Here is a 57,187-nt window from a genome sequence, read left to right as displayed (position 1 = left end):
GATTTGCGCCGGTGGCAGGTCGGACATCAGGATGCTCAAGGTCGGCATGAAGAACAGCGCCACGCCGATACCCATGAACAGCTGCACCAGGGCGATGTGCGTGAAGTCGACTTCATTGGTGAAGCCTGCCCGCATGAAGCAACTCAGGCCAATCGCCAGGAACGCCAGCCCGGCCAGCAAACGCAGGTCGAACTTGTGCGCGTACTTGCCCACAAACGGCGACATCAACACCGGCAGAATCCCGATGGGCGCCACCGCCAGGCCCGCCCAGGTGGCGGTATAGCCCATCTGGGTTTGCAGCCATTGAGGCAGGATCAGGTTGATCCCGAAGAACCCGGCATACCCCAACACCAACACAATCGTGCCGATGCGGAAGTTGCGGTAGGCGAACAGCCGCAGGTTGACCACCGGGTGCTCGTCGGTCATTTCCCAGATCACGAACACCGCCAGGGCGATGGCCGAAATCACCGCGCCGATGATGATGAAGTTCGACTCGAACCAGTCCAGGTCGTTGCCCTTGTCGAGGATGATCTGCAAGGCGCCGACGCCGACGATCAGGCTGAGCAAACCGACGTAGTCCATCGGCTGGTAGCTGGTGACCACCGGGCGTTTCTTCAGTTGCGAGCGCACCACCATCACCGCAAAGATGCCGATGGGTACGTTGATAAAGAAGATCCACGGCCAGCTGTAGCTGTCGGTAATCCAGCCGCCGAGGATCGGCCCGGCAATCGGCGCCACCACCGTGACCATCGCCAGCAACGCCAGGGCCATGCCGCGCCTGGCGGGGGGATAGACCGCGATCAGCAGCGTCTGGGTCATCGGGTACAGCGGGCCAGCAACCAGGCCTTGCAGCACCCGAAAGCCGATCAGCTCAGGCATCGAGGTGGAAATACCGCACAGAAACGAGGCCAGCACAAACAGGATGGTGGCCCACAGAAACAGCTTCACCTCGCCGAAGCGACGGCTCAGCCAGCCGGTCAGCGGCAGCGCAATGGCGTTGCTCACCGCAAACGAGGTGATGACCCAGGTGCCCTGCTCCGAACTCACGCCGAGGTTGCCGGAAATCGTCGGCAACGCCACGTTGGCGATGGTGGTGTCGAGCACCTGCATGAAGGTCGCCAGGGACAAGCCGATGGTGGCCATCAGCAAGCTGGGCGGCGTGAACGAGGCGTTATTGCTCATTAGCGTTGCGCAGCCTTTGGAGCGGCGACGCTGTTGTCATGAATCAACTGGGTGATCATGGCGTCAGCTTCAGCCAGTTGGCGATCGTAGACGTTGGTGCTGAACGAAGCCTTTTGCGGCGCCTGCTGGGCCAGTACCGGGCCGCTCTGGTCGTGCAGGTCGACATTGACCACGGTGGACAAGCCCACCCGCAGTGGGTGCTTGGCCAGCTCATCGGCGTTCACATGGATACGCACCGGCACCCGTTGCACGATCTTGATCCAGTTACCGGTGGCGTTCTGCGCCGGCAGCAAGGCAAACGCACTGCCGGTGCCTGCGCCGAGGCTGTCCACGGTGCCGCTGAACTTCACGTCGCTGCCGTAGATGTCGGATTCGATATCCACCGGCTGGCCGATACGCATATTGCGCAGCTGGGTTTCCTTGAAGTTGGCATCGATCCACAGCTGATCCAGCGGAATCACGGCCATCAACGCAGTGCCCGGCTGGACCCGCTGGCCCAGTTGCACGGTACGCTTGGCCACATAACCGGTCACTGGTGCAATCAGGGTGCTGCGGGCGTTGGTCAGGTAAGCCTGGCGCAACTGCGCGGCGGCAGCCTGCACGTCCGGGTGGGACGAAATCACGGTGTCATCCACCAGGGCGCTGCTGGTCTTGAACTGTTGCTGCACGTTGGCCAAGGCGTTTTGCGCCGAGGTCAGGTCGTCACGGGCGTGGGACAGTTCTTCCTGGGAAATCGCCCCGCCAGCGGCGAGGTTCTTGCGTCGGTTGTAGTTGTCCTGGGCCTTTTGCACGTTGGCTTGTTGCGCCAGCACCTGGGCCTTCATGCCATCGACGTTGCTGTACAAGCCACGCACTTGGCGCACGGTGCGGGCCAGGTTGGCCTGGGCACTTTGCAGGCCGACGGCCGCGTCGTTGGGGTCGAAGTTGATCAGCACCTGGCCTTCATGCACCAGGTCGCCGTCGTCGGCACCGATGCTCACCACGGTACCGGTGACCAGTGGGGTAATTTCCACCACGTTGCCGTTGACGTAGGCGTCGTCGGTGCTTTCGCTGAAGCGGCCATACAGTTCGTACCAACCCCATACGCCCAGGACGCCGAGGATAACGATCAGTGCCAACACAAACAGCATGACTTTGCGTTTGCGCGGGTTGCTGGTGGACGGTTGTTCAGGCTTTTTTGTTTCAGGAGCGTTGTTGCTGGTTTCGGCAGTGGCCATGACAAGTACCTTGAATTATTCAGTGCGCGTGACTGGGGTGGTCGAGGCCACGTTATCGGCGTGGAAACCGCCGCCCAGGGCCTGCATCAGTTGAATCGAAAGATCGATCTGCTCGGCATTCAGGGTGGCCAACTGACGTTGGGCCTGGAGTAATTGCTGTTCGATGCTGAGCACGTCCAGGTAATTACCGATACCCGAGCTGTAACGCTGGACGCCGGTGTCGTAGGACTGCTGGGCAATGTCAGCGGCGTGTTGCTGGGCCTGGATCTGCCGGCCGGTCTCGCGCAATTGCGAGAGGGAGTTGCCGATATCGCCCAAGGCTTGCACCAGGGTTTTGTTGTACTGGGCCACGGCCAGGTCGTAGTCGGCGTCGCGAGCGTCGAGGTCGGCGCGCAGGCGGCCGCCGTCGAAGATCGGCAGCGAGATGGTCGGCGCTATGCTGAAGAAGCGGCTGGCCGAACCAAACATCGCATCCCCCAGCAACGACTCGGCCCCGGCGCTCGCGCTCAGGTTGAGGTTGGGGTAGAAACGGGTCTTGCTGGCATCGATGTTCTTGCTTGCAGCCTCGACACGCCAGCGTGCGGCGATCAGGTCCGGACGACGGCCCACCAGCTCGGCAGGCAATACGGAAGGCACGGCAACCGCGCTGGGCTTGAGCACGTTGGGGCGTACCAGTTCGCTGCCGCGGTCCGGACCTTTGCCGAGCAACACGGCGAGGGCGATCTTGGCGCTCTGCAGTTGTTTTTCCGCATCGATCAGTTGCGACTGGGAGCTGGCTTCCAGGCTCTCGGTTTGCTGGTACTGGTACTGGCTGTCGATCCCGGAGTTCAGGCGACGCTTGCCCAGATCGAGCATTTGCCGGGTGCGCTTGAGGTCATCATTGGCCAGGTCGCGCACGATATGGGCCTGGCCCAGGTCGCTGTAGGCCTTGGCGACGTTGGCTGCGAGGGTCAGGCGCGCGGCCTGTTGGTCGACTTCGGCGGCGCGGGCCTGGCCCAGCGCGGCTTCCCACGCGGCACGCTGGCCACCCCAAAGGTCAAAGTTGTAATTGAAGCTGGCGCCGATGTTGCGCACGGTGGCGTAAGTGCCGCCGACCCCTTGTGGGTCCTGGTCCTTGGCCAAGCGTGAACGGCTGACCCCGGCGCTGGCATCCAGGGTTGGCATGCGGTCGGCGTCGGCAGCATAGGCAGCGGCTTCGGCCTGGTGGGCGCGGGCGCTGGCCACTTGCATGTCGGGGCTGTTCTGCAGGGCTTCCTGGATCAGGCCGTCGAGTTGTGGGTCGCCAAGGCCTTTCCACCAGTCGGCGGTGGGCCAGGCGGCGGTGGACAGGGTCACGCCGCTGAGGGATTTGCCGGTTTGCAGGTTATTGGCTTCGAGGCGTTTGCCTTCTGTGTTCAAGCCGCTGAAATTGGCACAACCGGCCATAGTCATGGCCACCAGCACGAGGCTGAGGCCGGCACGCAAGGAGCGATTGTTCATGCACCACCTACCCGCTGAATGGTGATGGGGTCACCCGCAGCTATCAGAATTTTCTTCAAGATTTTTTCCAGGGTTTGCAATTCACCCGGCTCCAGCGCGCCTGCCAACTGGTTCAAGGCCTGGGCACCAATGTGCGGCAGCATGTCGGCCACGCGCTGGCCTTCCGCGGTCAGCACCAACTGCACCTGGCGCCGGTCCTGCTCGGAGCGCTTGCGCGCCAGCAGGTCCTTCTGTTCCAGGCGGTCGAGCATGCGGGTCATGGAGCCGCTGTCCAGGGACAGGTTGCGGCACAGTTCGGCCGGGGTGTCGACGCCGTACTGGGCCATGATGATCAACACCTTGAACTGCGCGGCCGTGATGCCGTGGGGTTCCATGTGGGTGTCGATGATCTTGTCTTTAAGCAGCGCAGCCCGGCCCAGCAGCAAGCCGAGGTGGCAGTTGTGAAAGTTTTCGGGGGTGAAGTGCTTCATCGTGACCAGCCTATTAACTGCCTAAGCAGTGAATGTGTGACACGATGTTACTGCCTAGGCAGCGAATGTCAAACGAATAGTTAGGTTGCTTGCTAATTAGCCGATAAAGGGTGGGAGCCGGGCTCCCACCCTGAACGTGTACCGATCAGAAATCGCGCTTGTAGAAAATATCCAGGGAGCTGGCCACACCGCTGGCCACTTCCAGGTACACCTTCTTGCTCAGCAGGTAGCGCAAGGCAATGGTGTTGGCCGGTTCAAAAACCCCGACGCCATAACGCAGGCTGAGCTTCTCCGAAATCTTGCCGCTGGCCACCACGGCGGTATTGGTGCCGCTGCCCTGGGTGTCCAGTTCAAAGTCCTGGATGCCCAGGTTCTTGGCGATGTCCGAAGTGACCCCGGCACTGCCCATCAACCCAAGACCCAGCGCCGCTTCTGCCAGCATGTTGTTGTCCTCACCGTTGGTGGTGCGTGATCGCCCCAACACCAGGTAAGACAAGGCATCCTCCTGGGCCATCGCCGGCTCCGAGAAGATTTGCGTCGTCGGCTGCTCGGCACTGCCGCTCAGACGAATACCGGCGGTGACGGTCCGGGACGGCTCGGTAGTTATCCGCACCGCTTCGATATCCAGGAACGGCTGGTCAAGCGGCCCGGCGAACAGTAGCCGCGCACGACGCACCGTGAGGCGCTGGCCGTAGGCGCGGTAGCGGCCGTCGTTGAGCCACAGTTCGCCACGGGTGTCCATGTTGTCGCCGATGTGCACGTGGCCTTGCAGGTTGGCGGTGAGGCCAAACCCGGCGAAGCTCAGCTTGTCCTTGCCGACCTCCACGTCGATGTCCATCGCCATGGCCATGGGCGGCTTGCCCTCTTCGGTCTGGCTGCCGACGATCACGGTGTCATCCGAGACCTTGACCGTCGACGGCGGCAGTTCGCGCACAGTGATCTCGCCCCTGGGAATCTGCACCTTGCCGGAGATCGCCAGCTTGTCGTTCTTCATGCTGATTTTCAGGTCGGGTTCCACTTCCAGGGCCGCGTACGGCTCCACGGTAACCGGCAGTTGCGTGCCTTGCAGGGCGATGTCCACCGCCAGGGCCTGACCCCAATCGATCTGGCCCTTGATAGTGCCCTGCCCGGCCTTGCCGCTGCGCCATCCGCCGCTGAGTTGCACGCTTTCGCCGGCAATCACCGCCTGGATATTCAGGCCTTCGAAACTGGTGGGCAGTTCCGGGCCGGAGATTTCGCCGCCGACCAGGTTGACGCTGCCGTTGACCTGAGGCGCCAGCAGGCTGCCGGCGATTCGCCCGTTACCGTTAAGCTTGCCGTTGAGTTTCTCGACCATGGGTACAAAGGGTCGGGCGACGGCGAGATCAAGGCCGGTCAGGGTGAAGTTACCGGTGATCGGCTTGTTCTTCGCCAGCGGATTGAGCTGCGCCTGCAACAGCAATTCGCCGAGCTTGCCGCCACGGAAATTGAGCTGGGTGTCGATGCGCGTGGGGTTGAGGGTGGTTTCCAGCTTCAGCGTGTCGTAGGGGAAATCCAGCCACTGATCCTTGTCCTTGACCCGCAGGGTGCCGCCACTGGCGTCCACCGAGACCACGCCTTTGGGGCCGCTGGCTGGCAAGTCGAGTTGCACGTCGGCATTGAGCTTGCCCTGCCAGGCGAAATCCTTGGGCAACCACTGGGCCAGGCTGTCGATGGGGAACTGCTTGAGGTGGTAACGCAGCTTCGGCTCTGGCATCAGGCGCTGGTCTTCACCGCACAGGCTCGCCGGGCCGGAGACCCAGCAATGGGCAGCAAAGGTCAGCTTGCCGTCGGCCAGGCGCTCGATTTTCGCCGGGGCTTGCAGCTTCCAGTCCTGGCCACCGGCTTGCACATCGCCGCTGGCCAGGCGCCCGCGCCAGTTGCCTTTGTCGAGGTTGCCGTCCAGGGCCAGGGCCAGCTTGAGCAACGGGCCGGCCAGGTCGAGCTGGACTTTCTGGCTCTTGATATCGCCCTGGGCGCTGGCAGTGAGGGTGCCGAGCTGGGTTTCACCGGCCTGGATGCCACTGCCCTTCAAGTCGATTTTGGCGCGCTGGGCGGTATCGAGGTTTGCGTCCAGGGTCAGGTTTTGCAGACGGTTGTCTTCGAACGCCAGTTGTTGGCCCACCAGGTTGAGCTTGCCTTGGGGTGCGTGCAGAGTGCCGGCGACGTCGAGGCGGCCGTTCATCTGACCGCGCAGTTGCGGCCAGAGTTGGGCGAGGCGCGTCAGTTTGATGTCGATCTGCCCGGCCAGCCGTTGTTGCAGGCTACCGCTGCCGTAGATGCGGTTGTCGCCGAGGCGGATGTCGAGGGCGCCGAGGGTCCACTGCTCGCCTGCGCCTTCGGCTTTGGCCTGAAGCACGGCGGGTTGGCCGCGCAAACGGCCCTTGAGGTCGAGGTCGGCATTGAGCTTGAGTTGCTCGTTCTTCATTTCACCCTTGCTGCGCAGCGGGCCGGCCAGAGTACCCGGCAGTTCCGCGACCCAGTACGCCGGGTTGATGGCCGACAGGTCCAGCGCAGTATCCCAGGCGATGCCATCGGCAAATTGCAGGTTCAGGTGGCCTTCGGCCTTGCCCTGACCGGCGGCGAGTTTCAACTCGGGGAGGAACACTTGCTTGAGGTCGCCGCTGAACGGGCTGGCCAGGCTGAACTTGCCCGCCGGGCCGTCGAGGTCGGCCTTGAAGTTGCCCAGGTAGTTGCCGTCCTTGTAGGAGACTTCGCCATTGAAGGTACGCAAGGCGACTTGGGGTTCGTCGATCACCGGGTACAGGCGATGCCAGGGGAAATCCAGCCAGTCGATTTTCGCGTCGGCGCTGAAGCCTTGCTGCCAGTCCAGATTGGCACTGACCTTGAGGCTTTGCTTGTCGCCGGCATTCAGGTCCAGCCCGGCGATCTGCGCGCCCTTGGCGTCGACCTTGCCTTGCAGCAGCAGGTCCACCGGGCCTTTTTCCGCCGGCAGAACGGCTTTGCCGAGCAGTTGGTAACCGTTGCTCAGGTCGCCCTTGGCGGTCAGGTCCAGCTGATTGAGTTGCAGGGTATCGGGCAAATCGGCGCTGGGTTTAAAGCCGTCGGCGGTGATGTGCAGTTGCGCCGGCAGGTTTTCCACCAGGGGCTGCAACTCGCCGCTGAGCTTGGCCGGCAGGTAGCCGCTGCTGTCAGCGTCGAGCTTGAGGGTCTTGAGCAAATCGCCATCGACCTTGAGCGCCAGCGTCCAGAGCGCACCGCCCGGCGCGTAAGGCAGGCTCAGGTTACCGCTGGCGGTCAGCGGCCAATTGCCGGTGGGTTGCAGCAGGCCGGACAGGTCGAGGACCAAACCGTCCCGTTGCAGGTGCACCGAGTCGATCTGCATTCCGGCGGTGGTCCAGTGCGCCGCCAGTTGCAGGCCCTGAAGCTCTTCGCTGCCATTGAACAGCAGGCTGCCGATGCGGATGTCGCCCAACTGAATGGCGACTGGCAGTTTCAAGTCCGGCAGGGTAATCGGACCGCTGCTTTCTTCGGTGCTGGGCGGAAATTGCAGGTTCACCTGCTCCACATCCAGCTGGTTGATGCACAAGGTCATGCGCATTAAACAGGCCGGCGACCAGTCGAACTTCGGTGCCTGCAGCTCCACGCGGCTGCTGTCTTGCTGCCACAACAGGTGGTCGACACTCCACTGCCCGCCAAGGCGACCCTGGAAATTCTCCACGGTCAAACCCGGCACCTGGCCCAGCACCCAACGGCTGCCGGCTTGGGTGCCCAGCACCGTCCACAGTGCCAGCACTATCACCGCGAGGGCCGCCAGAACGGCCAGCCCCGCTATTTTCAAACCACGCATCACAGCTCAGGCCCCATGGAAAAGTGCAAACGAATGCCGCCCGGATCTTCGAGGGCATGGGCCAGGTCGAGGCGGATCGGGCCGACCGGCGACACCCAGCGCACGCCCACACCCACGCCGGTTTTCAGGCTCGGCATTTCCAGGGTGTTGAACGAGTTGCCTTGGTCGATAAAGGTCGCGATCCGCCATTTTTCGGCGATGGAATATTGATACTCGGCGCTCAGGGCCACCATGTAGCGGCCACCGATGCGGTCGCCACGATCGTTTTCCGGGGACAGGGTCTGGTACTCGTAACCCCGTACGCTCTGGTCGCCACCGGCAAAAAAGCGCAACGACGGCGGCACGGATTTGTAGCCGTTGGTGGCACTGCCACCAAACTGCGCCCTCGCCAGGAAGCGGTGGTTGTCCCACAGGGTGGTCAAGCCCTTGATCGTCGCCGTGCCGTAAAGCAGGTTGGTGTCGGAACCCAGGCCTTCCTTGGCGACCTTCGCGTCGAACAGCAGGCGATAGCCATTGTGCGGGTCGATGCGGTTGTCGCTGCGCAGGTAGGAATAACTGATGCCCGGCATCAGCAACGTACTCAGGCCCGAGTCGTTGCCCAGGCGATATTCTTCGCGCTGCCACTTGAGCGAAATCACCCGCGTCCAACCGCTGGGCAACTTGCTGTGCCACTCGGGGCCGAGGGTGAGCAGTTTACTCAGGGTGTCGGTGTTGGCGATTTCCTCATTCTGGTAACCGCCGGCGAAACGCAGTTTGTCGGTGAGCGGCGGGTCCATGGGAATGTCGTACCACAGACCGACGTTCTGCCGGGGCGCCGACAGCTCGGCTTCCCAGCCATAACTGTGGCCCTGGGGGTTGACCCAGTGGCGCGTCCAGTTGGCCTTGCCCCGTGGACCGACGTCGGTCGAGTAGCCAAGGCCCAGGCCCATGGTGCGCGGCTTGCGGGTTTCGAGTTGCACGGCCACCGGGATCACGTCATTGGTCGAGGCCGCCGGGGCGGCGTCCACGCGCACGCCTTCGAAAAAGCCGCTGGATTGCAGGTTCTGGTTGAGTTCGGCGATCAGTTCGGAGTCGTAAGGCGCGCCGCTCTTGAACGGCACCATGCGTTGCAGCAGGTCTTCATCAAACGGCGTATCGCCGGCAAAGCTGACCTTGCCCAAGGTGTAGCGTGGGCCGCTGTCATAAATGAGTTCGATATCGGCCACGCCCGCCTTGGGGTCGACCGAGAGTTTCTGGCTGGTAAAGCGCCCGCTGAAAAAGCCGTAGCGTGACGCCTGGTTCTGGATGACGCGCTTGGCGTCTTCGTAGTTGCCGTGGTTGAGCACGGCGCCGGATTTGAGTTGGTCGCTGGCGGGCACGCGAAAGGCCTTGAGGTCGGCGGCCTGGCCGTCGACCCGAATGGTCACATTGCGCAAATGCACCGGTTCGCCGGGGTCGATGGTGAGGATCAGGCGCGGGTTCTTGCCGCCCTTCACATCGCTGGCAATCTGCGGTTGATAGTAGCCCAACGCCTGGGCGGCCTTGCGGGCCTGCTCCTCGGCGCCACGGCTGAACCGCAGCAGGGCTTCTTCGTCACGATCGCCGACCCCGCCGATATAGCCTTCGATGTTGGCTTTCAACGCGTCGTTTGAAGGCTTGATGCGCACATCCAATTCGCTTTGCGCCAAGGCGCCGCAGCTCGTGAACAGCAGAATCAAGCCGCTGGTAAATCTTCCTGGAAACTTCATAGGCCGGGATGCTACACGAGCTTGGGAGCGGGTTAGAACCCGGATTTGTCTGAATAATTCTGTCTCAAACCGTTGCAGCCTGTAACACCTGCGGATTTGCGTGAAAGAACACGTGTTCCAGAACAGGTCCTACAGCCACCTCGCCAATCTCTTCATACCCCTGGCGCTTATAGAACTCCAGATAGCGAGAATTCCCCGTATCCAGCACCACGCCGGATGAATGCGGGTCTTCGGCGCACCAGTTGTGCACCGCTTCCAGCAGTTGCTCACCATAGTGTTTGCCCTGGAATTGCGGGTGAATCCCCAGCAGCGGCAGCACGTGCACCGAATCCGAGGGCAGGCATGCCAGCACCGCCTGATGGTATTCCAGGTAGCGCCGGGTGCCGCGCACACCGGTGCTCAGCCACATGCGCAATTGCCAGGCCCAGCTTTCGGTGATGCCCAGGCGGCGGGTCGGTGGCGCGATCAGGGCGATGCCGATCAGTCGGTCGTTGACCAACAGGCCAATGGCCGGGAGTTTCTGGAAGAAGTGCTGCTTGACCAGCTCACGCACCGTGGCGCGCACCCGCTGTTCGTAGCCGGGACGTTCGGCTTCGAAGATGTAGGCGAACGTCGGCTCATGGCGATAGGCCTGGTACAACAAGGAACGGGCTTCGCGGGAATAGCCGCTGTCGAGCATGTGGATCTGGGTGATGGCAGTCGAGGTGTCAGGCATAACAGTGAATCTCCCCTGGGCGCGGCTCAAAAGGTTGCGCTCTTGTTATTACGAACGTCTGCGGCACTGGTTCGTTCAGTGTAGCCACCGGGGGCCGCTTCGCAGCCCTACGCAGCCTCGTGCCTCGGCAGCTGCTACAAGGCTGGCCCCCGTCCGACTTGTCGGCTAGCATCGCCCTTTTGCCAGACTGGACTGCCGACCATGAAAATCGTGTCTTTCAATATCAACGGGCTGCGCGCCCGCCCTCATCAGCTGGCGGCACTGATCGAGAAACACCAGCCGGACGTGATCGGCCTGCAGGAAACCAAGGTCCACGACGACCAGTTCCCGCTGGATGAGATCAAGGCCCTGGGGTATCACGTGTATTACCACGGGCAGAAAGGCCACTACGGTGTCGCCCTGCTCTCGCGCCAGGAACCGCTGGCGCTGCATAAAGGTTTTGCCAGTGACGAAGAAGACGCCCAGCGCCGCTTCATCTGGGGCACCTTCGCCGACGCCAACGGCAACCCGATTACCATCATGAACGGCTATTTCCCACAGGGCGAAAGCCGCGACCACCCCACCAAATTCCCGGCCAAGCAGCGCTTCTACGAGGACCTGCAAACCTTGCTGGAGTCGCAGTTCAGCAATGACCAGGCCGTGGTCGTGATGGGCGATGTGAATATCTCCCCGGAAGATTGCGACATCGGTATCGGCGCCGACAACGCCAAGCGCTGGCTGAAGACCGGCAAATGCAGCTTCCTGCCGGAAGAACGCGAGTGGATGGCGCGCCTGAAAAACTGGGGCCTGGTGGACAGCTTCCGCCACCTCAACCCGGACGTGGCGGACCGCTTCAGCTGGTTCGATTACCGCAGCCGTGGTTTTGAAGACGAGCCAAAGCGCGGGCTGCGGATCGACGTGATCCTGGCCTCCCAAGGGCTGCTGCCCCGGGTGAAGGATGCCGGTGTGGATTACGACCTGCGCGGCATGGAAAAACCCTCCGATCATGCGCCGATCTGGCTGGAATTGAGCTGATTCAGCACTGAGGGTCGGGAAGCCGGCCCTCGTCACATTTATGCAACCTGCCTGACTTAATCTCGCGGCACTCCCTTTGGCTTGAGAAGGTGCCGGCATGATGCTGCGCGTTCTATCCCTGCTGGCCCTGCTCAGCGCATTTCCCCTCGCCGCTTTTTCCACCCCACTGCCCTTCCCCGAATATGGCCCGGCCTTGCGCATCCAGGGTTCCAACACCATCGGCGCGGCGCTTGGCCCGGCGCTGGTCAAGGGGCTGATGGAGCAACAGGGGCTGCAAGCGGTGCACAGTGAGCCATCTGACCAGGCCAACGAACAGCACATCGTCGGCAAGACTCGCCAGGGCCAGAAGGTGACAGTGGAAGTGGCCGCCCATGGTTCCAGCACCGGGTTCGCGGCCCTGAAAAAAGCCAGCGCCGATCTTGCGGCGTCTTCCCGGCCGATCAAGGACAGTGAACTGGTGGATCTGGAATCCCTCGGCGACCTGAAGAGTCCGGATGCCGAACAAGTCATCGCCATTGACGGGGTGGCAATCATCCTCAACCCGCGCAACCCGTTGGGTACGTTGAACACCGAGCAACTGGCGCAGATTTTCAGCGGCGAAGTCTCGAGCTGGGAGCAACTGGGCGGCATCGGCGGCAAGATTCACTTATACGCGCGGGACGATCAGTCCGGCACCTACGATACTTTCAAGGAACTGGTGCTCAGCCGTCGCGGCAAGGCACTGGATGGCAGCGCCAACCGGTTCGAGTCCAGCGAGGAATTGTCGGATGCCGTCAGCCGTGACCCGCAGGGTATTGGTTTTATCGGGTTGCCTTATGTGCGCCAGGCCAAGGCAGTTGCCATTGTCGATGGCGACTCGCAACCCATGCTGCCATTGAGCAGCCTGATTGCCACCGAGGATTACCCGCTGTCACGCCGGCTGTTCTTCTATTTGCCGCCGGTTGAGCACAATCCCTGGGCCAAGGCCTTGGTGGACTTTGCGCAAAGCAGCACGGGCCAGGCGATCGTGGCCGCCAACGGCTTTATCGCGCAGCAGGTGCAAGCCATGGCGGTGGAGCCGCGGGCGCCAATGCCAGAGGATTACCAGGCGATCGCCCGGCAGGCGCAGCGGCTGACCGTGAATTTCCGGTTTGAGGAAGGCAGCGCCAGCCTCGACAACAAGGCGCGCCAGGACTTGATGCGGGTGGTGGCTTATATAAAGAGCCACGGCAAGCTGGACAAGCAGGTGACGCTGGTGGGGTTTGGGGATGCCAAGAGTGATGCTCAGCGGGCGGCGCTGTTGTCGAAGTTGCGGGCGATGGCGGTGCGACGGGAACTGGTTAAAAGCGGCGTGGTGCTGAGGGACATTCAGGGGTTCGGTGCCGAGATGCCCGTGGCGGCAAATACGGCGGATGAGGGACGGATCAAGAACCGGCGGGTGGAGGTTTGGGTGTATTGAGGACTTAAAGATCTTTATTGCCCCGACTGGCCTCATCGCGGGCAAGCCCGGCTCCCACAGTTGACTGCATTCCCCTGTGGGAGCTGGCTTGCCTGCGATGAAGACACCTCGGTGTTACTGGCCGCTGCGCATCATCTCCCGCGGCACGTACTTGCCGATCTCGAACTTGCCGATCGCCGCGCGGTGCACTTCGTCCGGGCCGTCAGCCAGGCGCAGGGTGCGCTGCATGGCGTACATGTAGGCCAGCGGGAAGTCATTGGAGACACCGGCGCCACCGTGGATCTGGATCGCACGGTCGATCACCTTCAACGCCACGTTCGGCGCTACCACTTTGATCTGGGCGATTTCGCTTTTCGCGACCTTGTTGCCCACAGTGTCCATCATGTAGGCGGCTTTTAAGGTCAGCAGGCGCGCCATGTCGATTTCCATCCGCGAGTCAGCGATCTTGTCGATGTTGCCACCCAGGCGGGCCAGCGGTTTGCCGAATGCAGTCCGGCTGACGGAACGCTTGCACATCAATTCCAGCGCACGCTCGGCCATGCCGATGGAGCGCATGCAGTGGTGGATACGGCCCGGGCCAAGGCGACCTTGAGCAATTTCAAAACCCCGGCCTTCGCCCAGCAGGACGTTTTCGTAAGGCACCCGGACGTTTTCAAACAGCACTTCGGCGTGACCATGGGGCGCATCGTCGTAGCCGAACACCGGCAGCGGACGTACGATTTTCACACCCGGCGCATCCACCGGCACCAGGATCATCGAGTGCTGCTGATGACGCGGCGCATCCGGGTTGCTCAGGCCCATGAAGATCAGGATTTTGCAGCGCGGGTCACAGGCGCCGGAGGTCCACCATTTTTTACCGTTGATCACCCACTCGTCGCCGTCACGTACCGCACGGGCCGCCATGTTGGTGGCATCGGAGGACGCCACGTCCGGCTCAGTCATGGCGAATGCCGAGCGGATCTCGCCGCGCAGCAACGGCTCCAGCCAGCGCTGCTTTTGCTCTTCGTTGGCGTAGCGCACCAGCACTTCCATGTTGCCGGTATCCGGTGCCGAGCAGTTGAACGGCTCCGGCCCCAACAAGGAGCGGCCCATGATTTCTGCCAGGGGAGCGTATTCCAGGTTGGTCAGCCCGGCGCCCAGTTCGGATTCCGGCAGGAACAGGTTCCACAGGCCTTCGGCTTTAGCCTTGGCTTTCAACTCCTCCATGATCGCAGTGGGCTGCCAGCGGTCACCTTCGGCAACCTGGCGTTCAAACACAGGCTCGGCCGGGTAGACGTAAGCGTCCATGAACGCGGTAACGCGTTCACGCAGTTCCTGAACCTTGGGCGAATAGGCGAAATCCATGGGCAGCACCTTCTCAATGGAGGTTGTTGAGGTCATGAATCGATGCTAGAACAGCGTTGATAATTTACCTAGCCTATTCTCGGCGTGTATTAACATTCATCACCGATATATGATCGGCGTATGGACACCTAACAATAAGAGCGCAGCGAAATGAATCTGAGCAAGGTCGACCTCAACCTCTTCATCGTCTTTGACGCGATCTACACCGAAGCCAACCTGACCCGCGCCGGGCAGATTGTCGGGATTACCCAGCCGGCGGTGTCGAACGCTCTGGCCCGCCTGCGGGAGACGTTCAACGACCCGTTGTTCGTGCGCACCGCCCAAGGCATGGTGCCCACGCCCATGGCCCAAAACATCATCGGCCCGGTGCGTAATGCGCTGTCGTTGCTGCGGGTATCGGTGCAGGAAAGCCGGATTTTCAATCCGCAACAGGCCGCCAAGACCTACCGCATCAGCATGACCGACCTCACCGAAGCGGTGATCTTGCCCGCACTGTTCCAGCGCCTGCGCCGCCTGGCGCCGACGGTGGTGATCGAGAGTTTCCTGTCCAAACGCCGGGAAACCACCAAGGAACTGGCGGCCGGTCGCCTGGACTTTGCGGTGGATGCGCCGCTCAACACCGACCCGCAAGTGCGCCACGTCAAGCTGATGGAAGACCGCTATGTATGCGCCATGCGCAAGGGCCATCCGATGGCAGGCAAGGACAAGCTCACTCTGGATGACTACCTGTCGCTGACCCACATTCATATCTCCAGCCGGCGCAACGGCCTGGGCCACGTCGACCTGGCGCTGGGCAAGATGGGCCTGCAGCGCAAGATTGCCCTGCGCTCCCAGCACTACCTGATGGCCTCGCAAGTGTTGCAGCAGACCGACATGGTGATGACGGTGCCTGAGCGCTTTGCCCGGCGCCATGAACTGCACTGGTTCAACCTGCCGGTAAATGATGTGCCCATGGTGGAAACCCATCTGTACTGGCATGAAAGCACCGACCAGGACCCGGCCAACCGCTGGATGCGCGAGCAAATGATCGAGTTGTGCCAGCAGGTGACCGCCCATGAGAAGAAGCTGGATAAGCAGCAGGCTTGAGCTGCTGCTTGACGTTAACGTCAAGCACCCATTAGCTTAACGCTCAAGACACTCCTTGAGCGCTACCATGAGCACGACCTACAGCATCTCCGACCTCGCCCGCGAGCTCGACATCACCACCCGCGCCATTCGCTTCTATGAAGAACAAGGCCTGCTGACCCCGGAACGCCGGGGCCAGGAGCGCATTTACTCGCCCCGGGACAAGGTCAGCCTGAAGTTGATCCTGCGGGGCAAGCGCATCGGTTTTTCCCTGGCCGAGTGCCGGGAGCTGATCGAACTCTACGACCCCACCAGCGGCAACCAGAAACAGCTGCACAGCATGCTGGCGAAAATCGCCGAGCGTCGCGAGCAACTGGAGCAACAGTTACTGGACATCGAACAGATGAAGCTGGAGCTGGACACCGCCGAAGAGCGGTGCACCCAGGCGCTGGAACAGACCATTCAGGGCCAGGTTGGCCATTCATAAAAGGTAGCTGCCATGTCCCTTCCCTCTCATGTGCGCCTGGTGGAAGTCGGTCCGCGCGATGGCTTGCAGAATGAAGCGCAACCCATCAGCGTCGCCGACAAGGTGCAATTGGTGGACGCCCTGAGCGCCGCCGGCCTGGGTTACATCGAAGTCGGCAGCTTTGTGTCGCCCAAGTGGGTGCCGCAGATGGCCGGGTCGGCCGAAGTGTTTGCGCAGATCCAGCGCAAACCTGGCGTGACCTATGGCGCGTTGGCGCCAAACCTGCGGGGTTTTGAAGATGCGCTGGCGGCGGGCGTGAAGGAAGTCGCGGTGTTTGCGGCGGCATCCGAGGCGTTTTCCCGGCGCAATATCAACTGCTCCATCAGCGAAAGCCTGGAGCGCTTCGTGCCGATCATGGACGCGGCCAGGCAGCATGGCGTGAGCGTACGGGGTTATGTGTCGTGTGTGTTGGGTTGCCCCTATGAAGGTCAGGTCGCCCCGGAACACGTCGCGGTAGTCGCTCGCGAGCTGTTTGCCATGGGCTGCTATGAGGTGTCCCTGGGCGACACCATTGGCACCGGCACCGCAGGCGCCACGCGGCGGATGTTCGAGGTGGTCGGCGCGCAGGTGCCACGGGACAAGCTGGCCGGGCACTTCCATGACACCTATGGCCAGGCCATCGCCAATATCTACGCCAGCCTGGAGGAAGGTATCCAGGTGTTTGACAGCTCTATTGCAGGCCTCGGCGGCTGCCCCTATGCCAAGGGTGCCAGCGGTAACGTCGCGACCGAAGATGTGCTGTACCTGCTCAATGGCCTGGGCATCGAGACGGGTATCGACATGGACAAGCTGATTCTGGCGGGTCAGCAGATTTGTACGGTCCTCGGGCGCCCCACGGGTTCGCGTGTGGCGAAGGCTCGCAGCGCGGGTTGAGTAGCGCGCCTGTGACGATGTGTTACCTCGCGGCTACACATCGGGTAACACGGGAACATATCTTGTCGCATTTCCTGAAAGAAATTTCCCGCTAAAAAACCAAGCTATTGATTTTAAAGGGATTTAAAAAGTTGGCACGGCTTCTGCTATCTCTATTGCATAACAAGAATAAAAAGCACCAAACCTAATAAAAATAAGACGTAACGACTCTGACATAACAAAAACAACACGGCAGAGACGCAGCTAACAGATTTTTTTGGAGAAGATGTGCTTCGCAGGGTACGGCTAGCCGAAACCCGCAACCGGATAGAGAAGAACAAAAAACTACCTTCAGGTAGCTACCCTCTGGTTGGATCGCGTGCGAAGAAGCAGATCAGCGCTCAAAAAAATACGTTTGCTCTTGACCCCGGATGGGGGTCGCCAAAAACAGCGGTAAAGGGCCACGGTTGCCAAAAACAACAACAGACCGCCCCTCAATAATAAAAAAGAGCACGCAACGACAAATTAAAGGGGACCTTCGGGTCCCCTTTGTGCTTTCTCGTGAAGCTGATTTGGGTGTATATCCGTTTTTTGGGTGATGGCCGCTTATGGTTCCGCTCTTACAGCGGCTCACTTTTGAAAAGCGCAAAAGTAAGCAAAACGCTCTTGCCCCACCACTCGGCACCTCGCTTAGGCTCGGTGTGCCCTCACTCCGGCTTTGGACCGTGGGCCGCCGTCATGGGCCATCCTTGGCCCAGGACGGCTAACCCGGCGTCCTGCCGGGTTACCCACGCTCCAAAGCCTGCGTTCGGCCAGCGTGGTTTAACGGGCCGCCTAAGATCAAAATCAAGATCAAAAGCAAAAGCACAGCGGCCTCCCGGCCGGCTTGAGTGTTGAAGAGCAAAAGCAAAAGCCAAATCAAAAGCCGGCACGGTCAAATGTGGGAGCTGGCTTGCCTGCGATGGCATCACCTCGGTGTACCTGATGCACCGAGGTGCCTGGATCGCAGGCAAGCCAGCTCCCACAGAAAAGCAGAGCTGCATCAGCTTCAGATTTGGCTTTCGCTCTGGATTTTGTCTTTGCTTTTAACACTCAAGCCGGCCGGGAGGCCGCTGTGCTCTTGATCTGCTTTTGATTTTGATCTGACTGCCCCAATAAGCCCGAGGCCGAACGCAGGTATTGCGGAGCGGGTAAACCGGCAGGACGCCGGTTTAGCCGCGCTGGGCCAAGGATGGCCCGTCGCGGCGGCCCGCGGAGTAATGCCGGAGTGAGGGAACACCGAGCCCTAGCGAGGTGCCGACAGGCGGGGCAGAGCCCTTTGCTTACTTTGGGGCTTTTCCAAAGTGAGTCGCTGTAAGAGCGAAACCATAGGTAGCCGTTACCTAAATAACGGATATACACCCAGAGCCCCCCTCACCCCTCCTTCAACTCTTCAATCATAATTTCCCGCATCCGAAACTTCTGAATCTTCCCCGTCACCGTCATCGGAAACTCATCTACAAACTTAAAATGCTTGGGCATCTTGAAGTGCGCAATCCGCCCCTTGCACCACGTCTGCAGCTCAAGCTCATTAGCCACATGCCCCGGATGAAACTTGATCCACGCCACAATCGCCTCACCATAGCGCTCATCCGGAATCCCGATCACCTGCACATCCGCCACCGCCGGATGAGTAAAGAAAAACTCCTCCAACTCCCGCGGGTAAACGTTCTCGCCACCACGAATGATCATGTCCTTGTTACGCCCGGCGATGCACACATACCCATGTTCATCCATGGTCGCCAGGTCGCCGGTGTGCATCCAGCCCGCCTCGTCGATAGCCTCACGAGTGCTGTCAGGATTGTTCCAGTAACCCAGCATCACACTGTAGCCACGGGTACACAGCTCACCTATCTGGCCCCGAGCAACCGTGTTACCCGCCTCATCAATGATCTTGCTTTCCAGCTGTGGCTGGGTACGGCCGACGGTGGTCACCCGCCGCTCAAGGTCGTCATCCGGCCCGGTCTGCAACGACACCGGGCTGGTTTCAGTCATGCCATAGGCAATCTGCACCTCACTCATGTGCATCTCGCTGATGACCCGGCGCATCACTTCGATCGGGCAGGTGGCGCCGGCCATGATCCCGGTGCGCAGGTGCGACAGGTCGAATTCAGCGCGGCGCGGGTGATCAAGCATGGCGATAAACATGGTGGGCACGCCGTAAAGCCCGGTGGCCTGTTCTTCGGCGACAGCGCTCAGGGTCAGCAGGGGGTCGAAACCGTCATTCGGGTAAATCATTGTGGTGCCATGGGTGATACAGCCCAGGTTGCCCATCACCATGCCAAAGCAGTGGTACAGCGGCACCGGGATCACCAGGCGGTCTTGCGCGGTCAGTCCCAAGCTTTCGCCGACCATGTAGCCGTTATTGAGGATGTTGTGGTGACTGAGGGTGGCGCCCTTGGGGAAGCCGGTGGTGCCGGAGGTGTACTGGATGTTGACGGGTTGATCGAAGTGCAGGCTGGCTTGGCGAGTGTGCAGTTGCTCGGGCGGAGTGCCAGCGCCGAGCGCCGCCAATTGCGACCAGGGCGTAAACCCCGAAGGAGGACTGGGATCCAGGCTGATGATGCCGCGCAGGTCGGGCTTCAATTCCTGCAGCATGCCGTGGTAATCGGAGGCCTTGAACGACCCGGCGCACACCAGCCACTGGCAACCGGACTGCTTGAGTACGTACTCCAGTTCACTGCTGCGATACGCCGGGTTGATGTTGACCAGAATCACGCCGAGCTTGGCGCTGGCGATCTGGCTGATGCACCACTCGGCGCAATTCGGGGCCCAGATGCCCAGGCGGTCGCCGGCTTGCATCCCCATGGCCAGGAACGCACGTGCATGCAAATCAACCGTCTCTGCCAGTTGCCGCCAAGTATAGCGACGCTGTTGATGGCGCACGACCAACGCTTCGCCGTCGGGGTAGCGCGAAACCGTTTGATCAAAGGCTTGGCCGATAGTCATGGCCAGCAAGGCCTTGTCCTGAGAGCCACGGCTGTAGCTCTGATTCGATTGATCCATAACGACCCCTGTTGTCTTTTTTGTAGGTTGACGTAAACGTAAACTACGATTGACAGGTCTGCAACGCAAGCTTACGTTAACGTAAAGGTGATCGCCCTCCCCGGGCGCATTGGCCACACAAAAACAACGTTAGAAGGTGCCCGTCCATGAGTTACCCCTCCCTGAACTTCGCCCTCGGTGAAACCATCGACATGCTGCGCGACCAGGTGCAGTCCTTCGTGGCCAAGGAGCTGGCGCCACGGGCTGCGCAGATCGATATCGACAACCTGTTCCCCGCCGACATGTGGCGCAAATTCGGCGACATGGGCCTGCTGGGCATCACCGTGCCGGAAGAATACGGCGGCGCCGGCCTGGGCTACCTGGCCCACGTGGTGGCCATGGAAGAGATCAGCCGGGGTTCGGCTTCGGTGGCGTTGTCCTACGGCGCCCACTCCAACCTCTGCGTCAACCAGATCAACCGCAACGGCACCCACGAACAAAAACTCAAGTACCTGCCCAAGCTGATCAGCGGTGAACACATCGGCGCCCTGGCCATGAGCGAACCGAACGCCGGTTCCGACGTGGTCTCCATGAAGCTGCGCGCCGACAAACGCGGCAGTGTGTATGTGCTCAACGGCAGCAAGACCTGGATCACCAACGGCCCCGACGCCAACACCTACGTGATCTACGCCAAGACGGACCTCGAAAAAGGTGCCCACGGCATCACCGCGTTTATCGTCGAGCGCGACTCGAAAGGCTTCAGCCGCAGCAACAAGTTCGACAAGCTCGGCATGCGCGGCTCCAACACCTGTGAGCTGTTTTTCGATGACGTCGAAGTGCCGGAAGAAAACATCCTCGGCGCGCTGAATGGCGGCGTGAAAGTGCTGATGAGCGGCCTTGATTACGAACGCGTGGTGCTCTCCGGGGGCCCGACCGGGATCATGCAGGCGTGCATGGATTTGATCGTGCCCTACATCCACGACCGCAAGCAGTTCGGCCAGAGCATCGGCGAGTTCCAGCTGATCCAGGGCAAGGTCGCCGACATGTACACCCAACTCAACGCCAGCCGCGCCTACCTGTACGCGGTGGCCCAGGCCTGCGAACGCGGCGAAACCACGCGCAAGGACGCCGCCGGGGTGATCCTGTACAGCGCCGAACGTGCTACCCAGATGGCCCTCGACGCGATCCAGATTCTCGGCGGCAATGGCTATATCAATGAATTCCCGGCGGGCCGCCTGCTGCGTGACGCCAAGCTGTATGAAATCGGCGCCGGCACCAGTGAGATCCGGCGCATGTTGATCGGTCGCGAACTGTTTAACGAAACCCGCTGAACGGAGCGCGCACCATGGCTACCCTGCACACCCAGCTCAACCCGCGCTCGGCGGAATTCGCCGCCAACAGCGCGGCGATGCTCCAACAGGTCGACGCCCTGCACAGCCTGCTCGCCCAAGTGCAGCAAGGCGGCGGCGCCAAGGCTCAGGAGCGGCATACATCCCGAGGCAAACTGTTGCCCCGCGAGCGGATCAATCGCTTGCTCGATCCTGGCTCGCCGTTCCTTGAACTCAGCCAACTGGCCGCTTACCAGGTGTATGGCGAAGACGTGCCGGCGGCCGGGGTGATTGCCGGGATTGGTCGGGTGGAAGGCGTCGAGTGCATGATCGTCGCCAACGACGCCACGGTGAAAGGCGGTTCGTACTACCCGCTGACAGTCAAAAAACACCTGCGCGCCCAGACCATCGCCGAGCAGAACCGTTTGCCGTGCATCTACCTGGTGGACTCCGGCGGCGCCAACCTGCCGCGCCAGGATGAAGTGTTCCCGGACCGCGAGCACTTCGGGCGGATCTTCTTCAACCAGGCCAACATGAGCGCCCAGGGCATCCCGCAGATCGCGGTGGTGATGGGTTCCTGCACCGCCGGTGGCGCCTATGTGCCGGCGATGGCGGACGAAGCAATCATGGTTCGCCAGCAAGCCACCATCTTCCTCGCCGGCCCGCCGCTGGTGAAGGCGGCGACCGGTGAAGTGGTCAGCGCCGAAGACCTGGGCGGTGCCGATGTGCACTGCAAGATTTCCGGGGTGGCCGACCACTATGCCGACAGCGACGAACATGCGCTGGCCCTGGCCCGGCGCAGTGTGGCCAACCTCAACTGGCGCAAGCTGGGGCACTTGCAACAACGCACGCCGCTGGCGCCGCTTTATAGCAGCGAAGAGCTGTACGGCGTGATCCCGGCCGACGCCAAGCAACCGTTCGACGTGCGCGAAGTGATCGCGCGGCTGGTGGACGGCTCGGTGTTCGATGAATTCAAGGCACTGTTCGGCACCACCCTGGTGTGCGGCTTTGCGCACCTGCACGGCTACCCGATTGCGATCCTGGCCAACAACGGCATTCTCTTCGCCGAGGCTGCGCAAAAAGGAGCGCACTTTATCGAGCTGGCCTGTCAACGCGGGATTCCGCTGCTGTTCCTGCAAAACATCACCGGTTTCATGGTCGGCCAGAAATACGAAGCCGGCGGCATTGCCAAGCACGGCGCCAAACTGGTCACGGCGGTGGCCTGCGCCAAGGTGCCGAAATTCACCGTGATCATCGGCGGCAGCTTCGGCGCCGGTAATTACGGCATGTGTGGCCGCGCCTACGACCCGCGCTTCTTGTGGATGTGGCCCAACGCACGCATCGGCGTAATGGGCGCCGAACAGGCGGCCGGCGTGCTGGTACAGGTCAAGCGTGAGCAGGCCGAGCGCGCGGGCCAGGGTTTCAGCAGCGACGAGGAAACGGCGATCAAGCAGCCGATCCTCGACCAGTACGAAACCCAGGGCCACCCCTACTACTCCAGCGCACGACTGTGGGACGACGGCGTCATCGATCCGTTGCAGACCCGCGACGTGCTGGCCCTGGCCTTGTCCGCTTCGCTGAACGCCCCCATCGAGCCGAGCCGCTTCGGCGTGTTCCGCATGTAAATGGAGCTGCACCCCATGACCGATTTCAACACCCTCGAACTGATCACCGACCCCCGTGGTTTTGCCACCCTGTGGCTCAGCCGTGAAGCCAAGAACAACGCGTTCAACGCCGAAATGATCCGCGAATTGATCATTGCCCTGGACCAGGTGCAAGGCGACCCGGCCCTGCGTTTCCTGGTACTGCGTGGGCGCGGCAAACACTTCAGCGCCGGTGCCGACCTGGCCTGGATGCAGCAGTCCGCCGAGCTGGATTATCACACCAACCTGGACGATGCCCGTGAACTGGCGGAGCTGATGTACAACCTCGCCAAGCTGAAGATCCCGACGCTGGCGGTGGTTCAGGGCGCGGCCTACGGCGGTGCCCTCGGGTTGATCAGTTGCTGCGACATGGCAATTGGTGCCGATGATGCGCAATTCTGCCTGTCGGAAGTACGCATTGGTCTGGCGCCGGCGGTGATCAGCCCATTCGTGGTACAGGCGATCGGTGAGCGGGCTGCCCGCCGCTATGCCCTGACGGCGGAGCGCTTTGGCGGTCAGCGAGCGCGGGAAATCGGTTTGCTGGCGGAAAGTTATCCCGCTGATGATTTGGACATCCACGTCGAATTGTGGATTACCAACCTGCTACTCAACAGCCCGGCAGCCATGCGCGCCAGCAAGGACCTGCTACGGGAAGTCGGCCACGGGGCGCTGACGCCCGCGCTGCGTCGCTATTGCGAAAACTCCATCGCCCGGATCCGCGTCAGCGCCGAAGGCCAGGAAGGCTTGCGCGCCTTTCTGCAAAAACGCGCGCCCAACTGGCAGCCTCAGGAGCCGCGTTCATGAAGACGCTTACCACTGTATTGGTGGCCAATCGCGGCGAAATCGCCTGCCGGGTGATGCGTACCGCCAAGGCCATGGGCTTGACCACCGTGGCCGTGCACAGCGCCACGGACCGCGACGCACGGCATGCCCGCGAGGCGGATATTCGTGTGGACCTGGGCGGCAGCAAGGCCGCCGACAGTTACCTGCAAATCGACAAGCTGATCGCCGCAGCCCAGTCCAGCGGCGCCCAGGCAATTCACCCGGGTTATGGGTTTCTCTCCGAGAATGCCGGTTTCGCCCGCGCCATCGAAGCGGCCGGGCTGATCTTCCTCGGGCCGCCCGCCTCGGCCATTGATGCCATGGGCAGCAAGTCTGCGGCCAAGGCGTTGATGGAGACCGCCGGCGTACCGCTGGTACCCGGTTACCACGGCGACGCCCAGGACCTGGAGACCTTCCGCCAGGCGGCCGAGCGCATCGGTTACCCGGTGCTGCTCAAGGCGACGGCGGGCGGTGGCGGCAAGGGCATGAAAGTGGTCGAAGACGTCAGTCAGTTGGCCGAAGCGTTGGCCTCGGCACAGCGTGAAGCACTTTCATCCTTTGGCAACGCGCAGATGCTGGTGGAGAAGTACCTGCTCAAGCCGCGCCACGTGGAAATCCAGGTGTTCGCCGACCAGCACGGTCATTGCCTGTACCTCAACGAACGCGATTGTTCGATCCAGCGCCGCCATCAAAAAGTCGTGGAAGAAGCCCCGGCGCCCGGCCTGAGCGCCGAACAGCGCAAGGCCATGGGCAAAGCAGCGGTGCGGGCCGCCCAGGCGATCGGATACGTGGGCGCGGGCACCGTGGAGTTTCTGCTGGACGCACGGGGCGAGTTTTTCTTCATGGAAATGAATACCCGGCTGCAGGTGGAACACCCGGTGACCGAAGCCATCACCGGCCTGGACCTGGTGGCCTGGCAGATCCGCGTGGCCCAGGGCGAGCCGCTGCCAATGACTCAGGAGCAAGTGCCGCTGCTGGGGCATGCGATAGAAGTGCGCCTGTACGCCGAAGACCCGGCCAACGATTTCCTGCCGGCCACCGGGCACCTGGCGCTGTACCGCGAATCCACGCCAGGTCCGGGGCGACGAGTGGACAGCGGTGTCGAGCAAGGCGACAGCGTCTCACCGTTCTACGACCCGATGCTGGGCAAGCTGATTGCCTGGGGCGAGGACCGCGAGCAAGCACGCCTGCGGCTGCTGGGCATGCTCGATGAGTTTGCCGTGGGTGGGCTGAAGACCAATCTGGGCTTCTTGCGACGCATCATCGGCCATCCGGCGTTTGCCGCTGCCGAGTTGGATACCGGGTTTATCCCGCGTTATCAGGATGAGCTGCTACCTGTGCCAGGCGAGTTGAGCGATGAGTTCTGGCAAGCAGCCGGCCAGGCGTTCATGCAGACCCAACCGCTCAATGACGCCCGTTCACCGTGGGCAGATACCCACGGCTTTCGCGCCGGTTTGCCGGCCGAGGTTTCCCTGCATTTGAGCTGCAGCGGCCAGGATCGCCTGGTGACGTTGCAAGCTGGCGTCAACCCGCCACAGTTGCGTGGCGAACAGTTGCTGATCGACCAGCAAGGTGTGCGCCGTTCCCAACTGGCGGTACGCGAGGGCGGCAGTGTGTTTTTGCGTTGGGATGGCGAGGTGCATAGCGTCAGCCTGTTCGACCCGATTGCCGCCGTAGACGCCAGCCAGTCCCATCAGGGCGGCCTGACCGCACCGATGAATGGCAGCATCGTGCGGGTGCTGGTGGAGGTCGGGCAATCAGTTGAAGCCGGTACGCAGTTGGTGGTGCTGGAAGCCATGAAGATGGAACACAGCATCCGCGCGCCCCATGCCGGAGTGGTCAAGGCGCTGTATTGCCAGGAAGGGGAAATGGTCGGCGAAGGCAGCGCACTGGTGGAGCTGGAAGCCGCGAGCTAAAACCTCGTGACCGCCTGCACCACCACGCCGATGATCCGGCATTCTTCGCTGAAGAGCATTTTCGGGTAGGTCGGGTTGAGCGGTACCAGGTAAAGCTGGCCGCTTTGCTTCACCAGTTTGCGCAAGGTCGCCTGGGGATTGAATGCCCATTGGGCCACCACCAATTTTCCGGGCCCGGCCTTGATGCCCGGGTCCACGAGAACCATCATGCCCTCGGTGATGCTCAAGCCGCTGGGGGCAGCCATGGCATCGCCAATCACCCGCATCCAGAATGCCTTGCCACGGGCCTGGTAGTCGCTCATCTGGAAACGAGTAGCGCCATATGGCCGAGGTTCTTCCTGCAAGGGGTACCCTCCCTTCCCTTCGCTCACCGGGTAACGGTAATTCGGGTTGTAGTGCGGCGTCAGCTCCAGCTCCTGCGCAACTGGCGCAACCGCTTTTTCGCGGACCACCAGCGCCACCTCGAGGTCATCCAGGCCCAGCTCCTGCATCACCCGGTTCATGTCGGCCAGGCTCGGCACCCGACGCTTGTTCAGCCAATGGCCGACCCCGCCCTGGGACATGCCCAGGCGCGACGCCAGTTGATCCTGTGTGACCTTGCGGTCTTTCATGCTGGCCTTGACCAACGCTATCCACTTATCCATGGGGCCTGACAATACGTTGTGTACTCCCAACGACAATAAACAGTTTGTAGTAATCAATAAAACGCCATAAATACGATTAGTACTAATATCGGTTACAGGCTTTCGACATCCACCCAGAGCACCGACCTTTATGACGACAACCCCATATTCCCTGCCCGAAATCTGCGATGAAGACGAGCTGCTGTTCATGCGCAGCAGTGGCGCCGCCCAACGCGCGCTGGACTATTACCTGAAAGAGGACGGTACGCCGCCCTCCGTTGACGACACCTTGTTCGAGGTCAAGCCCGGCATCAGCGACGAGGAAGCCCTGGTCCACGCTTCCGACCTGCTGCGCAGCGCAGCGGCCACCGCGTACGAATCGGCAAACAGCGCCCATGGCAATAGCCGGGACCTGGCATTTTCAGTGGTCTATTTGATTGATATGGCGAAGGTGATGGTGGAGCGGTCGCTGCGGCTTTCGGCAAGGGACACCGAACACCCGGCCAGGATGTAGCAGACACAAAGGAAAAATATTTCTATCGGACAGATAAAAACATTTGACTTGCAAATGATAATGATTATTATTGGACCCAGCTGATCGCGAGATCAGTCGATAGACCAAGAGACCTTAGGTCGGACTCTTGGAATATCTCCTCATCAGGCTAATCACGGTTTTTGACCCGGCTCTTTGGCCGGGTCTTTTTTTTGCCAGTTTTTCCTGGCGTGGCTTCAGGCTAATGAAGACTGTGTGTTGCTTGATGGCGCGCATGGTAGCAAAAGACTATCGCCCAATGAAAGTCGATCGAGCGCTCTAGGCCGGTTCTTTCAAAAATAGCACTTGAGAATCAATCTCATAGATTCTAAGCTGCTGCGGCGTCAAGGAGGACGCCCCCTCTTTCCCCTGCAAAAATTGCATCCAGGCTTTACCCCGCTCCGGTGTAAAATGCCCGCCACAACACTCATATTCAGGCAACCAGACTATGACCGTGGCCTTGACCTCTATCAAGATCAGCACAGACTTCGACAGCGGCAATATCCAGGTACTCGATGCCAGTGATGCCCACCAGTTGCTGCTGGCCATCAAGCCCGATACGCGCAGCCAGCACTTCCAGTGGTTCCACTTCAAGGCCGAAGGCATGCATGTGGGGCACACCCACACTTTCCGCCTGAGCAACGCGGGCCATTCTTCCTACAAGCACGCCTGGAGCGGCTACAACGCCGTGGCGTCCTACGACCATATCAACTGGTTCCGGGTGCCCACCCGCTTTGATGGCGAGACGCTGCACATCACCCTCGAAACCCGCGAAAAACAAGCCTGGTTCGCCTACTTCGAACCCTACAGCCGCGAGCGCCACAACTGGCTGATCGACCAGGCGCTGAACCGCGCTGGCACGCAATTGCTGGCCACCGGCAAAAGTGCCGAAGGCCGGGATATCCAACTGCTGCGCCGTGGCAAAGGCGAGGCCAATAAGCGCAAGATCTGGATCATCGCCCAGCAACATCCCGGCGAGCATATGGCCGAATGGTTTATGGAAGGCATCATCGAGCGCCTGCAGCAGGACGGAGACGCCGAGCTGAAAAAGCTCCTGGCCGCCGCTGACCTGTACCTGGTGCCGAACATGAATCCCGATGGCGCCTTCCATGGCCATCTGCGCACCAACGCCATGGGCCAGGACCTCAACCGCGCCTGGCAGAACGCTAGCCAGGAGATCAGTCCCGAAGTGCTGTTCGTCCAAGAGCAAATGGAAAAATACGGCGTTGACCTGTTCCTGGATATCCACGGCGACGAGGAAATCCCCTACGTGTTCACCGCCGGTTGTGAAGGTAACCCCGGCTACACGCCGCGCATCGAGCAGTTGGAGAAACACTTCCGCAGCCACTTGAGCGGCCTCACCCGGGACTTCCAGACCGTTCACGGCTACACCCGCGACCTGCCGGGCGAAGCCAACATGACCTTGGCGTGCAACAGCGTCGGCGAGAAGTTCGATTGCCTGTCCCTGACCCTGGAAATGCCCTTCAAGGACAACGACGACGCGCCCAACCCGCACACTGGCTGGTCGGGTAAACGCTCGATGCAGTTGGGCAAGGATGTGTTGAGCAGCGTGGCGGATATCGTCAGCGTACTGCGCTAGGAATCCACCCTCCCGGCGACGGCTGCACCACGGCAGTCGTCGCCGGGCAAGGCTTCAGTCCTTGCTGCCGGTCATGCTTTGCAGCACGCCGTCACGCCGGATCAAACCGTGGAACAGCGCCGCCGCCAGGTGCAGCAGCACCGTCAGAAACAGCAAATACGCCAGATAACCGTGAGCCTTGCGCAACACCGCAAACAGTGGCGCACTCGCCCCCACCAGCGCCGGCAACTGCACCGAACTGCTGAGCATCACCGGATCGCCGGCCGCCGAAATCATCGCCCAACCCAGCAGCGGCAACACCAGCATCAACGCATACAGCACCACGTGGGAGGCCTTGGCCGCCAACGCTTGCCACAGCGGCAAGTCCGCCGGAAGCGGCGGCTGACGGGTTGAAAACCGTACCACCAGGCGCACGATCACCAGTGCCAGGATCGCAATCCCCAACGGCTTATGCAGGTGGATCAGCCACTCATGGCGTTCCGATACCGAGGCCACCATGCCCGCGCCGATAAACAGCATGGCGATGATCATCAACGCCATCAGCCAGTGCAGCAGGCGCGCCAGCGGGGCGAAAAACCGAGGTTGGACATTCATGGCTTCGACTCCTGAGGGGCGCTGTGCAACTGGCTGACTTCGCTGGTGCGACGCAGGTAAGAACTGGCGTACGCCGCCGAACGGGCGGCCAGCAGTGGGTCATTCGAAGCTTCAATACCGCTCGGCAAAACCAGTGGATCAAAGTTGATGTCGCGGCAATCACCGTCCATTTGCGGCTGGCTGCTTTCCAGCACCAGGGTCCCGGCATTCAGCACCTTGTGCTCGCCGGCCCAGGTCTTGCTGGCATCATCCACCGGGTCTCCCGGGTTGGCCAGGGTGACGTTCAACTGCCAGCGCAACGGCCCGGCCACCAGACGCTGGGCCAGGTCTTTTTCGAGGAAATCGCTGCCGGCAGGCGCCTTGGCCCCCGCGGCATCCTGGCTTTGTGGCACGACGCCCCAGCGCACGGCCTGACGTTGGCCGCTGGCGTTTACCAGGTAAAACGCGTTGATGCCGTTATAGGTCTCAGTGGCGTAGCTGGCGGAAGGCTTGGCGGTCTTGACCCAGGCCAGGAACGGCGCCGTCTCGGGGTGCGAAGCGAAGAACGCCGGCATACCCGCCGGGTTCGGCTTGCCGGTGGCCGGGTCAGGTGCGCCGGCCTTGAGCATCTCAAAGAAGGCCTCGGGCGTGCCCACCGGGAACACCGGCATGCTGTTCATCCCGGTGCGCCATTGCTGGCCGTTGGCCAAGCTGAATTGCAAGGCAAAGCTGCGGATCGGCACGCTGCTGTCCGGCGCATACGGGTTGCCGCTGGGCAGCGCAAAACGCCCGATGATCGGTGTACGCGCCTCGCTGAATACCTGGGCACTGGAATACTGGCGCGCCTCGGCGCTGCTCTCGAAATAACCGGCCACGCACACGCCCTTGGCATGGTTGCGACGGTAGCCAGGGTGCAAACCATTGTTGGTTTCCAGGGCGTTGACCAAGGTTTTGGGGCGCAACCGCTGCGGGTCGAGGCTACCGTTGACGTAGGCAAACGCCCCGGCCACAACCGCAACCACCACGCCGATGCTGGCCAACCGAATTATCAGGCTTGCGGTGCTCAGCGGCGGACGGGGCGGTGATGAGTGATCTACCATGAAATAACTCCAGGGCCAGGGGCCTTGAGTGGGTGAAACATAAGGTCGGAACACTTGGGACGAACGCCAGCGCACTCTATTCCCTGGCCTGCTGTTTATTTTTATCGGCCTGGAATAACCTTCAACGCCGGACGTCTTCCTAGTCCCAGCGTAGTGACTAGCCAGAATCCCATGCACGAACTCGACGAACAGTTACGTGAACTCATCCCCAGACTGCGGCGATTTGCCGTGTCCCTGACGCGTAACAGCAGCAGCGCCGATGACCTGGTGCAGGCGAGCCTTGAACGGGCGATCATCAGTTGGGCCGACAAACGCCTCGAAGGCGACTTGCGCGCCTGGCTGTTCTCGATCCTCTACCGGCAGTTTCTCGATGCCCATCGACGTTCCCGGCGGTACACGCGCATGTTGGAATTTTTCACCGGCCGCGATGATTCGCAGCCGTCGGTCGAGCGCACGGTCATCGCGCAATCGACCCTGCAAGCCTTCGACCAGTTGAACACCGAACAGCGCGCCCTGCTGCTGTGGGTCTCGGTGGAAGGCTTGAGCTACAAAGAAGTCGCCGACATCCTCGAGGTGCCCGTGGGCACCGTGATGTCTCGCCTGTCCCGCGCACGCCAGGCCCTGCGCCAGCTCAGCGACGGCGAAATCACCAGCCCTGCCCTGCGGATACTCAAATGATCAGCCTGCCTCCCAGCGAACGCGATTTGCATGCCTACGTCGATCACCAGCTCTTGGACGCTGACCGCCGCCAACTCGAAACCTGGCTGGCGGCCCACCCGGACGTCGCCGCCCAGGTGCACGCCTGGCAACAGGACGCGCAGCACCTGCGGGCATCGTTGAGCGGCGCACTGCAACAGCCCGCCAACCCCGAGCTGGACCCGGCCCTGATTCGCCAGCGGGTCAAGCGCCAGTCACGCCGCCATCTCGCAACCGCCGCCATGCTGTTGATTGCCGTCAGTGTCGGCGGCCTCGGTGGCTGGCAGGCCCGCCAGGCCACCCTTCTCGAGAGCATGGCGCCCATGAGCGACGCGATGCAGGCCTACCGCCTGTTTGCCCAGGACGGCATCTTGCCCGCCGACTACCACGTGCAAAGCGGTGGCGACATGCAAGGCTGGCTCGACCGTTACTTCAACCAGGCCTACCGCCTGCCGGACCTGAGCCAGGCCGGGTTCAAGGCGGTCAGCGGGCGCCTGCTCAGCACCGAACAGGGTGCAGCGGCCATGGTGCTGTATGAAGACCCTCAAGGGCGACGCATCAGTTTCTATATCCGTCCGCCAGGCCCGGAAAACAAATTCCTGCCCCGTGGCAGCCGCAGTGCTGACGGGCTGCAGGCCGAATACTGGTCAGGCGCGGGCTACAACTATGCGATGGTCAGCCCGCAAGACCCGTCGACCACGCAAATGCTCAAGCAGACGATGCGGTTCTAGAAGGCCACATCCAGCACCACGTTATCGACGTAGGTGCCGGCCGGCGGTGTGGTCTGGTTGGTATAGATCGCGGCGTTGTAGTTGAACACCTGGCTACCGGTACCCAAGCCATTCCCGGGATTCACCTCAGCCGTGGAGCTGGCACGCCGGGCGGTGCTCACGCTGCCCCAACGGGTGGTGGTGGCGCTTTTGAAAATGTCGTAATTCAGGAAATTGCTGCCAGACACCATCCGCCGCTGCCCACCCACACTCACCGGGTTCTGGCCATCGCTGATGCCCACGGTGTAGGCGCTGCCCTTGGTGCAGGCAATGGTGGCCTGCCCGTTCACGCTGGAAAAACCACTGACTACCGGCGCACTGCCGAAGGCGATGTTGGGTGCAGAGATTGTGCAGTCGTTGGCCACGGTCATGCTGACGGTCAGGGAAGCCGTGCCACTGCCGGTGTCCCGTATGACACAGAGAGAACCCACGCCGAGGACCGAGCAATAATTCCAGGTCCAGGCAATGCTTAGTGTCTCAGTGTAAAGGCCGGCCGCCACATTGCTGCCGATGATGGAACTCAGATAAAGCGGCACGGTTTTCGTGCCTGGCCCGGATACCAGGCCCAGGCTTTGGGCGATGCCGGTGGCGCCGAAATCGAATTGGGTACCACGGGTGATCGGGTAACTGGTGCTGTTATTGCCGTAGATCGTATAGCTGATGATATCCCCAGTGGGGCCGACCATGCCGCTGGTGGCCGACGTGATGGTTGCATAGAAGTGATCATTGGCTGCCAGCAACGAGATCAGCGTGGCCCCACAATTCAAGCCGGCATTGGTGGTGGAACTGGTCTGGGGAGCGGTGCGCACCGTCATCGAACTGATCGAGCCAAAGCCGGCCGGCGAGGTGGTTCCCGGCACCGAGCACGCGGCCATCACCTGTGTCGAAAAGCCCAGCCCCGCCAGCACCAGCAGCCCCACTATGCATTCCTTGCCCCGCACACCCACACTCCTTATCTCATTGGCAAACCAGCGGCCCGATCAGCGGCACCTGTGCTTCGTTGATATCCAGATCGAACGTTGCCTGGCAGGAACGGCCCTCACCCACAGTGACTTGCAAGGTGTTGTGGGCCGCCAGGTTCTCCAGGTATACCAGGCCATCCCAACCCACCACTGCCCGCGCCCCGGTTTGCTCGTGGCGCACCTGGCTGCCCAGGGGCAACTCCTGATGCTGGGCATCCACCAGAGTGATACTGGCCGCGACCACCCGGCGCACCGGGAACTCCAGCAAATAGCCGCTGCCGCGACGTACCGCCACCCGCTGCTCGACATTCGGGGTCTGCACGTCGACCGGCAGGTTCAGCGGGTCGATTTCATACTTGCCGCGGTAATAAGCGCTGCTCCACGGCACCAGCAGATGCCCGTTGCGATCGGTTTCACCCACTAGCTGGTTTTCGTAAAGCACCGGCACCCCGGCATAACCGTCAGTGCTCACCACCACAAACGCGTCATTCACCCGATTAGCCGCGAACACTTGCTTGTCCATCCACACCAACGAGCCACTGGCATCCGCCCAGCGTGTCTCGGCGTCGCTGCTGCCATAGACGCCCGCCTGCAATTGCACCGACTGCATGCGCCAGGTCAGGTCAGCCTGGCGATAAGCCGGCCCGTCGCCGCTGGCATACCCCAGGTTGTAGCCCACGCCGCCCTCGGACGGCACCGCCCGGCTGTAGTTGACCCGCTGGCGACTCTCGCCCGCCTGGCTGCGCTCGTTGCTCAGAGCCAGGCTGCCGTAGACGTCGAACGGAATCACCAATTGCGCCTGCATGGCCCAGTTGCTGTCGCCGACCTCACGGTTGGCCGACAAGTAGAAACTGGTGTTGCGCCACAACTGCTTGCTCCACGTCAGGTTCAACAGCCGGGTGCGGGAGTCATCGGCCGCCTGCACATCGAAATAGCCAGCACCGATGCTGCCGAAATCGTTGAGGTTCAGGCTCAGGGTCACCTGCTCGCTGCGCTTGCTAAGGCTCGCATAAGGAGTGTCGACCAGGGTCAGGTCGGCGTACTGGTCGCGGCGCTCTACCCGTTGGTAAGACAGGCTATAGCGCTGGTTGCTGTATTGATAACCGAAGCTCAGTTGCTGGCCGGTCTCGCCGTCAAACTGGCTTTGGCTGAGGGCCGTGTTGAGCACCCCGAAGTTGCCCAGCCGCACGTTGCCGCCGAGTCCGCCCAGGGTCAGGTCGCCTGCGGCTTCGGCATGGCTTTCCAGAGTGAAGTAGTCCGATACCCCGTAACGAAACGTGCCGCTGGCCACACCGGCGCCGTAGCCAAAATCCCGAAGGGTGTAGTCCCGGCGCAAATTACCGGCCGCTACCGAAAAGTCCGACAGGCCTTTTTGCAATAACGTACTGGTGACGTAGAACGGCACCGTGGTTGAAACCTGCCGCCCCAACGCATCGGTGGTGACTACCACGGCTTCGCCGGCACCGTTGATAAACGGCACGTTGGTCAGGGTGTAAGGGCCCGGTTGCAGGTCGGCACTGCTGGATTTGTAGCCGTTGATAAACAGGTCCACCGACGACGGCACCGCCGCCTCCCCGGCAAACTGCGGCAAGGGGTAAGTCACCAGGTCCGGGCGTACGCCGAAGTCCCGCGACACCTGCACCCCGCCAAGGCGCACCGAACTGCTCCACGGCAACGCGCCGCTGATCACGTCGCCCGCCTCGTAGGTCAGCAGGCGTTCATCGTCGGAAAAGCGCCAGGTGGTGTCATAGCGCCGATAGCCATTGTCCAGGGTACTGCCGCTGGTCTGGCCGCCAAAGGTGGTGCGGTACTGGCCGGTATTGGACAGCGTGCCCCACGTGTCGAACAGCCGCACTTCGTTGAAGATGCCCAGGTAAGTGCCGGCATCGTCGGTGTCATTCAAGTAGGCATCGTAGTTGAGCAACGCACCAAAACTGGTGAGCGCTTGGGTGCGCGGGTAGTTATCGCGGTTGCCGATGAACTGCGCCGGCAACCATGCCGGCGGTACCGTCAGCATCAGGCGCTGGCCCTGGCTGTCGTAATCGGTGTGCAGGCCGGGCACGTGGTCCAGCGCGACTTCGCTGGTGATGTCGGCCGGCAGTTTCATGCCGATATCCCGCAAGGTGGCCGCCGGCACAAACAGGCCGCCGGCACGCTGATCCACGGCGACCACCCGGCCGGTGTCCATCTGGTTGACCACCAATTCAAGGAACAACTGTGCATCGGCCACAGCCTCCATGTTGCTGGGGGGCGGCGGCAACGGAGCGGCCACGCCAAGCGGCGCAAGCGCCAGGCCAGACAGGCCGCCCACCACCCACACCGATCGCCATCGACTACGAGCCTGATCAAGGCTCACCAAGGCATTGTGTCCATCAATGGACATCTCCATCCGTTAAGACCAAGGGCGACTCCATGCCCTATTCCATTGCGTTACCGTCCCGGTGCAAGGTTCTCCAGTTGCGTTGCGCCATTGACTCGTACCTGCAACGGCTGGTCGCCGGCTACACCTTCCGGCACCGGCCAACGCATGGTTGCGCCCGGCAGCACGTAGCCCAGCAAGCCGTCCACCAGCGGCCGGGTTTGCCCGCCCTGCTTGAACGCCACGTCGGTCAGCCGCGCATGCACTGCGCCCTGGTTGCGCATCTCCACATAGTTGCGCCCGCCCACCGTGACTTTCTTCCAGCTCAGGTCAGGTTTGCCCGCGCCCTTGGGGTCGCGCTGGCGTGTCGCGTCGTCCTTGCTCCACAGGCCTGCGCCGTAGGCGAACAAGGGCACCGAATAGCGCATTTGAAAGCGGATCGCGGCGGCCGTCTTGCCATCGGCGGCAGGCGTTTCAGGAACGGCGCCAGGAATTTCGTCGATGATGATTCGATACGCCAGCTCCTGGCCCGGCGGTATTTCGCGGGTGCGGGTCAGGCGCACCAGTTGCTTCTGCCCCGGCTCGATCTTCGCCACCGGCGGGCTGCCGATCACGTCACGCTGGTTCTGGTACTGCTCGTCAAACCCGCCCTGGCTCCAGGCAAATACCCGGATCTGCAAATTGGCGGTCTCCGTACCGCGATTCTCCAACCACAAGGCGCTGGCCTGTTGATCGGCCTCCAGTACCGGATCAATGGGCCAGATCAGCACCGAGCTGGCCGCCTGGGCCTGCCCCGCGCCCAACGCCGCCAAGCCAATAACACCCGCAACCCAATACCACCGGGAAGCTGCAAACATAGAGTCCACTCCTCATGCCAATCGCCTTACCAGGACAGCTGCACCTGCAGCACGTCGCTGTACGTCCCCCCAGGCTGGTTACCCGGTAACACCACCCGGCCGTAAATCGGCAGGGTTATATTGTTTGCGTTGCTATAGGCCACGCTGACGCTTTGGCTGATCCCCAGGCTCTGACTGAACGCCGCGTCCCGAAACAGCTGATACGCCACTTGGGCACTGCCGCTATTGAGCTGCATGTGCCGCCCACTGACGTTGTGCAAACCACCATCCACGGTCATGTTCAAGGTGACTCCCGGCGTGCACTGCAGCGTGACCCCGCCGCTCAGCGCCACCGACACCGTGCTGGTGGACAACGATGAGTAGCTGCCGAACGCCAGGCTGCCGTAATTCGTGCCACCGCCCACCACCAGGCAGCCTGCGGCAATCGTCGCGCTGACCTGGATGGTCTGGCTGGTCACGGCCAGCAACGACAACGGCATTCCCCAACCCGTAATGACCGCCAGCGCCGCCCAGCAGGCCCGTTTCATGGCATTAGAACGTCAGTTGCACGGACACCGTATCGGTATAGGTACCCGCCGGCAGTCCCGCCTTGCCCACGGCCTGGCCGTAGATATTCACGGTTTGCGCAACGCCCGTGCTCGCGCCCACGTTGATGGTGCCGTTGATGGCCAGGAGCGTTGAATGCCCGGAGTCGGTGTAAAAGTCATACGGCACATAATTGGCCACGCCGTCATACAGCGCCCGGGTGCCGCCGGTGGACTGGCCGTCATGGGACCCGGCGCCCACGGTGATCACCGGCGAGGTGCCCGAAGAACACTGGATCGACAGTGCGCCGCCGCCGCCGCCCAGCACTTGGCCGGACTGGGTGGTGAACTGGCTGTTGGTGGTGCCGAAATTGATCGTACCGAAGTTCAAACCGGTGGTACCGCCCACGCCGTTGACCAGGCAGCTGTTGGTCAGGATCAGCGTGGAGCTGATCTGCCCGGTCACGGTGGTGGCTGCCTGGATGCCCGATACCCACACCAGCGCCACCAATGGAAAAACTGCTTTCGATACAAGTGCATGCATGATGTCCATCCTCATGTTTTACCAATCCAGAGTCACCGTCAGGGTGTCTGTGTAGATGCCGGCCGGTAAGGCCCTGGTATTCGCCACCACCGAGCCGAATACCGGGATCGGTACCTGTGCGCCCTTGGTCACGACGAAATTGCGTTGCTGGCCGATGCTGTAGGTGCTCCGGCCTGCGGGGTCGGCCGACAGCCGATACGGTATGGTTTGCCGGCCATTGCTCAAGCGCCGGGTGACGCCGTCACCATGGGCGCCGCCGTCGATGGTCACGGTGAAACTGCTCACCACCGACGGGTTGCAGGACACCGCCAGCGCCGCCTTGTCGCCATCGCTGATGCCGGCGCCCAGGCCCTTGTCCCAGGTGGGTCCGTGGCTGCCGAAATCCAGCAAGGCCGAGCCGCCATCCGGGCTCACTGGCGCACTGGCGGTGCCCTTGCTCACCTGACAACTGGCAGTGATCACCAGCCGTGCGTGAATCTGCCCGGCCACCGCCGCCTGGGCGTCCTCGGCCAGCAGCAACAGGCCGCCCAGCGCGATGCAGGCCAGGGCGCGGCTTACCATGTCACCGTCACTTTGAGCAGGTCGGAATAACGCCCCACCGCCGGGATTTCCTTGAGCGGCTCGATGCGTCCGTAAAGTGGCAAGTCCACCGTGCCGGAATCGGGCACGCGGCCGCTCACCGGCACGTCCACGGCCAAGGGGATGCGGCGCGCGGCGTCGGCATAAATTCGGTAGGGAATGGGTTTGATCGAAGGGGCGGCGGCGCCCAGGTAACGCACTTCGCCGACGCCGCCATGCAGGCCGCCGTCGACGCGCATCTGATACGGCGTGTCCGGGTTGCACTCCAGGCGTGGCTGGCGCTGGCTGATCAAGGCTGCACTCAACGGGCCAGCCGGGTCATCCAGGCGGGAGCCGCTGCCAAAATCCAGCACGCCGAGCTGCTCGATGCCGGCCTCACGCGTGGTGCCGACCAACTGGCAACCGCGCTGCACGTCGATGCGCACCTCAACCTGGAGCTGTGCACCATAAACCGTGTTGCAGAGCATCGCGCTCATGATTGCCAAGACTGCTTGTCCCTTCACTGCCCCAAATCCTTATACAGGGGTGACCGCTGTGTATGAGGTTAGTCACTTGAGGGGAATCCGCCAGTCAAACCGTTGTTTTGGATCCATTCAGCCATGCCGTTTCCAGATAGCTGGCGGTGTGCTTCTCTATTGGTCAAACCGTAACCGGCGCTCTAAAGTGAGCGACCACCGACATACAGAGTGACTGACATTGGCTGCTTTACCGCCCCTGCTCAAACGGTTGCTGGGTAAGCCTGCGGCGACCGACGCCGACCCCGGCATCGCGGCTTTTTTTCAAGGCAAGGCCCGGCAACAGGGCTATACCCTCAGCCCCAGCCAGTTGCAGGTCATCGAGGACATGGCCCGACAAACCGCCCACCTGCTGGCCGGGCGCCCCACCCGCAGCCTGTACCTGCACGGCGCCGTAGGCCGGGGCAAAAGCTGGCTGCTGGACGGTTTTTTCCAGGCACTGCCGGTTGCCGAGAAACAGCGCGTGCACTTCCACGACTTTTTCGCCCGCCTGCACCAGGGGATGTTTACCCATCGCCAGCAGCGCGATGCGCTGGCCGTGACCCTGGACAAGCTGCTCGATGGTTGCCGCGTGCTGTGCTTCGACGAGTTTCATGTGCACGACATCGGCGACGCGATGCTGATCAGCCGCCTGTTCAAGGCGCTGTTCCGGCGCGGGGTGTGGGTGCTGGTGACCTCCAATTACCCGCCTGCCGGGTTGTTGCCGAATCCGTTGTACCACCAGCGATTCAAGCCGGTGATCGAGCTGATCAGTGCGCGCATGGACGTGATGGAAGTCAGTGCACCCCAGGATTATCGCGGCATGGCTCAGGCCCATGGCGATCAGCGCTTTACGGCAGGCCAGTTCGTCTGGCCCGGCACATCTGCGCAGCGCGAGGCCCTGGGCCTGCCGTCAGTGGATCACCCACCACTGAACCTGGCGGTGGGTGCCCGGCAACTGATTGCCCGCAGGCATCAGGGTCGCAGCATCGCCTTCAGCTTCAGCGACCTGTGCGAACAACCGACCGCGGTCATGGACTACCTGCAACTGTGCCGCGACTATGACCATTGGATCATCGATGGCCTGCCGCATCTGGCGGAGTGCCCGATTGCCACCCAGCAACGGTTCATCAATCTGGTAGACGTGCTCTACGACCAAGACAAACACTTAGTGCTGATCGGCGAACAGCCGCTGGAAAAATCCCTCAGTGGCCAGGCCATCGATTTGGCCCGCACCGCCAGCCGCCTCGGGCAGTTGCAGAAGATCGGCCCGCAACCCGCTATCATGAGCGCCATTCACGCCCCTATTGCCGAGTGACGCGCTGTTCATGGATACCCTTGCCCAACTCAAGGCCGGCCAATTGGCCGGCATCAAACGCCTGGACCTGCGCTGCGGGCTGACGGAGTTCCCCCGGGAAATCTTCGACCTGGCCGACTCCCTGGAAATCCTCAACCTCACCGGCAATGCCCTCAGTAGCCTGCCGGACGACCTGCACCGCCTACCCCATCTGCGCGTGCTGTTCTGTTCGGAAAACGCCTTTACCGAACTGCCGGAATGCCTGGGCCAGTGCGCGCAGTTGAGCATGATCGGCTTCAAGTCGAACCAGATCAGCAGCGTCCCGGCGGCGTCGCTGCCGCCACTGTTGCGCTGGCTGATCCTCACCGATAACCGCATCAGCCAGTTGCCGAGGGAGCTGGGTGAACGGCCCTTGCTGCAAAAGCTGATGCTGGCCGGCAACCATCTGGAGCAGTTGCCGCAAAGCCTGGCCCAGTGCAAAAACCTCGAACTGATCCGCATCGCCTCCAACCGCCTGACCCGCTTGCCGGACTGGCTGCTGACCTTGCCGAGCCTGACCTGGCTGGCCTACGCCGGCAACCCGGTAGAGATGGCCGTGGAAGAGGCCCGGCATGACGCGACGCCAAACATTCCCTGGTCCGAGCTGGAATTGGGCGAAGTGTTGGGGGAAGGCGCTTCCGGAATCATCCGCAAAGCGTCCTGGACCCCGCCCAACAGGCCGGCCAAGGCGGTCGCGGTCAAACTCTATAAAGGCAGCATTACCAGCGACGGCTCGCCCCTGCACGAAATGCACGCCTGCATCGCTGCCGGACTGCATGCCAACCTGATCAAGGTGGAAGGCCGAGTGGTCGAGCATCCCCAAGGCCAGGCGGCGCTGGTGATGCAATTGATCGAACCGAGCTACCGCAACCTCGCGGCCCTGCCGAGCCTGGCATCGTGCACCCGGGATATCTACGAGCCCACCACCCGTTTCAGCGCGGAGGTGGCGCTGCGCATGGCCCGGGGCATCGCTTCGGTGGCGGCGCACCTGCACGAGCAAGGCATCACCCACGGCGATCTGTACGGCCATAACATTCTGTGGAATGAAGCCGGTGAATGTTTGCTGGGGGACTTTGGTGCCGCGTCGTTTCACGCCACGGTCGACAGCCAGGAAACCCGCGCGTTGCAGCGTATAGAAGTGCGCGCGTTCGGCGTGTTGCTGGGGGAGCTGCTGGAAAGGATTGATACGGGGTTAAGTGAGGAAAAACGCGTGGCGCTGGAAGCCTTGCGGGATAACTGCTGCCAGCCGGAGGTGCTGTCCCGGCCTGGGTTCGAGGCAATCACAACCCTGTTGCAGTCTTCCACACTCCGCTAAACCCAATGTGGGAGCGGGCTTGCTCGCGAATACGGTGTGTCAGTCAATACATACTTGGCTGGTACACCGTATTCGCGAGCAAGCCCGCTCCCACATTTGGGCCGAGTTCACATCCGGTTAGAATTAACCCGCCAACCCGACGAACATGTCCTGCACGTCATCATGGTTGTCCAAGCCTTCCAGGAAGGCTTCGACTTCAGCCATTTGCTCATCGCTCAAACCGCTCACCGGGTTCTTCGCGATGTAGCCCAGCTTGGCCGACAACACGGTGAAACCCTGCTCCGGCAAGGCTTTCTGCACGGCGTCCAGGTCGGTGGTCTCGGTGATGAACAGGGTGGTGCCCTCTTCTTCGCCTTCTTCGAAATCCTGGGCACCGGCTTCAATCGCGGCCATTTCCGGATCGGCGTCCGGGCTGTCCGGCGACGCTTCGATCAGGCCCACATGGTTGAAGTCCCAGGCCACAGAGCCCGAAGCACCCAGTTGCCCCTTGCGGAACGCCACACGGATTTCCGCCACGGTGCGGTTGATGTTGTCGGTCACGCATTCAACGATCAGCGGCACCTGGTGCGGGGCAAAACCTTCGTAGGTCACACGGTGGTATTGCACGGTCTCACCGAGCAGACCGGCGCCTTTCTTGATCGCGCGTTCCAGGGTTTCCTTGGGCATCGAGGCCTTTTTGGCCTGCTCCACCACCAGGCGCAAATGTGCGTTGGTGGCAGTGTCGGCACCGTTGCGGGCGGCAATGGTGATCTCTTTCACCAGCTTGCCGAAGATCTTGCCCTTGGCATTGGATGCCGCTTCTTTATGTTTGACTTTCCACTGTGCGCCCATGACTCACTCTCTTCTGTCCATCGCGCCGAGACGTCTACTGGCCGGCGCTTTGGGGGCAGAGTTTATAGCGCTGAAACACTCTAATCCACCAAAAAACCGGCCATGCCCCTCAGGTCCGCAAGGGATTGATGGCGCGCTCACGGTCGGGCACGAAGTCGCCCACCTGCGCCAGCACCGCGGGCCTGGCGTTCCAGTACGGCATCAACACCAGCGAGGAAAACAGCGCGGCGCCGGCAAACACGATAAACACCGTGACCGTGTCGAAGTAGCCTGGCAACAAGCCGCCAAGAATCGCCCCCACCGAACCGCAGCCGTTGACGAACCCCGCCGCCGTCGCGCCGGCCTTGGCGGTGCCGAAGTCGATGGCGGCGGTGCTGCTGATCATCGAGTCCGGCCCATACAGGGTCAGGCCCATCACAAACAGCAACGCCATCACCAGCACCACGCTGCCGGTGTGCAAGGCGCCCATGAACAACGCCAGCGCCACCGTCAGCGCCAACAGGCTGAGGACACAGGCCGGCATGCGCCGGGCGCCGAACAGTTTGTCGGACGCCATCCCGATCATGATCGGCCCCAGCAACCCCGCCAGTTCGAACGCCGTGGGCACAATCGCTGCGCCGACCTTGCCCACCGAGGGCATCTGCTCATACACAATCACCGGCCCCCACAACAGGATCGCGTAACGCGCCGGTTTCAACAGAAAGTACGCCAGCCCCAGGGTCAACACCGTGCGGTTGCGCAAGATGGCCCGCAACGGCTCCAGCACACTGGCACTCTTTTCGGCAGCGGTCTGCTCCGGCTCGGGTTCCACCGCTGGCAATCCCACATCCTGTGGCGTGTTGCGCTGGAAAATGAAGAACAGCACCGCCACCACCGCGACCACGGCCGCACTTGAGATAAACGCTGCATGCCAGGTGCCGATCAGCGTATACGCCCACCAGCCGGCAAACGGCGACGCCACCAGGCCGCCGAAGGCGTAGCACGAACTCCATAGCCCCAGCACCCGCCCACGCTGCTGTGCCGGGAAGAAACTGCCAAGGTTCTTGCACAGCCCCGACCAGCCGGTGGACTGGGCCAGGCCCTGGATCAACATGCAGGTGACAAAGATCGGCAAGGTGGCAAACGTGCCCATCACCAGGGCGGCGGCGGCGGAAATCAGCAACCCGCCGAGTACCACCACACGCGGCCCGAAACGGTCGGCGAGCATGCCCCAGGTGAACTGGCCAACGGCGTAGGCCGCCAGGTAGATGCCATCCAGGTTGGCCATCATCATCTTGTCCAGCGGAAAACTCGGGTCGTCGACGATCCCCAGTTTGGCCACCGAAAAAGCTTTGCGGGTGAAATAGAAGGCCGCGTACGCCAGCCAGGTGATGGCGAAAATCTGCACGCGCCAACGCTTGATGTTACTCAAGGGAGTAGTCATGGTGGTTCTGACCTCGGGTGTGAGTGTGCCGGCAGAATGAAAAGCAAACGCCTGTATTTTTATTGTTGAGCACTGCAGTACCGGCGCTTGGAAAGGCGCGGTATTGGTCAGATGAGTCCCGCTGGTAAGCACGCAGAAGACCCATGGCCGCCGAAGGTGTAGGACTCGACTTACGGCGACTGGGGGCTATCAAAGCAATGGCTGACTAATAGGTAAAATCGATTTATCGTATTTCAAATATAAGCTGAGCTTGTAAGAGGATTCGCGATGTCGGTGTCCCACGCCCAACTCAAAGCCTTCCATGCGGTGGCCGTCCACGGCAGCTTTACCCACGCCGCCGAACGCTTGTTCCTCAGCCAGCCGGCCATTTCCGACCAGGTGCGCAAGCTCGAAGAACGCTTCGGCGTGCTGCTGTTTCATCGCAACAAACGCTCAGTACGGTTGACCGACCTTGGCGAGCGCCTGTTGAGCATCACCCAGCGCTTGTTTGCGGTCGCGGCGGAAGCCGAAGAGCTGTTACAGGATTCCCGGGCATTACAAACCGGCACCCTGACACTCGCGGTCGATGCGCCCGTGCATGTGCTGCCGCAGATCGCGCGCTTTTGCCAGCTGTACCCGGGCATCAGCGTGAAGATCGAAACCGGCAACACCGATGAATCGCTGTTTCGCCTCTACAACTACCAGGCCGACCTGGCGCTGCTGGGGCGCGATGTGGACGACGAGCGGCTGCTGTCATTGCCATTGCCGGATGATCAATTGCTCGCGTTTGTCGCCCGCAACCACCCGTGGGCGGGCCGTGAGTCGATCTGCCTGGCGGACCTGGACGATACGCCGCTGGTGTTGCGGGAAATCGGCTCGGTGACCCGCCAGACCCTGGAGCAGGAAATGCACCAGGCCGGGCTGCGAATTCGCCCGGCGATCCAGGTGGAAGGCCGCGAAGCCGCGCGGGAGGCGGTGGTGGTGGGGATTGGTGTGGGGGTGGTGTCGGCTGCGGAGTTTGGGGCCGATTCGCGGGTGTATGCGATGCCGATCCGTGACTGTACGCAGCGGATGAAGGAAACCCTGGTGTGCTTGAAAGAGCAGAGTTCGCGGCGGGTGGTGGCGACTTTTCTGGAGATTGTGCGGGAAAGTTTGCGGTGAATTTGAGGACCCCTTCGCGAGCAAGCCCGCTCCCACAGTTGACCGAGTTCTACCGATGGAATGTGGTCGAATGTGGGAGCGGGCTTGCTCGCGAAGGGGCCAACTAGGCCTTGAGCCAACACCCTCTAAGGCGCCAACTCGAAAAACGCCTGAATCAACCGCAACTCCCGCCGCCGCTCCATGCACCCGATCACATGCCGATTCACTAGCCCCTCACCCTGGATCGGAATCGCATGCACCCGCGGGTCCCGGCTGACTTCCATCGACGACACCACACCAACCCCCAATTCAGCCGCCACTGCTTCCGTCACCGCCTCACGGCTGTCCAACTCGAGCAACACCTTGGGCTGCACACCGGCCTGGGCGCAGGCATCGTCGAAGGTCCGCCGCGTAATCGAGCTGGGTTCACGCAACACCATGATCACCTGATCCAACTGTTCCAGCCGAATCCCCGCAGGCTCCGCCAACCACGGATGCCCGGCAGGCACCAACGCGCAAATCCGTGACTCGATCAACGGCTGCAAGTGCAGGCCCTTGCGCGGCTCCACCTCCGTCAACACCGCCACATCGGCGCGCTCCGACAGCAACGCCGCGAGGGTTTCCTGAGCGTTGCCCAGGCGCAAATTGACAGTAATCCCCGGGTACCGCTGCCGCAGGCTGGCCAACATCGGCATGACCATGTGCGGCCCGTCCGCCGCCACTTCCAGGCGCCCGGTAAGCAATTGCCGGTTGGCCTCCAGCAAGGTCTGCGCCTCCTCCACCAGGCCGAAGATCGCCCGGGTGATCGCCGCGAGCTTGGTGCCCTCCTCGGTCAACTCCACCCGTCGCGCGGTACGCCGCAGCAAGGCAATCTGGTAGTGCTCCTCGAGCGCCTTGATATGCCCGGTCACCGCCGGCTGGCTGATGAACAGCCGCTCGGCCGCCCGGGTAAAACTGCCCTCACGGGCGACGGCATCAAACGCACGCAGTTGAAACAGGTTCATAGCTATCGGCCTCACTGATAGCTCGCATAACAACAAACAATTTGATTGATGACAAGCCAAACTGCAATTTAGGCGCCGTAAGTTCATCCCATTGTTTTGCGAGGACACACGAATGAGCACTGCCGCGCCGATCCTGCTGACCCCCGGGCCCTTGACCACCTCGGCCCGTACCCGCCAGGCCATGATGGTCGACTGGGGTTCATGGGATGACCGCTTCAATCAACTGACCGCCAGCCTCTGCGAGCAGCTGCTGGTGATCGTCAACGGCACCGACAGCCACCATTGTGTGCCGTTGCAAGGCAGCGGCACCTTCGCCGTGGAAGCGGCCATCGGCACTCTGGTCCCACGGGACGGCAAGGTGCTGGTGCTGATCAACGGCGCCTACGGCAAACGCCTGGCGAAGATTTGCGAAGTGCTCGGCCGCGAGTTCAGTACCTTTGAAACCGCCGAAGACGAACCCACCACCGCCGCCGACGTCGACCGCCTGTTGCACGCCGACAAGGGCATCACCCACGTCGCACTGATCCATTGCGAAACCAGCACCGGGATTCTCAACCCGCTGCCCGAGATCGCCCAGGTCATCGCCCGCCACGGCAAGCGCCTGATCATCGACGCCATGAGTTCCTTCGGCGCGCTGCCGATCGACGCCCGCGAGGTGCCATTCGACGCGCTGATCGCCGCCTCCGGCAAGTGCCTGGAAGGCGTACCGGGGATGGGTTTTGTGTTCGCTGAAAAGCAGGCGCTGGCCGCGGCCCAAGGCAACAGCCATTCCCTGGCGATGGACCTGTTCGACCAGCACAGCTACATGGCCAAGACCGGCCAGTGGCGCTTCACTCCGCCGACCCACGTGGTCGCCGCACTGCACGAAGCGCTGCTGCAATACAACGAAGAAGGCGGCCTGCCCGCCCGGCACCAGCGCTACGCCGACAACTGCCAGGCGCTGCTGGATGGCATGGCCGAACTGGGCCTGCGCAGCTTCCTGCCTGCCGCGATCCAGGCACCGATCATCGTCACCTTCCATGCGCCGAAAGACCCGCGCTACCAGTTCAAGGAGTTCTACGAACGGGTCAAGGCCAAGGGCTTCATCCTGTATCCCGGCAAATTGACCCAGGTGGAAACCTTCCGCGTGGGCTGCATCGGCCATGTAAACCAGGCCGAGATGCAAGCCGCCGTCGCGGCGGTGGCCGAGGTGCTGCAAGAAATGAACGTGCTCGACATATAAAACTGAATTCCCCCTGTAGGAGCGAGCTTGCTCGCGAAAAACCCGAGGGCACCGCGTTCATTCAGGATGCCAACGCCATCGTTAACGACCTTCGCGAGCAAGCTCGCTCTTACATAAATCCGCTTTTAAACAGGATCTGAACCATGAACTACGCAAACCCAACCCAGCTTCAAGCCGCGATCCTCGACTGGGCCGGCACTGTGGTCGATTTCGGCTCGTTCGCCCCCACGCAGATTTTTGTCGAAGCCTTCGCTGAATTCGACGTGCAGGTCTCCATCGAAGAAGCCCGCGGCCCGATGGGCATGGGCAAGTGGGACCACATCCGCACCCTGTGTGACCAGCCGCAAGTGGCCGAGCGCTATCGCAAGGCCTTTGGCCGCACACCGACTGACGATGACGTGACCGCCATCTACCAGCGCTTCATGCCGCTGCAGATCGAGAAAATCGCCGAGCACTCGGCGTTGATCCCCGGCGCCCTGGACACCATCGCCAACCTGCGCACGCAAGGGATCAAGATCGGCTCGTGCTCCGGCTACCCCAAGCAGGTGATGGACAAAGTCGTCGAACTGGCCGCCACCAACGGCTACGTCGCCGACCACGTGGTCGCCACCGACGAAGTACCCAACGGCCGCCCATGGCCAGCCCAGGCCCTGGCCAACGTGATCGCCCTCGGAATTGATGATGTCGCGGCCTGCGTGAAGATCGACGACACCGTGCCGGGCATTCTCGAAGGCCGTCGCGCCGGAATGTGGACCGTGGCGCTGACCTGCTCAGGCAACGCCCTGGGCCTGACCTACGAGCAGTTCCGCGCCCTGGACGCCGACACACTCGCCAGCGAACGCACGCGCATCGAGGCCATGTTCGAAGGCTCGCGCCCGCACTACATGATCGACACCATCACCGACCTGCCTGCGGTGATCGCCGACATCAACCAGCGCCTGGCACGGGGTGAAATGCCACAGGGCTACTGATCGAGATCAAAAGATCGCCTATACACCCTTCTCTCACGGGCAAACCTTCTAAAACAGGCTTACATTGAAAGGACTCCGTCGCGAAAGAACGGAGGTTTGCCCTGATGAGTGAGGAAGAAAGCGATGCCCTGGAAGAATTCCGATACGCGTTACAGCACCATGTCGATTGCGTTGCACTGGCTGATGGTGGTGCTGCTGGCGGTGGTTTACGCCTGCATTGAATTACGCGGGCAGTTTCCCAAAGGCAGCGGCGGCCGTACGTTGATTGTGGAAATGCACTTCATGTTCGGCCTGACCGTATTTGTACTGGTGTGGCTACGGTTGTTCGCCCGCAGCCTGGGCGTGGCGCCGAAGATCGTGCCGGCCCCGCCGCAATGGCAATCCTTCCTGGCCACCCTGATGCACATGGCGCTGTATGCCTTGATGATCGGCATGCCCATCGCCGGCTGGCTGATCGTCAGCGCGGAGGGGCATTCAGTGATGTTCTACGGCATCGAGCTGCCGCCGTTGATTGCCGAAAACAAGGCGTTGGCCAAAGAGATTGAAAGCTGGCATGTGCTGTTCGGCAAGGTCGGTTACTGGCTGATCGGCCTGCATGCGTTGGCGGGGTTGGGCCATCACTATGTGCTGCGGGACAATACTGCATTACGGATGATGCCCGGCAAGAGAGGGAACCTTCAGTAACCGTGGGAGCTGTCGAGCCCCAGCGAGGCTGCGATGGGATCACCGCGCAGTACCTGCCAGACCGCAGCGCCTGCATCGCAGCCTCGCTAAAGCTCGACAGCTCCTACAGGGAATCCTCGGCGGCCTTGCAGGCCACCGGTGTGGACAAAGATCAGACGGGTGCCGGGGGAAAATCTCCCGGCTTCAATCTGCTGCTTCAACGCCAATAACGCCTTGCCGGTGTACAGCGGCTCCAGGGGCAGGCCACAGGCTTGCTCGGTGGCGTCGATAAAGGCCAGCAACTCCGGATCAACCTTGGCAAAGCCGCCCCGGCTGGCCTCCAGCAATTCATAACCCTCTTGCACAAGCGCCCGTACCTGCTGCGCCACGCCGTGGTCGTCGGGCACCGCCAGCGCGCCATATACCGGATGCGCGCCCGCCTCGGCCAGCACCAATCCCGCTAGCGTGGTGCCGGTCCCCGCAGCCAGCCACCAACCGTGATAGTCCGCCCAGCCCAGGCCGCCTAACTGCGCCTGCGCCTGACTGACCAACACCCCGCAGCCCAACGCACCGGCCAAGCCACCACCGCCCTCAGGCACCGGGTGCAGGTGCGGATACTGCTCGCGCCACGGTAGCCAGAAGTCCGGCTCATTGCGCGCGCGATAGCCGCCATACCCCAACCAATGCAGTTGCATGCCGAAGGCGTTGAGGTCGAGCACCGTGGGCGTGTCTTGAGGATGGCCACGCAGCAAGCCAACCGTAGGAAAGCCGAAGCGTTTCCCGGCCGCCGCCAGTGCATGCAAATGATTGGAGTAAGCCCCGCCCAGGCTGATGATCCCACTGGCGCCCGCCGCCCGGCCTTGCGCCAGGTGTTCGGTGAGCTTGAACCACTTATTGCCGCTGATCAGCGGGTCGATGCGATCCAGGCGCAGCACGGCGACTTCCACCGGCCCCATCCAGTCCAGCTTCAGGGGTTCAAGGGGCGCGTGGGGAAGCCAGTCGAAAGGACCCATAAGGGCGGTTCTGCACAAGAAAAGGGGCGGTAGTCTACCACCGCCCCTTTGGCGTGTTTACAGCTCGGCCGCCAGGCGCGAACCCTGGTTGATGGCGCGCTTGGCATCCAGCTCGGCCGCCACATCCGCACCGCCGATCAAGTGCACGTTCTGCCCGGCTGCGACCAGGCCATCCTGCAATTCCCGCAGCGGGTCCTGGCCGGCACAGATGACGATATTGTCCACCGCCAGCACCTGCGGCTCACCCTCGGCGCCAATGCGGATATGCAGGCCCTCATCGTCGATCTTCAGGTACTCGACGCTGTTGAGCATCTGCACCTGTTTGTTCTTCAGACCGGTGCGATGAATCCAGCCGGTGGTCTTGCCCAGGCCGTCGCCGACCTTGGAAGTCTTGCGCTGCAGCAGGAACACTTCACGCGCCGGCGCATGGCGCTCGGGCTTGATCCCGGCCACACCGCCGCGGGCTTCAAGCTGGGTATCGATGCCCCACTCTTTCCAGAATGCCTCGCGGTCCAGGCTGGTGGACACGCCCTGGTGCACGAGGAATTCCGACACGTCAAAGCCGATACCGCCGGCACCGATCACCGCCACGCGACGGCCCACAGGCTTGCGCTCCAGGATCACGTCCAGGTAGCTCAATACCTTGGCGTTTTCCACGCCCGGGATGGCCGGTGTGCGCGGCGCGATGCCGGTGGCGAGGATGATCTCGTCGTAACCGCCCGCAACAAGCTGCTCAACGTCGACCCGAGTGTTCAGGCACAGCTCGACGTGGGTGGTCTGCAACTTGCGCTTGAAGTAGCGCAGGGTTTCAAAGAACTCTTCCTTACCCGGCACGCGCTTGGCGATGTTGAACTGGCCACCGATCTCGCTGGCCGAATCAAACAGCGTCACCTGATGCCCGCGCTCGGCAGCGACGGTGGCGGCCGCCAGGCCCGCAGGCCCGGCACCGACCACGGCGATTTTCTTGATCTGCTTGACCGGCAGGTAGTTGAGCTCGGTCTCGTAGCACGCACGCGGGTTGACCAGGCAGGTGGTCAGCTTGCCGCCGAAGGTGTGGTCCAGGCACGCCTGGTTGCAGCCGATGCAGGTGTTGATCTCATCGGCGCGGCCTTCGGCGGCCTTGTTGACGAAGTCCGGGTCGGCGAGGAATGGGCGGGCCATTGAGACCATGTCGGCGTCGCCTTCGGCCAGGATCTGCTCAGCGACTTCCGGGGTGTTGATCCGGTTGGTGGTGATCAACGGAATCTGCACCGAACCGCGCAACTTGGCGGTGACCTTGCTGAACGCACCGCGTGGCACTTTGGTAGCGATGGTCGGGATCCGCGCTTCGTGCCAGCCGATGCCGGTGTTGATGATCGTTGCACCGGCCTGCTCGATGGCCTTGGCCAACTGCACGATTTCTTCCCAGGTGCTGCCGCCTTCCACCAGGTCGAGCATCGACAGGCGGAAGATGATAATGAAATTCGGGCCTACGGCTTCGCGCACCCGGCGCACGATTTCCACCGGCAGGCGCATGCGATTTTCATAGCTGCCACCCCAGCGGTCGGTGCGATGGTTGGTGTGAGCGGCGAGGAACTGGTTAATGAAGTAGCCTTCGGAGCCCATGATCTCCACGCCGTCGTACTCGGCGACCTGGGCCAGCAGCGAGCAGGTGACGAAATCGCTGATCTGCTTTTCGATGCCTTCTTCGTCCAGCTCTTTGGGCTTGAACGGGTTGATGGGCGCCTGGATTGCGCTTGGCGCGACCTGTTTCGGGCTATAGGCATAACGCCCGGCGTGGAGGATCTGCATGCAGATCTTGCCGCCGGCCTCGTGCACCGCTTTCGTGACGATCTTGTGCTTTTGCGCCTCTTCGTCGGTGGTCAGCTTGGCTGCACCGCCATACACCCCGCCTTCATCGTTCGGGCCAATGCCGCCGGTGACCATCAGGCCCACGCCGCCACGGGCGCGCTCGGCAAAATAGGCCGCCATGCGCTCGAAGCCGCCGGGTTTCTCTTCAAGGCCGGTGTGCATCGAGCCCATCAGGGTGCGGTTACGCAGGGTGGTAAAACCCAGGTCCAACGGGGCCAGCAGGTGCGGGTAGGCAGCAGCGGTCATGGTACAGCTCCACAACGGATCATCACGGGACGTGGAGCGCTCGAATGGCACTCCATCGGTTTATGTCCCACAGCCTAAGAGGCTGCCGGTTGCCGCTCAATGACTGTAACTGACAAGTTATTGATCCAAATGCGCAGCGCCCCTTGGCAACCGTGTACATGAGCCCTACCCTAGGTACCGAACCCTGCACCCGGTCCGTTGTCTTTTTCCCATGCGTAAACTTCTTGGATTCACCCTCATCATGGCCCTGGTCGCCGCCGTTTCCGCCTATCTGGTCTGGACCCAGGAGCGCCCCGTGGGCCATTACCTGTCCGACCTGCGGATCAACCTGGCCGTCGACCAAGGCGTGCCCGCCGACCGCGGTAACCTGCTGGGCATCCAGCCGGAACTCTTCCCCGCCGACTACCAGAGCCTGGAACGCCTGCACCTGAAGCTGGCGGCCTATCTGCAAAAGGCCCGCGACCAGGGCTTGATCAACGACAAGACCATCGTGGTGCTGCCGGAACATATCGGCACCTGGCTGATGGTCAGCGGCGAAAAGAACGAGCTGTATCAGGCCACCAACCTCAAGGACGCGATGAACTGGCTGTCGGCGAGCAACCCGCTGCTGTTCCTGCGGGCGTTGATCAGCGCCAAGGGTGATGACCGTATTGACGACGCCTACCTGCGCATGAAGGCTCCGGCCATGGCCCGCGACTATCAGGTGCTGTTCGGCGGTCTGGCCAAGGAATTCGGCGTGACCCTGGTAGCCGGCTCCATTGCCCTGCCCAACCCGAGCGTCAGCCAGGGCCAGCTGCAGATCGGCCATGGCGCGCTGTACAACACCAGCGTGGTATTCGACCGTGATGGCTTGGCGGTGGGCCAGCCGCAACGCCAGCTGTATCCGATTTTCGATGAGCGCGGTTTTATCGAACCCGGCGACGAAAACACCGTCAGCGTGGTCGACACCCCGGCCGGGCGCCTGGGCATCCTGATCGGCAGCGACAGCTGGTACCCGGACAATTACCGCAAGCTCAACGAGCAAGGCGCCCAGTTGGTGGCCGTCCCGGCCTTCGTGATTGGCCGCGAGACCTGGGACAAGCCGTGGCGCGGCTTCAAAAGCGTGTCGACGCCGCCGGAAATCAGCCTCAAGCCCGAAGAACTCAGCGAAGGCGAAGCCTGGCACCGCCTGACTCTGATCAGCCAACAACCCATCAGCCAGGCGACTGCCGGCATGAGCGTGTTCCTGCGCGGGCAGTTCTTTGACATGGGCAGCGCCGGGCAAAGCTTCCTCAGCAGCAACGGCCAGGTGTTCGCCGACGGCAATGCCCGTGGCGCGCGCCTGCTGAACGTGTGGCTGTAACACGATGAAACCGGTGCGGCTTGGGGATTTGTCGGTGGGCTTCGTCCACACCTTGGCCGATGCGATCCACAGCCATGGCCTGGACCCGCAACCGTTGCTGCTGCAATACGGCCTTGACCCGGCCCGCCTGGCCGAGGCCGGCGCGCGCTTGTCGATCCCGCGCTATATGCGCCTGGGCCACGCCGCCATCCAGCTGACCGGCGACGCCAGTCTGGGGCTGCGCATGGGCCAGCTCAGCCGCTTGAGCCAGGCTGGCCTCGCCGGTGTCACCGCCGCCCAGGCCCCTACCGTGCGCGAAGCCGCCCGCACCCTGACACGCTTCGAAGCCTTGTACGGCTCCAACTATCGTGGCCAGTCGAGCTTTCACGAGGATACGGATGGGGCCTGGCTACGCTTCTATTCCATCAGCCCGTACAACGCCTATAACCGCTTTGTGGTGGACTCGATCATCGCCGGGTGGCTGCATCAGTTGTCGAGCCTGAGCCTGCAACCGGTGCAGGCGCAGCGCATCGAAATCGAATTCGAAGCACCGGACTACAGCGAGCGCTACAGCGTGCTGGGGGACTGCCCGATCCAGTTTGGCGCCGAGCACAATCAACTGCGCCTGAGCCAGCAAACCCTGGCCATGCGCAACCCGGAACATTGCCCGAGTACCTGGCAATTACTGGTGCAATTGTGTGAACGAGAACTGGAGCAGTTGACGCGCACCCGCAGCCTGCGCGAGCGCATTACCCGGTTGCTCGGGCCGATGCTCAATGGTGGCCGGGAACCCGACCTGGAAGAAGTGGCGTCACGCTTGAAACTGCCGACCTGGACCTTGCGGCGCAAGCTGGCGGAAGAAGGGACTCAGTTCCGGGCGATTCTCAATGACACTCGCCGCGACCTGGCCATGACCTACATTCGCGATACCGAACTGGCGTTCGGTGAAATTGCCTATTTGCTCGGCTTTGCTTCAGCAGAAGCCTTTCAACGCGCCTTCAAGCGCTGGAACAGCCAGACCCCAGGGGAATTTCGCCGCAGTCAGCGGCATTCCGCCTGACGTCTGTCTTACAGCTCGGTGGCATCATCGGCCGGATCCAGCGGATCCAGTTCAAAGGCCTGGTACTCCAACAGTTCTTCCTGGTAATCGTCCATGGTTGACTCCTTGTTTTATGAAAAGGGGTTGCTTAATGACCTGCACAACCAGCCTAAAGTGCCGCCATGACGAAAAAATGTCCGTGGCATGACGTTCCTGCACTTCAAGATTAAACGTAGCAGTGTTGCGTTGATTTAGCCGGATGAATTTTAGATGCAACTGCAATCATTGCAATTGCAATCAAAAGCGGAATTCCATTAGGGTATGGGCACCCGTTGCCAAGCGACCCTGCTCATGACTGCCAGCACCGAACGCTCTGCCCTGATCTGTATCGACGCCCTGAATGCAATGCAGCAGCCCCGCTGCTCGCCCCTGTATAGCGTGATGACCATGGCCAACACCTTGGAGTCCAGCCGGCAGGCGTGGGTGATTCGCGGCCAGTCGCGCTCGCGCCGGGTGATGAGCTGGCCCACGTGGTTTGCGCGCAACACCGGGGAAAAGCCCATGTTGTACCTGCACACGGCCGCGTCATCGGCGCAGTTGCGCGCATTGTCCAGCGAGACCCGCCAGCGAGGCATCTTGTGCAACGACAATGAAACCCGGCCCTCCCCATCACTGCCCTTGTGGTTGGCCAGTAATCCCCACTGCACACCTTATGACCCGGCCTCCGGCGAGGAAGCGCGGGCGGTAGTGCTGGCGGCTTTGCAGGCGCTGTATGTCGACGGAGAGCCGGGGTTTTATTACCTGGCATTGCACGATCAATACGACGGGCCAGGGCTGAGCCCGCAGGATCGTGACCATGCACTCAGGGGCATGTACCGGGTCCGGCGCTCATACACGAGTGAATTGAAGGTGCGGTTGCTGGGCGCGGGTCGAGCGTTTGAAGAAGTCGTGCACGCCGCGCAGTTGCTCGAAACGGATTGGAACGTCGCGGCACAACTGTGGAGCTGCCCCAGCTACACACGGCTGGCCCGTGAGGCGGATGCGGCGCAACGCTGGAACCGCCTGCATACGTTGGCACCGAAGCGCAGTTGTCATTTAAGGGATTGCCTGGCTGGGGATGGCGCGCCGGTGGTCGCGGTTACCGGGTATCCGCAGCCGATCGTTGATCAGTTGGCGGGGTATGTGGATGCGCGGTTTGTAGCCTTGGGCGCGGGCTCGGTGGAAACGTCACCACCCAGTCGATATTGGGTAGCGGTGCTGGCATTGAAGGCGCTGGCGGATGACGGCCGTATCGAAGTAGAACAGGTAGAAGCCGCCCTGCATCGATATCACCTTAGATGAATGGAATGCGATCAAATGTGGGAGCTGGCTTGCCTGCGATAGCGGGGTGCCAGGCGCCGATACTTTGGCAGACCGTCCGCTATCGCAGGCAAGCCAGCTCCCACCCTGGATCTCGGTGCTATCTGATATTTGCTTCAGGTCTTACGCCGCCCACGGGTCTGCACACCCGCCTCCATCGCCAGCCCCGCCGTGCGTTCCAGCGCCTCGGCAAAGCCCCGGCGTTGATCGCTGTCGAGCTGCGACAGAAACAACTCATCCACGCTGCTTTCGTAGATTTTCCACATCTTTTTGCGCAACACCCGGCCCGCGTCGGTGATTGAGACAAAGGCAGCACGCCCGTCACCGTCGGAGCGCGAACGCACCACCAGGCCGTCCTTTTCCAGACGGTCCACGAGGCGCGTCAAGTTGTAGCGCTCGATGGCCAGTACATCGGCCAATTCGTGCATGCGCCGAGTGCCATCGGGGCCACTTTCCAGGCCCCACAAAGCGTCGTACCAGGCATACGGCGGCAGACCGGCATCGGCCAGGCGCCGTTCGATTTCACGGATGACCGTCCTGTGGGCCCGAACAAAACGAAACCAGACATCAGGCTCTTTCGACGACATGCAACACCAATCCGGGGAATTTCAAGAAGGTTGCAATAGTAGCTCATCCCACGCTAGATTCAGCCATGTAGTTGCAATTGCAACTACATTCGCAAAGCTCCCACAAGGAGCCCACACGCTGAAACCCGTCCACCCTGGAGCCTGACATGACCCCGAACACTGCAGTACGCCTCGACGACGATCCACAGGAAACCCGCGAATGGCTGGAGTCCATCGAATCGGTGCTGACCACCGAAGGCCGCCCGCGTGCGCATTACCTGATTGATCAGTTGCTGGATTTCGATGTGGCGCGGCATGGCGACTTCTACGGGCGGGTGACCACGCCTTACGTCAACACGATCCCGGTGGACCGTCAGTTGCCCTACCCCGGCAACCTGGCCACCGAGCGCCGCCTGAACGCGTTTATCCGCTGGAACGCCATGGCCATGGTGCTGCGCGCCGGCAAACATTCCGGCGTGGGTGGGCATATCGCGACCTACGCGTCGGCTGCCGTGCTGTATGACGTAGGCTTCGACCACTTCTTCCGTGGCCGAACTGACAGCTTCGATGGCGACCTGGTGTATATCCAGGGCCACTCGGCACCGGGCATTTACGGGCGGGCGTACCTCGAAGGCCGAATCAGCGAAGCGCAACTGGACAATTTCCGTCGGGAAGCCGGCGGCGACGGCTTATCGTCCTATCCGCACCCACGGCTGATGCCGGACTTCTGGCAATTTCCTACGGTGTCCATGGGTCTCGGACCGATCACCGCCGCCTACCAGGCGCGCTTCATGCGCTACCTGGAGTTCCGCGACCTCAAGCAGCACCAGGGCCGCAAGGTGTGGGCGTTCCTCGGTGATGGCGAGATGGATCAGCCGGAATCCCTGGCGGCCATTTCCCTGGCCGGGCGCGAGAAACTCGACAACCTGATCTTCGTGGTCAACTGCAACCTGCAACGCCTCGATGGTCCGGTGCGCGGCAACGCGAAGGTGATCCAGGAATTCGAAAGCCTGTACCGCGCCGCCGGCTGGAACGTGATCAAGGTGATCTGGGGTGGCGGCTGGGATGCGCTGCTGGAAAAGGACAAAAGCGGCTTGCTGCGCCAGCGCATGATGGAATGCGTGGACGGCGACTATCAGAACTACAAATCGCAAAACGGCGCCTACGTGCGGGAACACTTCTTCGGCAAATACCCCGAGTTGCTGGCGCTGGTGGCGGACATGTCCGACGACGATATCTGGAAACTCTCACGGGGCGGCCATGACCCGGACAAAGTCTACAACGCCTATGCCGCCGCAGTGCGCCACAGCGGCCAGCCGACGGTGATCCTGGCGAAAACCGTCAAGGGCTTCGGCATGGGCGAGGCCGGCGAAGGCCAGAACATCAACCACCAGTTGAAAAAGATGGGCGCTGATGCCGTCAAAGCCTTCCGTGATCGCTTCGGGCTGGAAGTGGCCGACGATCAACTGGCCGAAATCCCGTATCTCAAACCGGCCGCCGACAGTGAAGAAGCGCGCTATTTCGCCGCTCGCCGCCAGTCGCTGGGGGGTTACGTACCGGCTCGCCACAGCGCGGTCGAGTCGTTGAAGATCCCCGAACTGGAGGCCTTCGCCACCCAACTCAAGGACACTGGCGAGCGCGCGATTTCCACCACCATGGCCTTTGTGCGCATCCTCGGCACGCTGCTCAAGGACCCGAACCTGGGCAAGTTGATCGTGCCCATCGTGCCGGACGAGTCCCGCACCTTCGGCATGGAAAGCCTGTTCCGCCAGATCGGCATTCACTCCGCTGTCGGCCAGCTCTACACCCCACAGGATGCCGGCCAGCTGTCCTACTACAAGGAGAGCAAGGACGGACAGATCATGCAGGAAGGCCTGAATGAATCCGGCGCCATTTCCTCGTGGATCGCCGCGAGTACGTCTTACGCCAACCACGGGTTGATGACCGTGCCGTTCTATATCTTCTATTCGATGTTCGGCTTCCAGCGAGTGGGCGACCTTGCCTGGGCCGCGGGCGATGCGCGGGCGCGGGGCTTCCTGCTGGGGGCGACCGCCGGACGCACCACACTGATGGGCGAAGGCCTGCAGCATGACGATGGCCACGG

At 61.9% G+C, this 57,187-nt stretch carries 48 protein-coding genes (2 of these 48 cut by a window edge); 23 read left to right on the top strand and 25 right to left on the bottom strand.

What is annotated here, in order from left to right; all coding sequences use genetic code 11:
- The 7 genes from JFU58_RS17825 to JFU58_RS17795 form a co-directional block, all read right to left on the bottom strand.
- Positions 1-1,182: the 5' portion of a DHA2 family efflux MFS transporter permease subunit gene (locus JFU58_RS17825; RefSeq protein ID WP_017476985.1), read on the bottom strand. 348 nt of this gene lie to the left of the window's left edge; the window shows 1,182 of its 1,530 coding nt (coding positions 1-1,182); it begins with the start codon at positions 1,180-1,182; the stop codon falls past the left edge of the window.
- The gene (locus tag JFU58_RS17820) at positions 1,182-2,399 is read right to left on the bottom strand and encodes an efflux RND transporter periplasmic adaptor subunit (RefSeq protein ID WP_063028682.1); all 1,218 of its coding nucleotides are present in this window, start codon (positions 2,397-2,399) and stop codon (positions 1,182-1,184) included. Before JFU58_RS17820 ends, JFU58_RS17825 begins: the two co-directional genes overlap by 1 nt.
- Positions 2,400-2,414: 15 nt before the next feature.
- Positions 2,415-3,878, bottom strand: coding sequence for an efflux transporter outer membrane subunit (locus tag JFU58_RS17815; protein WP_063028680.1), 1,464 nt, complete (start codon positions 3,876-3,878; stop codon positions 2,415-2,417).
- Positions 3,875-4,348 carry a MarR family winged helix-turn-helix transcriptional regulator gene (locus JFU58_RS17810; protein WP_063028678.1) on the bottom strand — a complete coding sequence of 158 codons (474 nt, stop codon included), beginning with the start codon at positions 4,346-4,348 and terminating at the stop codon, positions 3,875-3,877. The genes JFU58_RS17815 and JFU58_RS17810 overlap by 4 nt, the downstream gene beginning before the upstream one ends.
- A 145-nt stretch (positions 4,349-4,493) precedes the next feature.
- On the bottom strand, positions 4,494-8,177 hold the full coding sequence (locus JFU58_RS17805) for a translocation/assembly module TamB domain-containing protein (protein WP_081253110.1): 3,684 nt from the start codon (positions 8,175-8,177) through the stop codon (positions 4,494-4,496).
- Positions 8,177-9,904: an autotransporter assembly complex protein TamA gene (locus JFU58_RS17800; RefSeq protein WP_023658973.1), complete on the bottom strand. Its 1,728-nt coding sequence runs from the start codon at positions 9,902-9,904 to the stop codon at positions 8,177-8,179. The genes JFU58_RS17805 and JFU58_RS17800 overlap by 1 nt, the downstream gene beginning before the upstream one ends.
- A 64-nt stretch (positions 9,905-9,968) precedes the next feature.
- A complete protein-coding gene (locus tag JFU58_RS17795; RefSeq protein ID WP_093208052.1) occupies positions 9,969-10,619 on the bottom strand; it encodes a GNAT family N-acetyltransferase in 651 nt (216 codons plus the stop codon).
- Positions 10,620-10,820: 201 nt separating this feature from the next.
- On the opposite strand from JFU58_RS17795, the gene xthA reads away from it, so the two are divergent.
- Together xthA and JFU58_RS17785 are read left to right on the top strand one after the other, a co-directional pair.
- Positions 10,821-11,633 carry an exodeoxyribonuclease III gene (xthA, locus tag JFU58_RS17790; RefSeq protein WP_003211800.1) on the top strand — a complete coding sequence of 271 codons (813 nt, stop codon included), beginning with the start codon at positions 10,821-10,823 and terminating at the stop codon, positions 11,631-11,633.
- 97 nt (positions 11,634-11,730) lie between these two features.
- Positions 11,731-13,071, top strand: coding sequence for a substrate-binding domain-containing protein (locus tag JFU58_RS17785; RefSeq protein WP_201141420.1), 1,341 nt, complete (start codon positions 11,731-11,733; stop codon positions 13,069-13,071).
- A gap of 114 nt (positions 13,072-13,185) precedes the next feature.
- On the opposite strand, the gene JFU58_RS17780 is transcribed toward JFU58_RS17785, so the two are convergent.
- Positions 13,186-14,415: an acyl-CoA dehydrogenase gene (locus JFU58_RS17780; protein WP_063028670.1), complete on the bottom strand. Its 1,230-nt coding sequence runs from the start codon at positions 14,413-14,415 to the stop codon at positions 13,186-13,188.
- Positions 14,416-14,565: 150 nt separating this feature from the next.
- On the opposite strand from JFU58_RS17780, the gene JFU58_RS17775 reads away from it, so the two are divergent.
- From JFU58_RS17775 to JFU58_RS17765, 3 genes are all read left to right on the top strand, one after another.
- Positions 14,566-15,501 (top strand): LysR family transcriptional regulator, encoded by a 936-nt coding sequence (locus JFU58_RS17775; RefSeq protein WP_017476977.1) that lies wholly within the window; start codon positions 14,566-14,568, stop codon positions 15,499-15,501.
- A 67-nt stretch (positions 15,502-15,568) separates the two neighbouring features.
- Positions 15,569-15,967, top strand: coding sequence for a MerR family transcriptional regulator (locus JFU58_RS17770; protein ID WP_201141418.1), 399 nt, complete (start codon positions 15,569-15,571; stop codon positions 15,965-15,967).
- Between the two features lie 12 nt (positions 15,968-15,979).
- On the top strand, positions 15,980-16,879 hold the full coding sequence (locus JFU58_RS17765; protein ID WP_063028668.1) for a hydroxymethylglutaryl-CoA lyase: 900 nt from the start codon (positions 15,980-15,982) through the stop codon (positions 16,877-16,879).
- Positions 16,880-18,271: 1,392 nt separating this feature from the next.
- On the opposite strand, the gene JFU58_RS17760 is transcribed toward JFU58_RS17765, so the two are convergent.
- Positions 18,272-19,903: an AMP-binding protein gene (locus JFU58_RS17760; RefSeq protein ID WP_201141416.1), complete on the bottom strand. Its 1,632-nt coding sequence runs from the start codon at positions 19,901-19,903 to the stop codon at positions 18,272-18,274.
- A gap of 146 nt (positions 19,904-20,049) precedes the next feature.
- Between JFU58_RS17760 and JFU58_RS17755 the strand changes: the two genes are divergently transcribed.
- The 4 genes from JFU58_RS17755 to JFU58_RS17740 are packed head-to-tail and all read left to right on the top strand — an operon-like array spanning position 20,050 to position 25,591.
- Positions 20,050-21,213, top strand: a complete 1,164-nt coding sequence (locus tag JFU58_RS17755; protein ID WP_003212472.1) for an isovaleryl-CoA dehydrogenase — start codon at positions 20,050-20,052, stop codon at positions 21,211-21,213.
- A gap of 14 nt (positions 21,214-21,227) precedes the next feature.
- Positions 21,228-22,835, top strand: a complete 1,608-nt coding sequence (locus JFU58_RS17750; protein ID WP_201141414.1) for a carboxyl transferase domain-containing protein — start codon at positions 21,228-21,230, stop codon at positions 22,833-22,835.
- Positions 22,836-22,850: 15 nt separating this feature from the next.
- Entirely contained in the window at positions 22,851-23,657 is an 807-nt protein-coding gene (locus JFU58_RS17745; RefSeq protein WP_063028662.1) for a gamma-carboxygeranoyl-CoA hydratase, read from the top strand.
- Positions 23,654-25,591, top strand: coding sequence for an acetyl/propionyl/methylcrotonyl-CoA carboxylase subunit alpha (locus JFU58_RS17740; RefSeq protein WP_201141412.1), 1,938 nt, complete (start codon positions 23,654-23,656; stop codon positions 25,589-25,591). The genes JFU58_RS17745 and JFU58_RS17740 overlap by 4 nt, the downstream gene beginning before the upstream one ends.
- Here the strand turns inward: JFU58_RS17740 and JFU58_RS17735 are convergent.
- On the bottom strand, positions 25,588-26,235 hold the full coding sequence (locus JFU58_RS17735; RefSeq protein WP_201141410.1) for a LexA family protein: 648 nt from the start codon (positions 26,233-26,235) through the stop codon (positions 25,588-25,590). The genes JFU58_RS17740 and JFU58_RS17735 overlap by 4 nt on opposite strands.
- Before the next feature lie 130 nt (positions 26,236-26,365).
- On the opposite strand from JFU58_RS17735, the gene JFU58_RS17730 reads away from it, so the two are divergent.
- Positions 26,366-26,728 (top strand): DUF6124 family protein, encoded by a 363-nt coding sequence (locus JFU58_RS17730; protein WP_063028656.1) that lies wholly within the window; start codon positions 26,366-26,368, stop codon positions 26,726-26,728.
- A 466-nt stretch (positions 26,729-27,194) separates the two neighbouring features.
- Positions 27,195-28,346 carry a M14 family metallopeptidase gene (locus tag JFU58_RS17725; protein WP_063028654.1) on the top strand — a complete coding sequence of 384 codons (1,152 nt, stop codon included), beginning with the start codon at positions 27,195-27,197 and terminating at the stop codon, positions 28,344-28,346.
- Between the two features lie 54 nt (positions 28,347-28,400).
- On the opposite strand, the gene JFU58_RS17720 is transcribed toward JFU58_RS17725, so the two are convergent.
- Positions 28,401-28,940, bottom strand: a complete 540-nt coding sequence (locus tag JFU58_RS17720; protein ID WP_063028652.1) for a cytochrome b — start codon at positions 28,938-28,940, stop codon at positions 28,401-28,403.
- A complete protein-coding gene (locus JFU58_RS17715; protein WP_201141408.1) occupies positions 28,937-30,019 on the bottom strand; it encodes a catalase family peroxidase in 1,083 nt (360 codons plus the stop codon). Before JFU58_RS17715 ends, JFU58_RS17720 begins: the two co-directional genes overlap by 4 nt.
- 171 nt (positions 30,020-30,190) lie before the next feature.
- On the opposite strand from JFU58_RS17715, the gene JFU58_RS17710 reads away from it, so the two are divergent.
- Together JFU58_RS17710 and JFU58_RS17705 are read left to right on the top strand one after the other, a co-directional pair.
- Positions 30,191-30,697, top strand: coding sequence for an RNA polymerase sigma factor (locus JFU58_RS17710; RefSeq protein ID WP_063028648.1), 507 nt, complete (start codon positions 30,191-30,193; stop codon positions 30,695-30,697).
- Entirely contained in the window at positions 30,694-31,446 is a 753-nt protein-coding gene (locus JFU58_RS17705) for an anti-sigma factor family protein (protein WP_003212454.1), read from the top strand. The genes JFU58_RS17710 and JFU58_RS17705 overlap by 4 nt, the downstream gene beginning before the upstream one ends.
- Here JFU58_RS17705 and JFU58_RS17700 read toward each other — a convergent pair.
- Genes JFU58_RS17700 through JFU58_RS17670 form a run of 7 tightly spaced genes read right to left on the bottom strand, consistent with a single transcriptional unit; the run spans position 31,443 to position 37,786 of the window.
- The gene (locus JFU58_RS17700) at positions 31,443-32,426 is read right to left on the bottom strand and encodes a Csu type fimbrial protein (protein WP_373568929.1); all 984 of its coding nucleotides are present in this window, start codon (positions 32,424-32,426) and stop codon (positions 31,443-31,445) included. The genes JFU58_RS17705 and JFU58_RS17700 overlap by 4 nt on opposite strands.
- A 16-nt stretch (positions 32,427-32,442) precedes the next feature.
- Positions 32,443-34,836, bottom strand: coding sequence for a fimbria/pilus outer membrane usher protein (locus JFU58_RS17695; RefSeq protein WP_201141406.1), 2,394 nt, complete (start codon positions 34,834-34,836; stop codon positions 32,443-32,445).
- A 41-nt stretch (positions 34,837-34,877) separates the two neighbouring features.
- A complete protein-coding gene (locus tag JFU58_RS17690; protein WP_063028642.1) occupies positions 34,878-35,663 on the bottom strand; it encodes a fimbrial biogenesis chaperone in 786 nt (261 codons plus the stop codon).
- A 26-nt stretch (positions 35,664-35,689) separates the two neighbouring features.
- Positions 35,690-36,190 (bottom strand): Csu type fimbrial protein, encoded by a 501-nt coding sequence (locus tag JFU58_RS17685; protein ID WP_063028640.1) that lies wholly within the window; start codon positions 36,188-36,190, stop codon positions 35,690-35,692.
- Positions 36,191-36,194: 4 nt separating this feature from the next.
- Positions 36,195-36,731 (bottom strand): Csu type fimbrial protein, encoded by a 537-nt coding sequence (locus JFU58_RS17680; protein ID WP_063033935.1) that lies wholly within the window; start codon positions 36,729-36,731, stop codon positions 36,195-36,197.
- Between the two features lie 18 nt (positions 36,732-36,749).
- Positions 36,750-37,292, bottom strand: coding sequence for a Csu type fimbrial protein (locus JFU58_RS17675; protein WP_063028638.1), 543 nt, complete (start codon positions 37,290-37,292; stop codon positions 36,750-36,752).
- Complete coding sequence (locus tag JFU58_RS17670) at positions 37,286-37,786, bottom strand: Csu type fimbrial protein (RefSeq protein ID WP_431038641.1); 501 nt, start codon at positions 37,784-37,786, stop codon at positions 37,286-37,288. The genes JFU58_RS17675 and JFU58_RS17670 overlap by 7 nt, the downstream gene beginning before the upstream one ends.
- Before the next feature lie 220 nt (positions 37,787-38,006).
- On the opposite strand from JFU58_RS17670, the gene zapE reads away from it, so the two are divergent.
- The gene (gene zapE, locus JFU58_RS17665) at positions 38,007-39,122 is read left to right on the top strand and encodes a cell division protein ZapE (RefSeq protein WP_177071510.1); all 1,116 of its coding nucleotides are present in this window, start codon (positions 38,007-38,009) and stop codon (positions 39,120-39,122) included.
- A 10-nt stretch (positions 39,123-39,132) separates the two neighbouring features.
- Positions 39,133-40,455: a leucine-rich repeat-containing protein kinase family protein gene (locus JFU58_RS17660; RefSeq protein WP_201141404.1), complete on the top strand. Its 1,323-nt coding sequence runs from the start codon at positions 39,133-39,135 to the stop codon at positions 40,453-40,455.
- Positions 40,456-40,578: 123 nt separating this feature from the next.
- Here JFU58_RS17660 and JFU58_RS17655 read toward each other — a convergent pair whose 3' ends face one another.
- The gene (locus JFU58_RS17655) at positions 40,579-41,286 is read right to left on the bottom strand and encodes a YebC/PmpR family DNA-binding transcriptional regulator (RefSeq protein WP_008431478.1); all 708 of its coding nucleotides are present in this window, start codon (positions 41,284-41,286) and stop codon (positions 40,579-40,581) included.
- A gap of 109 nt (positions 41,287-41,395) precedes the next feature.
- Entirely contained in the window at positions 41,396-42,709 is a 1,314-nt protein-coding gene (locus tag JFU58_RS17650; RefSeq protein ID WP_201141402.1) for an MFS transporter, read from the bottom strand.
- Positions 42,710-42,976: 267 nt separating this feature from the next.
- Here JFU58_RS17650 and JFU58_RS17645 point away from each other — a divergent pair, with 267 nt between their 5' ends.
- Positions 42,977-43,849, top strand: a complete 873-nt coding sequence (locus tag JFU58_RS17645; RefSeq protein ID WP_003212428.1) for a LysR substrate-binding domain-containing protein — start codon at positions 42,977-42,979, stop codon at positions 43,847-43,849.
- 125 nt (positions 43,850-43,974) lie between these two features.
- Here the strand turns inward: JFU58_RS17645 and JFU58_RS17640 are convergent, their stop codons facing one another.
- The gene (locus tag JFU58_RS17640; protein WP_093208012.1) at positions 43,975-44,832 is read right to left on the bottom strand and encodes a LysR substrate-binding domain-containing protein; all 858 of its coding nucleotides are present in this window, start codon (positions 44,830-44,832) and stop codon (positions 43,975-43,977) included.
- A gap of 112 nt (positions 44,833-44,944) precedes the next feature.
- Here JFU58_RS17640 and JFU58_RS17635 point away from each other — a divergent pair, with 112 nt between their 5' ends.
- From JFU58_RS17635 to JFU58_RS17625, 3 genes are all read left to right on the top strand, one after another.
- Positions 44,945-46,054: a 2-aminoethylphosphonate--pyruvate transaminase gene (locus JFU58_RS17635; protein ID WP_201141400.1), complete on the top strand. Its 1,110-nt coding sequence runs from the start codon at positions 44,945-44,947 to the stop codon at positions 46,052-46,054.
- 143 nt (positions 46,055-46,197) lie between these two features.
- Positions 46,198-47,025 carry a phosphonoacetaldehyde hydrolase gene (gene phnX / locus JFU58_RS17630; protein ID WP_177026934.1) on the top strand — a complete coding sequence of 276 codons (828 nt, stop codon included), beginning with the start codon at positions 46,198-46,200 and terminating at the stop codon, positions 47,023-47,025.
- A gap of 123 nt (positions 47,026-47,148) precedes the next feature.
- On the top strand, positions 47,149-47,709 hold the full coding sequence (locus tag JFU58_RS17625) for a cytochrome b (RefSeq protein ID WP_017476948.1): 561 nt from the start codon (positions 47,149-47,151) through the stop codon (positions 47,707-47,709).
- 86 nt (positions 47,710-47,795) lie between these two features.
- Here the strand turns inward: JFU58_RS17625 and JFU58_RS17620 are convergent, their stop codons facing one another.
- Both JFU58_RS17620 and JFU58_RS17615 read right to left on the bottom strand, forming a co-directional pair.
- Entirely contained in the window at positions 47,796-48,701 is a 906-nt protein-coding gene (locus tag JFU58_RS17620; RefSeq protein WP_201141398.1) for a 1-aminocyclopropane-1-carboxylate deaminase/D-cysteine desulfhydrase, read from the bottom strand.
- Positions 48,702-48,758: 57 nt separating this feature from the next.
- Entirely contained in the window at positions 48,759-50,798 is a 2,040-nt protein-coding gene (locus JFU58_RS17615) for an NADPH-dependent 2,4-dienoyl-CoA reductase (protein WP_201141396.1), read from the bottom strand.
- Between the two features lie 211 nt (positions 50,799-51,009).
- Here JFU58_RS17615 and JFU58_RS17610 point away from each other — a divergent pair, with 211 nt between their 5' ends.
- The 3 genes from JFU58_RS17610 to JFU58_RS17600 all read left to right on the top strand — a co-directional run bounded on the left by JFU58_RS17610 (position 51,010) and on the right by JFU58_RS17600 (position 54,499).
- The gene (locus tag JFU58_RS17610) at positions 51,010-52,140 is read left to right on the top strand and encodes a carbon-nitrogen hydrolase family protein (RefSeq protein ID WP_063028619.1); all 1,131 of its coding nucleotides are present in this window, start codon (positions 51,010-51,012) and stop codon (positions 52,138-52,140) included.
- A 4-nt stretch (positions 52,141-52,144) separates the two neighbouring features.
- Positions 52,145-53,179 (top strand): AraC family transcriptional regulator, encoded by a 1,035-nt coding sequence (locus tag JFU58_RS17605; RefSeq protein WP_017476944.1) that lies wholly within the window; start codon positions 52,145-52,147, stop codon positions 53,177-53,179.
- Positions 53,180-53,479: 300 nt separating this feature from the next.
- A complete protein-coding gene (locus tag JFU58_RS17600; RefSeq protein WP_201141394.1) occupies positions 53,480-54,499 on the top strand; it encodes a transketolase-like TK C-terminal-containing protein in 1,020 nt (339 codons plus the stop codon).
- Between the two features lie 134 nt (positions 54,500-54,633).
- Here the strand turns inward: JFU58_RS17600 and JFU58_RS17595 are convergent, their stop codons facing one another.
- Positions 54,634-55,104, bottom strand: a complete 471-nt coding sequence (locus JFU58_RS17595) for a MarR family winged helix-turn-helix transcriptional regulator (protein ID WP_093207994.1) — start codon at positions 55,102-55,104, stop codon at positions 54,634-54,636.
- Between the two features lie 146 nt (positions 55,105-55,250).
- On the opposite strand from JFU58_RS17595, the gene aceE reads away from it, so the two are divergent.
- Positions 55,251-57,187 carry the 5' portion of a pyruvate dehydrogenase (acetyl-transferring), homodimeric type gene (gene aceE / locus JFU58_RS17590; RefSeq protein ID WP_201141392.1) on the top strand. 733 nt of this gene lie beyond the right edge of the window, so only the first 1,937 of its 2,670 coding nucleotides appear in the window; it begins with the start codon at positions 55,251-55,253; its stop codon lies off the right edge, out of view.

Origin of the sequence: Pseudomonas sp. TH34 (assembly GCF_016650865.1) — a bacterium.
GTDB classification, from domain to species: Bacteria; Pseudomonadota; Gammaproteobacteria; order Pseudomonadales; family Pseudomonadaceae; genus Aquipseudomonas; species Aquipseudomonas yamanorum.
Note: the sequence above shows the minus strand (reverse complement) of the source record. Positions and strands in the feature narration are given on the sequence as shown.

Excerpts from the sequence above, each read along its gene's own strand:
- xthA (WP_003211800.1), top strand. The coding sequence starts at position 10,821 with ATGAAAATCGTGTCTTTCAATATCAACGGGCTGCGCGCCCGCCCTCAT.
- JFU58_RS17595 (WP_093207994.1), bottom strand. The coding sequence starts at position 55,104 with ATGTCGTCGAAAGAGCCTGATGTCTGGTTTCGTTTTGTTCGGGCCCAC.
- JFU58_RS17675 (WP_063028638.1), bottom strand. The coding sequence starts at position 37,292 with ATGGTAAGCCGCGCCCTGGCCTGCATCGCGCTGGGCGGCCTGTTGCTG.
- JFU58_RS17645 (WP_003212428.1), top strand. The coding sequence starts at position 42,977 with ATGTCGGTGTCCCACGCCCAACTCAAAGCCTTCCATGCGGTGGCCGTC.
- JFU58_RS17605 (WP_017476944.1), top strand. The coding sequence starts at position 52,145 with ATGAAACCGGTGCGGCTTGGGGATTTGTCGGTGGGCTTCGTCCACACC.
- JFU58_RS17805 (WP_081253110.1), bottom strand. The coding sequence starts at position 8,177 with ATGCGTGGTTTGAAAATAGCGGGGCTGGCCGTTCTGGCGGCCCTCGCG.
- JFU58_RS17750 (WP_201141414.1), top strand. The coding sequence starts at position 21,228 with ATGGCTACCCTGCACACCCAGCTCAACCCGCGCTCGGCGGAATTCGCC.
- JFU58_RS17610 (WP_063028619.1), top strand. The coding sequence starts at position 51,010 with ATGCGTAAACTTCTTGGATTCACCCTCATCATGGCCCTGGTCGCCGCC.
- JFU58_RS17615 (WP_201141396.1), bottom strand. The coding sequence starts at position 50,798 with ATGACCGCTGCTGCCTACCCGCACCTGCTGGCCCCGTTGGACCTGGGT.
- JFU58_RS17725 (WP_063028654.1), top strand. The coding sequence starts at position 27,195 with ATGACCGTGGCCTTGACCTCTATCAAGATCAGCACAGACTTCGACAGC.
- JFU58_RS17670 (WP_431038641.1), bottom strand. The coding sequence starts at position 37,786 with ATGAGCGCGATGCTCTGCAACACGGTTTATGGTGCACAGCTCCAGGTT.
- JFU58_RS17775 (WP_017476977.1), top strand. The coding sequence starts at position 14,566 with ATGAATCTGAGCAAGGTCGACCTCAACCTCTTCATCGTCTTTGACGCG.
- JFU58_RS17780 (WP_063028670.1), bottom strand. The coding sequence starts at position 14,415 with ATGGATTTCGCCTATTCGCCCAAGGTTCAGGAACTGCGTGAACGCGTT.
- JFU58_RS17655 (WP_008431478.1), bottom strand. The coding sequence starts at position 41,286 with ATGGGCGCACAGTGGAAAGTCAAACATAAAGAAGCGGCATCCAATGCC.
- JFU58_RS17625 (WP_017476948.1), top strand. The coding sequence starts at position 47,149 with ATGCCCTGGAAGAATTCCGATACGCGTTACAGCACCATGTCGATTGCG.
- JFU58_RS17765 (WP_063028668.1), top strand. The coding sequence starts at position 15,980 with ATGTCCCTTCCCTCTCATGTGCGCCTGGTGGAAGTCGGTCCGCGCGAT.
- JFU58_RS17650 (WP_201141402.1), bottom strand. The coding sequence starts at position 42,709 with ATGACTACTCCCTTGAGTAACATCAAGCGTTGGCGCGTGCAGATTTTC.
- JFU58_RS17795 (WP_093208052.1), bottom strand. The coding sequence starts at position 10,619 with ATGCCTGACACCTCGACTGCCATCACCCAGATCCACATGCTCGACAGC.
- JFU58_RS17705 (WP_003212454.1), top strand. The coding sequence starts at position 30,694 with ATGATCAGCCTGCCTCCCAGCGAACGCGATTTGCATGCCTACGTCGAT.
- JFU58_RS17600 (WP_201141394.1), top strand. The coding sequence starts at position 53,480 with ATGGGCACCCGTTGCCAAGCGACCCTGCTCATGACTGCCAGCACCGAA.
- JFU58_RS17620 (WP_201141398.1), bottom strand. The coding sequence starts at position 48,701 with ATGGGTCCTTTCGACTGGCTTCCCCACGCGCCCCTTGAACCCCTGAAG.
- JFU58_RS17710 (WP_063028648.1), top strand. The coding sequence starts at position 30,191 with ATGCACGAACTCGACGAACAGTTACGTGAACTCATCCCCAGACTGCGG.
- JFU58_RS17735 (WP_201141410.1), bottom strand. The coding sequence starts at position 26,235 with ATGGATAAGTGGATAGCGTTGGTCAAGGCCAGCATGAAAGACCGCAAG.
- JFU58_RS17800 (WP_023658973.1), bottom strand. The coding sequence starts at position 9,904 with ATGAAGTTTCCAGGAAGATTTACCAGCGGCTTGATTCTGCTGTTCACG.
- JFU58_RS17745 (WP_063028662.1), top strand. The coding sequence starts at position 22,851 with ATGACCGATTTCAACACCCTCGAACTGATCACCGACCCCCGTGGTTTT.
- JFU58_RS17755 (WP_003212472.1), top strand. The coding sequence starts at position 20,050 with ATGAGTTACCCCTCCCTGAACTTCGCCCTCGGTGAAACCATCGACATG.
- JFU58_RS17690 (WP_063028642.1), bottom strand. The coding sequence starts at position 35,663 with ATGTTTGCAGCTTCCCGGTGGTATTGGGTTGCGGGTGTTATTGGCTTG.
- JFU58_RS17820 (WP_063028682.1), bottom strand. The coding sequence starts at position 2,399 with ATGGCCACTGCCGAAACCAGCAACAACGCTCCTGAAACAAAAAAGCCT.
- JFU58_RS17685 (WP_063028640.1), bottom strand. The coding sequence starts at position 36,190 with ATGAAACGGGCCTGCTGGGCGGCGCTGGCGGTCATTACGGGTTGGGGA.
- JFU58_RS17715 (WP_201141408.1), bottom strand. The coding sequence starts at position 30,019 with ATGGTAGATCACTCATCACCGCCCCGTCCGCCGCTGAGCACCGCAAGC.
- JFU58_RS17695 (WP_201141406.1), bottom strand. The coding sequence starts at position 34,836 with ATGGAGATGTCCATTGATGGACACAATGCCTTGGTGAGCCTTGATCAG.
- JFU58_RS17815 (WP_063028680.1), bottom strand. The coding sequence starts at position 3,878 with ATGAACAATCGCTCCTTGCGTGCCGGCCTCAGCCTCGTGCTGGTGGCC.
- JFU58_RS17740 (WP_201141412.1), top strand. The coding sequence starts at position 23,654 with ATGAAGACGCTTACCACTGTATTGGTGGCCAATCGCGGCGAAATCGCC.
- phnX (WP_177026934.1), top strand. The coding sequence starts at position 46,198 with ATGAACTACGCAAACCCAACCCAGCTTCAAGCCGCGATCCTCGACTGG.
- JFU58_RS17730 (WP_063028656.1), top strand. The coding sequence starts at position 26,366 with ATGACGACAACCCCATATTCCCTGCCCGAAATCTGCGATGAAGACGAG.
- JFU58_RS17770 (WP_201141418.1), top strand. The coding sequence starts at position 15,569 with ATGAGCACGACCTACAGCATCTCCGACCTCGCCCGCGAGCTCGACATC.
- JFU58_RS17720 (WP_063028652.1), bottom strand. The coding sequence starts at position 28,940 with ATGAATGTCCAACCTCGGTTTTTCGCCCCGCTGGCGCGCCTGCTGCAC.
- JFU58_RS17660 (WP_201141404.1), top strand. The coding sequence starts at position 39,133 with ATGGATACCCTTGCCCAACTCAAGGCCGGCCAATTGGCCGGCATCAAA.
- JFU58_RS17640 (WP_093208012.1), bottom strand. The coding sequence starts at position 44,832 with ATGAACCTGTTTCAACTGCGTGCGTTTGATGCCGTCGCCCGTGAGGGC.
- JFU58_RS17785 (WP_201141420.1), top strand. The coding sequence starts at position 11,731 with ATGATGCTGCGCGTTCTATCCCTGCTGGCCCTGCTCAGCGCATTTCCC.
- JFU58_RS17810 (WP_063028678.1), bottom strand. The coding sequence starts at position 4,348 with ATGAAGCACTTCACCCCCGAAAACTTTCACAACTGCCACCTCGGCTTG.
- JFU58_RS17680 (WP_063033935.1), bottom strand. The coding sequence starts at position 36,731 with ATGCATGCACTTGTATCGAAAGCAGTTTTTCCATTGGTGGCGCTGGTG.
- JFU58_RS17635 (WP_201141400.1), top strand. The coding sequence starts at position 44,945 with ATGAGCACTGCCGCGCCGATCCTGCTGACCCCCGGGCCCTTGACCACC.
- JFU58_RS17760 (WP_201141416.1), bottom strand. The coding sequence starts at position 19,903 with ATGGATCAATCGAATCAGAGCTACAGCCGTGGCTCTCAGGACAAGGCC.